Source organism: Paraferrimonas sp. SM1919 (assembly GCF_010993985.1).
Taxonomy (GTDB): domain Bacteria; phylum Pseudomonadota; class Gammaproteobacteria; order Enterobacterales; family Shewanellaceae; genus SM1919.
The window spans coordinates 115343-165657 of sequence record NZ_WINH01000007.1 but is presented as its reverse complement, the minus strand read 5'-3'; the positions used below and the strand labels follow the sequence as shown (position 1 = coordinate 165657).

Here is a 50315-nt window from a genome sequence, read left to right as displayed (position 1 = left end):
TATATACATGCCATTCATAATAGAATGTGTTACCTATGTGTCCGAACAAGTTGTAACCCAACTCTCCGGTCTATACAGGCTGCGCCCCCCTCTGGACTCCCCCGCAGCACACCGCATTTTGTCTATTCTAAATTCTCAATCATGATTACGCAGGCGGCCTAATTCGCCATCCATGGCTCAAACAGGCCTTACTGACCATCCATGGTCAGCACTACTAATCATTTCAATCGAATTTAGGACAAAATGAGGGTGGAATTTTGAGTATCAGGGCGTTATCAATGATGACGTCACCTAAAACGTTTCTGGACAAAAGTGAGCTAGAAATTGAGATGGTAACGCCGCCAGCACAGGCCGGAGCACGCAGTGCGGAGGTCCAGCCCCGAAGGGGCGATTGTGCCTGGCCTTGTTAAATTTTTAGCTAAGTATACTTTTAAAAATTGCATTCCATTTTTCTTCGTTTGTTTCTGATGATAAGCATTGATTTATAATTAGCCAATCATCAATGTCTGAGGCTTCGCAGTACTTTCTGTATAGGTTGTATATAGAGTAAAACGCATATTCAATATGCTCTGGCGGCTCCCAGTCCATATCTTGTAACGCGGCAATAGGCTCAAGATACTTCTCCGATATTTCTTTCTTTGCCTCTCCATCAATAACTGCTTGTAGTGCGCCACTAGGCAAAGACTGATCTATGTGGTGTTTCATTAGGACTACGGAGTCACGATAGGACAAACCCTTACCTTTCTGGACAAATGAATCCCATGCAGCCAGAGAGTAACCGCAAGCCTTAATGTGAGCCTTCTTCTTCGCTTCGGCATCTAAAGATATGAATTTATCGTACAGTTCTCTCATGGGAATTTAACGCCTCAATAAGAGGAAATTTATAGTTGGCTAAAATGTTGAACGCAGTGAAAACAGCCAACTGTAGATTTTCCTGCTTGATTGCCTTGTATGGATAATTACCCCACCTAATCAATCATTTTTCAACCAACTTAGGGTAAAGTGAGACCCAAGCCTTAGCTGCAACTAAGGCCTTCTTTTACGGTAGTTCGATTGAGTGATGGCTCCTCTGTTGAGAGACCGATAACAAGAAAGAACGCCGTAAAAGACTCCAAGCGAAATACTCGAATAGTCTACTGGGTCTCGAACCCGCATTATGCAAGCAAGGGTTAGCTTATTATGAAAACAACGACAAATCAAAACGTTAATATCGGTGTCGATACGGGTAAATATCACCTAGATATCTATATTCGTCCGTTAGGAGATTTTTTCTCTGTCGAAAATACAGAGGCTGGTATTAAAAAAGCCATTACACGAATCAAAAAACACGCCCCCAAAAGGATTATTGTCGAGGCAACAGGGCGACTAGAAGCACCTTTTATCATGGCCTGCGCTAAGGCTAAGTTGCCTTTTGTAGTAGCCAATCCCATTCATGTAAAACGCTTCGCGGGCGCTATCGGAAGGAGAGCGAAAACAGATAAGCTGGATGCTCAATTGATTGCCCATTATGGTGAAGCGATTAAGCCGCCATTATCAACGCTCAAACCAGAAGTTATGCAGGCTATGAGCGACCTGGTCGCTAGGCGTAATCAGCTACTAGTGATGCAAACTATGGAGAAAAATAGGCTGCAAATTTTGCCTAAAAATTTAGTTTCAACCATAAAGCCGATTTTGACAGCGTTTAGAAACCAGATAGAAAAGGTGGAAGAAAAAATTCTCAAACTCATTAAGTCTTGCCCCGAATATAAGACCAAGAATGACCTGCTTCAAAGTATGAAAGGCGTTGGTAAGATAGCTGCAGCTTCCATCATCAGCAACCTCCCAGAGCTCGGCTACATGAGTAATAAACAGGCAAGTGCTTTGGTCGGTGTTGCGCCGATGAACCGAGAAAGTGGCCGTTTCAAGGGCTTGCGAAAAATACAGGGAGGACGTCATCAAGTTCGTACCGTGCTGTATATGGCGATGATGTCGGCGATACAGTCAAATCCTGTTTTTAAGGAATACTACCAACGCTTAGTTGCATCAGGAAAGCCTAAAAAAGTAGCTATTATTGCCTGTATAAGAAAGATGGTAGTGATACTAAATTCGATGCTCAGAGACGGTAAAACATGGGAAGCGCCAATGTGCTCAAATTAATTATTGACGCCATAGTCTCTTGTTATGTGTTTTCGTCTGCTCTCTTTACTAACCAACCTAAAATTGCTGCTGGTAATAACACTATATTAACGGCAAAAATTCTAATTAACATACCAAGCATAAATACAAAGTCCATATCCGGTGTACCATCCCAATTTGGCTTAGCCATTGCTTGAGAGATCAAAATAACGTCAGCAACAAATATAGATATGGCAATTAGGATATGACACAAGATAATACCAGCAAAGCCTTTCTTTCTAGCTGAGAAGTAAGTTATCGGTATCCAAACTAACCAGTAATATATTTCGTATTCTAAAAACACCTAAACCTGCCTAAACACATAACAGCTTATTAAGCGGAAGCTCGATAAACTGCCTTTATAAATTTAACTTACAAATAATATGTCATTTTAAGCTGTTGAAATAAAGTACAAATTTCTCACCAAGATAAGAAAAACTGAAAATCATGCTCGGCAAAAACGAGACCGTGGATGTAGTGTTTCCCTACATCCCTTGGCTACTTTGAAGTTAATCAATAACTTAGTTAAATTTTGGAAGATTATCGAGCCTTCAAACAGCCAATTTGGGCTCTGTTTGTCACCCATTAATCACCAAAACAGTTATACCTGGATAAATACTTAGTGGTTTTTAACCAATGATGGACTGAGTTTGAAACTCATTTTGGGGCATTTCCGATTTAGGCGGCCTAGCTCGGAAATGGACGAAAACAATTTACGATTTGAGAGGTAACGCCTCAATCAGCCGACGCTTCAGCGGTCGGCTGGATTGATTTGTTAGAGGCTTTTTCCGCCAGAAACTTAGTATGTTTTAACAACTCAATATTACCAATTTCTCCATGGCCAGGAATCACTGTTTTAGCTTTGGGGTACTTAGAAATTGTGTTCTCAGCTGATATAGCCCACTGATCGATATGTGCTTCACCAGTATAACCAAGCCCCTTGGATTCAAGACTGCGAACAAAACAGCCACCAAATAATATATTTGACTTAGGCAACCATACGACCACGTTATCAATGGTATGGCCCCCCCCAGGATAAAAAACTTCAAGCAAACCATTTGCTAATTCAACGTCATTACCCTTTAATGAATGTCTTGCTTGCTCCTTACCTTCTTTCAACAAAATACTGTTAGTTAATTCGGTTGCGTACGTAGCTATTGATTGACCATTTAGCCATTTTATACCCGCGGTCCGATCTTCGTGTGAATGAGTGGAAATACTACCCAACAAACTATAATTTTTTGATCGAATCCAATTTACAAGCTTTTCAGTATCCTGCTCAGACCAGGGAGTATCAACAATAAAGGCCTTCCGGTTATTAACAACAACGAGTCCATTTGAACTTACTAATCCCCAGCCATTTACTAGACTATACGATTTATGTAGAAAGACACCCTTCGAAATTTCATTAATTTCCAAGCTAGGGATCTCTTCGTTAGCCGAAGCCAAAAAACTGAATAAGACAATTAACAATAAATAGTATGCTCTCATTTCCTTCTGGCCTCTAACGCCACAAGAAGGGGCTGCTGATTAGGCAGGCCCGCTTGCTTGGCTTGTTAAATCTTTGGTGAAGATAGAAACACCTTCATCGTTCTTCTTTGTGTTAAAGAAATTTTGATGAGGGAAAAGTTTGTTTTTTAATATAACTACATAAACAATAAGGCAGACATTAATGGCTGCACCCACCCAGACCCCGACAGGGTCTGCTTCGTACCCTTTGAATGAATCAAAAATCCCTTTAAAGAGGAAAAAGCAAAGTATCAAATACCCAATCGATTGTTTTTTATAAATACAGTATATAACTGCGCTAGGTATCAATAGCGCAAAGGCCAGAACCCCAAGCATTGCCCCCACTGGCAACTCTGAGAGAATTGGCACTGCACCCAGTAACCCCAATAAAAACAGAACAGAATATATGCCTATCAAGATATTGTTGGCTCTATTGTATTTCTTAGACTCTTCAGAATCCGGATACATTGCTAGATATTTCGAAACCTTTTTTGGATTAAGGCCATAGGCTGAAGCCTTCTCGAAAATAGACGCCTTGTTTTCTCCTTCCTTGAGGAGACGTTTTACGATCTTCATTAATACTCCTTATAGATTTAACAGCTTATTAAGCGGAAGCTCGATAATCTTCCGCACAAAATTTAACTTAAAAATAATATGTCACGTTAACTTGTTGAAATAAAGTGTAATTTATTCTCATTTTCAATAAAAACTGAAAATCACGCTCGGCAAAAACGAGACCGTGGATGTAGGGTTTCCCTACATCCACGGTCTCGTTTTAAGTTAATCAATAACTTAGTTAAATTTTGGAAGGTTATCGAGCCTTCAAACAGCCAATTTTGGCTCTGTTTGTCACCCATTAATCAAGTGAACAGTTATAACTGTATAAATGCTCACCTGTTAGCAATAGTTAATTTGCATTATTCGTCGTGCTTATAACTCATCCCTCGAAGGGCGAAGCCCGCTCTCGTCACTCGCTACTCGTAACTCGGAAAGGGGCAGAAACGAGTTAGAGGTATCGGCTTTGAAAACGTTCCGCTACTCAAACTCCCCTCTGACTTTGCGAAGAATTTGATTGAGAAATAGCTGTAAAAGTCATGGATGACTTTTAAGGTTAGTTTGAGCCATGGATGGCGAATCTAACCGTCAGCGTTATGACGAATGAAAAATTCTGGTTAAGCAAAGTAAGGGGCGGCTCAGGAGGACGGGGACAAAATTGTCAGGAACAATTTTGAGCTGCTTTAGCAGACCCGGAGGGCGTAAGGCAGGGATGCCTGAAGTAACAAGCTGTTGGCTTCCCCTGACCTGCTGCCGGCAGCCCGGCACTCCGTGGATACACTAGAACAGTTAAGCGAAGTTTAAAAGAATCAAATTTCAGCATCGCTGACTCCCACCTTGAACAACCAAGCGCAGCTTAAAAATTTAAGACAATAATCAGGTCCCTAGTCCCCTTTTAAAAGATAAAAAAATACCCGCGCTGAATATAATCCAGTGCGGGTATTTAGAATTTCGTAAAGCTGAGAAATTAAGCTTGAACGTCTACGCTTTGTGGGCTTGGTTTTGGACCACCTTGGGCAACCACAACCATAGCTGGGCGAAGTACACGGCCGTTTAGTTCGAAGCCTTTTTGCATGACGTCCATTACTGAGTTGTCGTCAACTTCTGGATTTGGCACCATAGAGATAGCTTGGTGGAAGTTAGGATCAAATTGCTCACCCTTAGGGTCAATTTGCTTCAGGCCAAACTTATCTACCGACGTTAAGAAAGTTTTCAGGGTTAGCTCAACACCTTCAACCATGCCTTTAGCAGACTCGCCTACTTCTTGGCTTAGTGCACGCTCTAGGTTATCAATAACTGGTAGCAGCTCGTTAGCAAACTTTTCTAAGGCAAACTTATGTGCCTTTTCAACATCAATGGCAGCACGACGCTTCACGTTGTCAATTTCAGCAGCTGCACGTAACACTGAATCTTTTTGATCGGCAATGGTTGCTTTCGCTTCTTCAAGTTCTGCTTTAACTTGGTCCAATTCTGAAACTTCAACTTCGATAGATTGCTCTTGCTCTACCTCTTGGTTTTCAGTTTGTGCTTGTTCTACTTGCTCTTCAGGCTGTTTTTGCTCTTCCGCGCTCATAACGACTCCAATAAAAAATACTTTGTGTCTTTAAACTCTGGTGCTTATTATGGGGATCAAAGTTTATGATTCAAGGGCTAGGACGCTTTTTCATCGATATGAAGCCAATTTTTTCTACAATTGCCATTATTGGCAAGCCCCATCATCAGGGAACGATGCAGACTCTGACTGATTTAGTTCAATGGTTAACAGATAAAAATTATCAGGTTATTGTTGAACAGCGACTCGCTCAAAGTTGCCAAATGCAATGCCAAACCATCGTTTTAGAGCAAATTGGCCAGATAGCCGATCTTGCGATAGTGATTGGTGGTGATGGCAATATGCTCGGAGCGGCGAGAGCACTTTATCAATCTAATATCAAAGTCATTGGTGTCAACCGTGGCAATTTAGGCTTTTTAACGGATTTATCTCCCGATGACCTGTTCCCAAGGCTTGAGCAGGTCCTTGAAGGCCACAGTCGCGTAGATGAACGCTTTTTATTAGAAGTTGAAGTCTACCGTAACGGCGAGCTCGTCAGCTCCAATTCGGCGATGAATGAAGCAGTGCTTCACCCAGACAAAATTGCCCATATGATCGAGTTTGAAGTCTATATAGATAATAACTTTATGTATTCCCAGAGGGCAGATGGTTTAATTGTGAGCACGCCGACGGGCTCGACAGCTTATTCTCTATCAGCAGGAGGGGCAATTTTATCTCCAAGCCTCAACGCCATCATCATTAACCCTAAATTTGCCCATAGCTTAACTGCTAGACCTATTGTTATTGATGGCGATTCAACCATCCGTATAAAGGTGTCGCCCTCTCAAGATAAAAGTCAGCTGATTTCCTGTGATGGTCATATTGATTTGAGCATCAAAGCTGGTGATGAAATCCTAATCAAAAAAAGTCAAAAAAAATTACAACTCATCCATCCGCTGGATCGCAATGATTTTCAAGTGCTGCGTTCAAAACTTGGTTGGGGCAGTAAACTTTTTTAGTTAAAAATTCACCACCAGGGGTTTACTGTATAAAAAAACAGTTATACACTGCTTTTATATACAGTAACCTTTGTGGGTGACCCATGCTTAGTCAATTAAACATTCAAAACTTTGCTATTGTTGAACAACTCGAAATGAGCCTACAGTCAGGCATGACCACCATCACTGGTGAAACTGGTGCGGGTAAATCGATATCTATTGATGCTTTAAGTTTATGTTTAGGATCTCGTGCCGAAAGTTCAATGGTGCGCCCTAACAGCGGTAAGCTAGACATCAGTGCTGATTTTGACGTAAGCCAGTTACCTCATGCTAAACAATGGTTAATCGATAACGATTTAGACCAAGGTAGCGAATGCATATTAAGACGTACTCTTACCCAAGATGGCCGTTCTAAGGCCTATATTAATGGCAGTCCAGTCCCCCTTGCTCAGCTAAAAACCCTTGGCAATATGCTGGTCAATATTCATGGCCAACATGCTCACCATGCACTGTTAAAGCCTGAAGCCCAGCTAGCCATTTTAGATCAGTACTGTGGCCACCACGAGTTACTGGAAAATACCAAGCAAAGCTACCAAGCCTTAGCTACTCTGCAAAAAGAGTTAAAGCAACTCGAGCATAAAAATGCCGAGCAACTGGCCGCTAAGCAGTTACTTGAATACCAAATTGAAGAGCTAAATAACTTTGCCCCTGAGCAAAATGAGTACCCCCAGCTTTCTAGTATGCAAAAAAAACTGCAGAACAATGCCCATATTATTGAGCAAACCGAAGGCGCGCTGTACCTGCTTGAAGGTGACATGGATTGCAATATTCAATCCCAGTTACAGCAGTTGCTATCCCGTGCAGAAAATATTGTTGATTGCTACCCGGATCTTAAAGACGTACTGCAAATGCTTAGCGATGCCCAGATTCAATTGTCTGAATCCCAATCAGAGCTGCAGCACTTCAGAAGCTCGCTGGATATTGACCCAGAGCAACTGGAACAAACCGAAGCTCGTTTAAGCAACTGGCATGAACTGGCCCGTAAACACCACTGCCAACCGGAAAACCTTTACAACTACTGGCAAGAGTTAGCGGCGCAGCTTGAGGCTATCGCCTTAGATCAAAATCGCAGTGATGATTTACTCATTGAAATTGAACAGGCCAAACAAGCTTTAACCGAGAGCGCACAAACCTTAAGTGACAGTCGCCAGCAAAAGGCGCAACAGTTAAGCCTTGCCATTACCGAAGCTATGGTGGAACTGAGCATGCCCCATGGTCAGTTTGTGATTAGCTTTATCGAAAAAGAGCAAGCCAATGCCCAGGGCATGGATGATGTTGAGTTTTTAGTGAGCATTAATCCAGGTCAACCGCTTCAACCGATGGCTAAAGTCGCTTCTGGTGGTGAGTTATCGCGTATCGGCCTTGCCATGCAGGTACTGACCTCTGAACGCGTGGCAACCCCTACCCTAATTTTTGATGAGGTGGATGTTGGTATTTCTGGCCCTACCGCTGCGGTAGTCGGACGAATGCTTAAACAATTGGGCAAGCGTACCCAGATCATTTGTGTGACTCACCTTCCCCAAGTCGCAGCCAATGGAGACCAACAAATGTATGTTTCCAAGGATGTACTAGGCGACACCACGAATACCTCTATGCGTTTACTCGATAAGAAAGCAAGAATTAATGAAATTGCTCGCTTGGTAGCAGGAGATCAAATTACCAACGCAGCAATTGCTAATGCGAAACAACTTTTAAAAGCAAGTTAATGAAACTTTATTGATAGAGTTAAGTCATAGGCTTGTTAATAACCCTTTGGCTGGTTATTATGTTGACCACAATCGCTAAGAAGTACGAGTTATGATAAACAAAAACAATATACGCACCGCTTTGCTCGCTGTAGGGATAACTTTAAGCCTAAGTGCCTGCTCTGCTTTTGACTGGTTGGTGTACAAATATGATATTCCACAAGGTAACTACATGGAAAAGCAGCAGGTAGAAAAGCTGCGTATCCAGATGACCAAAGAACAGGTTGAATTTGTATTAGGTAAACCAGTGCTTCGAGACAGCTTTAAAAGTGACGCTTGGTATTACGTATATCAATTTAAATCTGGACGAAATGGCCAACTAACCAGAAAAGAATTAGTGGTTCATTTTGATAAGCAAGGCAAACTACTAAAAGTCGATTCTGATTACGCTCTGAGTGAAGACTTTAATACTCCACTTGAAGAATCCAAGTAATTGAATGACCGAAAGACCTCACAAGGCAAGCACAAAGCTTGCCTTTTTTAGTAGTAAGTCTTCAACAAATATTGGTAATTACCCCCAAGCCAAGTAAAATCAACACTAAGCTTAACCATGATAATCACTATTAAGGCGTAACATGTCTAACGATAATGTTTTAGTTTTTTCTACCGACTCCGGCCGTATTTCACAACCCAAGGCCGTTAAGCAAGCCCCAAAAGGCGATGGGGTTGTACGACTCAAACGCGAGACCAAAGGCCGTAAAGGCAAAGGAGTCGTTATTATTGAAGGTTTAGGCCTGGAAGATAAAGCCTTAAAAGATTTGTGTAAAACCCTGAAAAAGCAATGTGGCTGTGGCGGTACGGTTAAAGACTTCAATATTGAAATTCAAACCGATGATCGCGAAAAACTCAAGGCTTTACTAGAAAAGCAAAAGTTTTTGGTAAAAATTGCCGGGGGCTAAATAATGAAAATGCGCTCCCTACGTAATCATTTTCTCATTGCGATGCCAAGTCTAGATGAGTCATATTTCAAGCGTTCCGTGGTTTATATTTTTGAGCATGATGACCAAGGGGCGATGGGGCTAGTGGTTAACCACCCTATTGGCCTAAAATCAGATTCACTGCTGAGACAAATGAAGCTAAAAGACGAATCATTTAAGCTAAAATACAATCCAGAGGTTATGGCTGGTGGCCCCGTCAGCCAAGAGCGTGGCTTTGTATTGCATGATAATTCCAAGGAAAATAATTGGGATTCCACAATTAAGTTAAGTGATGAGTTAAGTATTACGACCTCCAAAGATATTCTACAATCACTGGGTGAAGAACACTCTCCTGAGAAGTTTATTATTGCCCTTGGCTATTCTGGCTGGAGTGAAGGTCAACTAGAACAGGAACTATTAGACAATACTTGGCTAACCGTCAAAGCTGATGCTGATATTATTTTCAATCAAGACATCAATAAAAGTTGGCAAGCTGCAACCCGCTCCCTTGGGATTGATCCAGCAACCCTAAGTAACGAAACAGGTAGAGCTTAATGGCAACATATCTTGGTTTTGATTTTGGCACTAAAAGTATTGGTATTGCGGTTGGACAAACGGTCACTGGCACCGCTTCACCACTCGCGGCCGTAAAAGCCAATGATGGCATTCCAAATTGGGATGTAATCGGCAAAGCCATTAAAGAATGGCAGCCTGAATCTTTGATTATTGGTTTGCCATTGAATATGGATGGTACTGAGCAGGAGCTGACTAAGCGCGCGAAAAAGTTTGCTAACCGCTTACATGGCCGTTTCGGTGTGCCTATCATTATGCAGGATGAGCGCCTAACCACCACCGATGCCAAAGCCCGTCTATTTGAATTGGGTGGTTTCAAAAAGCTACAAAAAGATCAGATTGATTCGGTATCGGCTGTACTAATCATTGAGTCTTATTTTGAAACCCTTTGGGGCGAATAACTAAAAAGCTATGTGAAGGCATCCACAGCTTGGCGATAACTGCGTTGGCTTCACTTCCTTTAACGCGTCCCCAGCCTTAGAAAATAATTAAATACATCCCTGTATTTTGCCTTTCGAGCCAGCTAAAGCTGTTCAAAAGTTTGCCCGAAACTTTTGTCACCGCCTTCTCTCACTTAGCTATGCTTGCAGACTTTCAATGAGCAATTAATACTGTGTGATGATCGATTTCCCAGCTACGCTTTCTTGCCACAATACATACAGTAAGTAACGCTCATCGAAACCTCAGCATCACAATTAGCGCATGACCTTGTTTCAACTTTAATTGCCTGAGTGGTTGCTCGTGGGCTTTCAATGTTTGAAAACTGTTTATTAGATAGCGTTTGCTCAGGCTTTCTTTGAAAGAAGTGTTGCTTCAAGTGATAAAATCCAGAAACCAAAGAAACCAAAACAAAAGAGCCATATAAGATAGTGACGATAAAATCGATACTTTCACTAAAAAAAGTTATCCCCACTAGAACAAACACCACTGCGGACGCCAATTCAGAAATAGCCTTAATTAGTGGCGGTAGTTTTTGGTAGTCCTCAGACTCAGCCCTAGTTTTCAATTCTTTTAACTCGGCCGAATCAAGCCGGGGGATGGCTTTTTCTAGAATTAAATTATCAATTAAAGCGGCGCGCTCAGGAAAGCGCTCCCTATCAATACTTTCTCTGCTTTCTAACAACTCATCAAGGCTGTAGTTTTTATAATCCACTTCAGTCATTGAAGTATCCTTACTGTTTGACTTCCCCAGATTAGCAATTGCATAGAGCTAATGCAATTTACCAAAATAGTAACTTTTTAAGCTTAGCCTTGGTCACCCGCCAATGGGTTGTGGGCTTTTTCGGGGCTTTACTCACTAGATACAAATACTCTTCATGGCTAATTTGCACATCACCGCCATGGGCTAGGATCACCCGTTTTGGCTTTAATGCTTCCACTTTCGCCAGTGAACTGGCGTAACGGTTGGGGTAGAAAATCGGGAATGGAGGAATAATTTTATCTTTTACTTTTACCGCTAAGTCAGCCACATATACGGTCTTGGTTGGGATATGAAATAACGAGATATCTCTGTCTGTATGGCCTTGGGTATCAATCACTTGCCAGTCTTCGAAATCTGGTATTAACTCGCCATCGTTGAGTTTATAGTCACTATTGGGACGAGGCCAAAACCATAGAGAGCGCTTGGTTTTGCCCAATCTTGCTGCAACCCACTGCCCTAATACGACATCGGTTACAAACATGATCCAGCCATCCCAGCCACTGTACCAATGCCCCTTGGCTGAGCCGGTAACCAGCTTACAGCCAAAACGTTTTTTTAGGCTATTAGCGGCTCCTGCATGATCTGGATGCATATGGGTGACAACAACGACCTTTAGATCTGTGATTGGGCGCTGTAATTGAGCCACAATGTAGTGCTCTATTAACCCTAGGTCAGTCTTACTACAGCCGTCTAAAAGCATTATTTTGTCAGCATATACCGCTAAATATATATTTTGAATATAACCTGATAACTGATGGATTTTCATTTAGTTAAATTGGCAACCAACTGGTATGTCCAGTCTAACTTGAAGGATTTCAAACACCTATGTCAGTGATCAAATACAGCTATATCAACTCCCTACTTCGCCCCTGTGCATCAATTATTCTTATATGCTTTGTACTTAATAATCTTGCATGGGCAACCCCACAAGAGTGAGCAATCATAGCCACACTTTGGTGTAACTGGTTAGCATATTGAGCCACTCGTATGGACTTATCTTTTGCCACTAATCCCCTTTGCAGACTTTTATCATGAGTGGTAATTCCCGTCGGGCAGGTATTCTTATTGCACTGCAGTGCTTGGATGCAGCCCAGAGCAAACATAAAGCCCCTAGCAGAGGTAATGGCATCAGCACCCATTGCGAGTGCCCATGCGACCTTGCCTGGTGTGATCAGTTTGCCAGACGTTATCACTTTAATTCTATCTTTGAGCTGGTAGCGTTGAAGCAAATGAACAACTAAAGGCAAACTTTCTGTGATTGGCAAGCCAACATAATCCAATAACGGTTGTGGCGCCGCTCCTGTGCCGCCATCGGCACTATCAAGAGTGATAAAATCAGGCGCACACTGCTGACCTTTGGTATTAATTTGTGTGAATAAATCATGTAAAAAGTCACTTTGACCTAATACCAATTTAATACCTACAGGCTTTGCCGTTAACTCCCTCACCATGTTTATCATATCCAATAAATCGGTAACGGATTTTATTTCAGGATGGGCATTGGGACTTATTGAGTCTTTGCCTTGTTCAATGCCCCTTATGGCTGCAATTTCAGCGGTAACTTTATGGCCAGGTAAAATCCCCCCCTTACCGGGTTTAGCCCCTTGAGAAAGTTTTATCTCGAACATCTTTACCTGTTGATGGGCGGCAACCTGTTTGAGCTTTTCCGCACATAATTGTCCTTGTTTGTTTCTCACGCCATACTTTGCCGTACCAATTTGAAATACCAGATCACAGCCAGAAGCTAAATGGTAAGGTGTTAATCCCCCTTCTCCCGTATTCATCCAGATCCCAGCCTGCTTAGCACCGTAGGATAACGCTTGTAATGCCGGCTTTGATAACGCACCAAAACTCATACCGGATATATGAATAATTGAATTGGTTTGATATGGTTGCTGACAACTTTGCTCTCCAAATACCACTTGTGCTGGATTTTGGGTATTTTCTTTTAGTATCGGGAAAGCCGAATTTAAAAAAATAACATCACCCGGTCTATTTATTAATCGGGTGGAGCCGAATGCTAATGTGGTATCAACACCTTTGGCCGCTCGGTATGCCCATGAACGTTCAGCACGATTAAAAGGCAACTCTTCTCTATCTTGAGCAAAGAAATATTGTCTAAAAAACTCCCCTAAATGCTCGAACCAATACCTAAAACGTCCAACTACAGGGTAATTTCGCCTAATTGCATGGGTAGTTTGTGTTACATCAACAACATACATAATTAACAATGCTGCTAAACCTAAACCAATAACGAATACCAGTAACAAAGCACTCCACTCAAACATCGTTCTTGCTAATTGTTCCATGTCTATTCCTTTAAAATTAACCAATACGATAACCAAGAAATACACAACAAATGTTAATTCTTCAAGATTACAAAGTATGATGCTGTTTATAAGTATTTATGGCAATCTGTTTATGTTGATTAAGCAATTCATACTGCTTGTCTTTCAAAGTTAATTTATCACCTGATGCATTTTCTAGTTGGAGATATAAAGCTTTGTTTTCATCTAAATTGACGTGCAATTGATAATTGCCTATTTGCCAATGGTCGGGCTCAATATTGATGATCTCGACGCCATTTCTGGTTGTGGTTGCCACGTTAATCATTGCTAAAATATACACCTTATTGGCTTTAGATGTGGTTCCAGTAAAATGCTGTTGCGGCTTATAGGTAACTAATTTTCCATCTTTCTTTTTACCGGACCAATTAACAGCTGGTGCGTGATATTTATCAGTAATAGTCATTGCTAAAGGGGTAGAAGCAGTCAGATAAACTTTCGCAGAAGCGCTATTGACCTGGGCTTGCAGATAATCTTGCTGCTGACTAAATTGACCGGGAGTATGCAACAACCAACTAAACTCAGAAGGCTCTGATGCCGCTAATTCATCTAAGCTAATAATTACTCCGTTATCCAACTTAATTAGGTGACGTTCGAAGGTGGTAAGCGGGCTTTTACCGTAGCCATTTGCAATAGAAAATTCGACTTCGGATTCAGCCATTTTTTTAATCCACATAGGATCCTCTAGGCGTCCCTGATAAGCCGAAGAAGCCTCTCCCATGGTGTAACTTATCGAATCTGAATGGGCGAAGCGCTTAATTTCTCCTACCGCATGCATACCAATATCTTGCCCTAAACCATTCACTAAAACACTGTTGTGGCCACGGGTATGGCGATAGTGCAGCAAATTGTGTTTATCTGAAAAACTGGTGTAATAACCGCTCGATAGAAATAATGGCTCACCATTAACAATCACATTAAAAGCATTTTGGTTATTGGTTGTATGACTTCCTGTACCAAATGGTGATGAGCGAAATGCAACATGAATATTGCCAGCAGCCTTAGCTATGTCATCATGCATACTTACAATTCCAGTGTTTGGAAACACCGCGGCATTGGGATAGTTAGGCGCAACTGCTTTAGGAAGGGCTGCCTCCATCGATGAAATCAACCATTGATGCGCTTCAGAATCCAATGGATGCTTGGAGTTTGCGACATATTCTGTTGGCGCCTTTCCTCTTGGGCCTTTCGCCAGCTCATCACGGTACCATGTCATCACACCATTTTGCTGACTTCGTGCCATATATTCCGCTAATTGCCCACGCACCCAGATCGGCATGGTCGTAGAGTCATGTCCATCACCAAAGCCATTTGAATAAGATAATGGTTGATAGGTGGTTACCATCGCCTGAGGTAATGCTTGGTACCAAGGATGAGACAGATAATCAAAACCATTAAGCTTATTTAAAATCATCGGTACTTGAATTAATGACACAATATTCGCTGTCATATAACTGTTACCATTACCCCAACCGCCATCCATATTGAAGCCTGTTGCAGGTGCTCTGGTTGACCATACTGTCTGAACATATTGCATCCAGGTATTAGCTTGAGGTACATGGTTGCCTAAAATTAATGCCGCACGAGTCAACAGTGCAATGCCTTTTTGCCACGTATGATTATCAAAAAAGTTCGACTCTAAGCGATATTGGTGATGCTGAAATTCCTTGTCGGCAATTTTACTGGTGAAGCTAATTAATTGCGCTTTCTCTTGTTCACTCCATTGGTCATAAAAACCATCAAAAAGATACAAAGCTGTATCTAATGCCATCCCAGCAGTAAAGTCGTTCAAGGTAATATTGGCTTTATCTATCGATTGGAAAAAGTCATATTTTTCACGGGCGGCTTGAGCGTATCGAGCTTCTTTGGTCAGCATATAAGCTTGGGATAAATACAACACCTTTAAACGTAGGTGGTTTAACAAGATCTTGGCACGATTAATTTTTTGACGTTTTATCTCGTGGGGCTTCAACCCATAATTCACATCTGCAAAATGATCTTTTCTGGATTCAGGTGTTAAAAAAAGTTCAGCATTGGTCAAAATCGTTTGCTGCAGTGCTTGAGGGATCCTTTTAGTGAACTGTTCAGTACTGCCATTTAAACCAAAAAAGCGTGGATGCTCTGGCAGATTGTCTGCTATCTGCTCTTGGGTTTGGATTGGTGGCGCAAAATGTGCAATGTTATCATCAACACGAAAGGTAAAAGGCCCACTTTCGCTAACGGTTCCAAAACGATCACGCTTTTTTAAAAACCATTGGTACTGTCCCTCTGCAAAAGGGGTGCTCGGGCGCCAGCTTGCCCACTTAAGCCAATCACTTTTAACAACAATATTGGCATAAACATCGAGCACTTCTACTTGATACTCTGGTTGTTCATCATGTTGAGGTTGAGGCCATAAAAAAGCACTTGGATTTAATAAAATTTGGTGATGATTAGGATAAACATTGGTTCTGTATTTTTCATGGAAGCCGTTTAACTTATCAAACTCAACTTGTGGTTTCGTCGTTGTGTCAGCACAACCATTTATTTGGCAAAAAAAAATTGCTGCGATTGCTGTTTTTACTATTAATGTTTTCATCAGCATTTCCTTGGCAGTAAATCCATCAAATTTAGATAGTGTTTTTTATTAGATAAGCGAAGTAAATCAACCCAATTAATGGCTGTAAAGTTCGATAAAATGCCTGTTCCATATTCAAACTATTTAACGAATAACCGATAGATTGTTCCAGTAGCAACACAATTACAACAAAATGGCATGTTAGAATTTTTGCAACTTACTGACATGGATGAACAACAATGATGTTTGCAAAATTAACCGTCTCTCTTGCATTAAGCGTCTGTTTAAGCTTGCAAGTATCCGCAGAAACCATTTTCTCTGACTATTTTGATATCCCAACCAATGCCAATGCCGGTAGTAAAGTTTTAGGTAAGGTTAATATAAAATCCAACAAAACTGCCCACCTCAACCAAGCATCTACAACTTATCAATTTGACATTATTGGCTTAAATAATACCCCTTTCAAAATTGACACTATTACCGATCATAAAGGCCGCATCTTTGGTCAATTAACAGTAAAAGAGGGTAAAAAGACGCCTGAACTGGCGTGCAATTATCAGCTAACGGTGGCATTAAAGGATGGCGATAAAACACTAACCACTCAGCAAATCACCATTAACGTAGTCCAGCAGACCCTTTGGCAATCGATGCAAAGCTATTATGCCGATGTATCGTTAGGTGAATCTCATCTCTGGGGGCGTAAAAAGTTTAGTCAGCAACAGACCGCCGATTACATAGAGCAACTGCTTAGTAATGATGGTCAGTTTGCAGATACCAAAATTTATGGCCCTAACCCACACCTCAATTACAGTGCCAATCAACAGGGCGGTAGTATTGAATTGTCAGCAGAAGAACGCGCCCAAGCCAAAAAAGTCAAATGGGAAGTGGACTTAATCGATACTGCCAAAACCATTGGTGGCTTAGGTCGAATGTATGCCATCGATGCAAAATACAAACAGGATCCCAAATTAAAAAAGGCTTTATATAAAGCAATAACGGCATTTGCCAACGCCATACCTGTTTACCCAGAAGACTTTTTAGTCGATGGCAAGCCTTTAGGTAAACACCTTGGAGATGGCTTTGCTCTGTTACATCAAGCACCGATTAAGGCCATGAGTTGGAGCCTATTAACCCATCAATGGGACCTTAGTGAAGCTTTAGTGGTTCCAGCAGTCCATCTAGCACCTCAAATGCTGGCTGATATTGATAATGGTGATCACGATGCTAAGGCTGCACATGATGCCTTATTAAGGGTATTTCAGACCCATTTTGCCATTGTTGAACCGAGGCGAGCGATGGATGATCCTAATCAACGTTGGGGCCAGATAGCATCATCAACCTCCCAAGGAGCATGGTCAGATGCTAATATCGGCCACCGTATTCGAAGCTTATTTGCCCTACCTATTATCTTTGCCGACTATAACCGCCCGATGACCTATGTGCCTTATTGGTATGACGATTTTTATGATGGCACACCATTCGAAGGAAAAACATTTGCCAAAAACTGGTCTCCACGGGGGGTAGTCCAAGACTTACACCACTGGAGTAATCTGTTTAGCATTCCATCTAAGCAGTTTATTCAATCTGGTTTTAATCCAGATGGCACTGCCAGTCACCACCTTGGCAGTGCTGAGAAAAATGGTGCAGGCTCAGATTTGGCCATGACATCCTATGGTTATGAGTGGATGATGAAGGTGCGCTATGCCACAGGTCTGTTTAAAGATACCGCTATCCCTCTTAAAGATGAAAACTACCAATTTGTAATTGACCGCTACAACTATGCGTACCAAGCAATGATCTATAAGGGCGCCATTGACTTTGTTACAGCAGGTCGCAGTTCAATGGATGACCAAACCCGTTGGGTAAATCGCAACTTGGCTAGGGACTTAGGCATTTTATTAGCCAATAAAGCCCCGTCAACCAAAGTCTATAATGAACAACAAGCCATTGATTTTGCTCAACGTGCTAAAAAAGGCATTAACCGTTACAGCACTACTCGCGCCTTCTTTAACGGCGATTATTTAGTCCATCGCCGTCAAGATGATGATAATGACTTCTTTTACTCTCTTAAATTTAAATCTAACCGCACCATGGGGGCCGAGGATTTCTCTAGTGTCCGTAAAACCTGGCACCTAGGTGCTGGCGTATTGCAGCTAAAAGTTGATGGCAGCGAGTATCGTCAAGATGTTCGCTTAAATTGGGATTTCCATGCGGTACCAGGAGTCACCGAAGAGTGGCGCAATACGCCATTTCCTCAAAAAGGCGGCTCATACGCGGCAGGCTCGGGATTAAATTCATTATCAAGTGTTAGCAGTGATGGCGAATATGCCTTAGGGTTTTACCAGCATAAACCTAAAGCCCCCTACAACACCGCCAATGCCAACAAGTCTTATTTCTTTAGTGGCAATCGTGCTATTGCCTTTGGTGATGGGGTAAAAAGAGTAGCAAAAGGTGATGACCAAGCCATTATCACCACCATAGAACAAGCCGAACAACGCGAACCTATATTCTTTAATATTGATGGCGAGAAGTCATTTTTAGAGTTCGGTCACCACAATAAAACCTTTACCGTGAGCAAGCCAAGTTGGGTTTACCATAAGCAAAAGGGCTATCTGATTATCCCTAACAAGCCGCAACAACTGTTTGTGAAAACCGGTTCTCAAATTAACACAACCGATCCTAAGCCTGAAAAGCTTGATCAGCTACGCCGCCGCGAAAGCAGCTACTTTAGTAACCCACACAACTTCTTATTGGCTCTCGACCATGGCGAAAACCCTACTGGTAAGAAAGAAGATAGCTATCACTATGTGATGTTGGCTAATATTAGCCAAGACGAAATGGATGCTGCATTACAACAGTATCTAAAGGATGTGACAGTTAAGCAGCAACTAGGCCATTACCATGCAATCATAGATAACGCCCAACAACTTGTGCAGCTAACCACCATGCAAGCAACAAAAGTGAACTTGGGTAAGCAAGGTAAAATCAGCACCGATGCTGCCGCGCTGGTGCAATATGCAGATAAAGGGAGTCATTACCAAATTACCATCAGTGATCCTAACCACGACGTTAATTTATCTGAGTTGAATATTAGTTTGCCAATCCCATTGCAGGCGGGCAACTATCAATATCAAGTTGCCGGAATTCATACATTTGCGGGAGAAAACGTACATATTGTCAATAAAGGTAAGAGCAGTTTTGTGAAAATTGAATTACCTGACTTAAAGGATAGTATTTATCAAGGCAAAGCTCGTCTTTATGCTGGTGCCCCCATTGTCATTACCGTCCCCAAAGGCTAACTCATAAAAAAGGGAGTCCTAGAGACTCCCTTTAGCATAGTCACATCATCCAATGACATTATCTTTTGAATTAAGTTGATCAACGGTGAGCTCATCAACTTGTTTTTCGAAGTCTTTTTTCTCTGTTGGGGTTTTCACTGGCGCCACTAGAGGCATAGTTTCAAACACCCAGCCACGCCCCTCTGCAAGGGCTTCTTTTCTCCCTGGAGAAGGGATAGTGAGCACTTTTTTACCGTTATAGCTATCTCGTTTATCGAGGTCAATCTGCCAGCCAAGCTCTTCAATACAGCGACGACGAGCCATACGGAAGGTACTCATAAACTTATCCGACTTTACCGAGACTTCATTGGCTAAGGTCTCTGGCAAATAATAAGGTTGTGAAGCTTCAACGATTTGTGCGTCTTCGTGCAAAATGGTGCTTAAGCGTTTTAACGAACCTTTATCAAATAAAGGTGATTTCATAAAACTGCGGAATTGCCAAGCAAAAGTCCTTGTGGTGTGCTCATCTACCGGGGTATTAGCGTCAAACATCACAATTTTCCAATCCTTGCGAAGATCGATTTGGATTTTGACAGTCATGCCATTTAGATACCACCCTGGGTGTACTACCGTAGGTTGTTTATCTTTGCGTATTAATTTGCGCCAACCTAAGAATCCACCTTTGAGTTGGGGTGGGTACATGACATTATGAGACACCGCCCATTCCTCATGCTTTTCAATCGATTCAATGTAGTTGTCTTCTGCGGTATCGGGATAACCAAATACCGGGTGAACAAAAGAAGCATGGGCAATATCGATGCCATTTTCTACTACTCGAGAGGCTTCTGCTTGCCAAGTAAATTCGGTCTCTAGTCCTCGGAAATTGGGGTCGTCATATTCAGGAAGTGGCGGTATAGGGTAGCGATCTTTTTCATCTAAATCCCCCATAAACACCCAGATCATGCCATAGCGCTCTTCAACGGGATAAGCATCTACTTTAAAACGAGGGGGGACTTTGAAATCGTCACCCTCTGAGGGTATTTTGGTGCATTTACCTTCGCCGTTGTATTCCCAGCCATGGTATGGACACACCACGCAGTCACGCTTTTTGTTTACCCAACCGTTCGAGAGTGAACCACCACGGTGTAAGCAAACATCTGCGGTGCACTTTACGTTACCTTCCAGGTCTCGAAAAAGCACTAGGTTCTGTCCTAATACCTTGGCTTTAACCGGCTTATCCTTAACTGTTTTTGACCACTCGGCGACATACCACAGATTGATTAACATGACACTGATTCCTCTTCAGATTTTTTAGGCGCAACCATTAACTACGTCAAAAATTTAGATTTGGTTTAGTTAATTAATACAGTAACTTCTATAGGAATTAATTAGCAACCATCGAGATTGATTTATGACAACAAAGCCCTTAAATGACCTTACAACTATCTGAAGAGTTGTCATAGATCAATTTGATCTAAGACAAGCTTCTATCCACTTGCTTTATTTAATGGTTGCAATCACATTTGTTACTATTATTATAACATTATAACATTTAATGCAAATGGGATCATAAAAGGACGTAATATGAGTGAGAAAATACTGACTCCAATCATAGATATGGTTGAAGCTAATCCAAATGTAGATAATCGTAAAAGCTTTAATCGCCTATGGGCAATTACCGAAGCCATGATGGCAAAGATTCTCAGCCGCTTTGAGTTAAACTTAGATCCATGCAGTGATATGTTTCAAAACTACAAGGACTTACCAGGTACTGCTGGCGAGGGTGCTTTAAAGGCTTATAGCGGTCCCGAAGTGGATTGGTTAATCCACTCTTATATTGGTTCCCCTGAGGAAACCTTTACCAATATGCACATTACCCTGAGCCTAGGTCCTCAATACGATGTCCCTAACTTTGGCTTTGCTCTAGGCACCGTACCCGATGTCTTTATGTATATGGATTATATTCCCCGTAAAGACTTACTAGCGCATCCTGAGTATGCCGATAAGTATTATGAGCCAGTAAACGAAGAGTTTTTGATGTTGCAAGACCATCCTAAATTCCGCCCCTTTATTAGCCGCGACCTTTACACCCGGATAGCCATGACTCCGACTGCAGTTGGTTACTGCGCTGACCATGATGATGAAGTATTCGCCATTATCGAAACAATCGCGATGGAACGTCTAGAACGTTGGTTAGAGTGGGTAGATGACGCACTACCAACCCCAGAAGCAGACCGCCCTGCAATCATGATTCGTGATGAGAAAATTCGACAAACTATCTGTGAACGAGATCCGGCTAATAATCTAGGTGAACGTCTATTTGGTAAAGACGCAGCCGATAAAATGGTGGCTACCCTCTGGGGTGGCCGTCGTACTCTGCCCCGTCCCGATGGCAGCGGCACATAACCCTTATCAAATACTGCTTTACAAAAACAAATATCATCAATAGCTTATGAGTGCCCAGTGCGGAGTTGACTGGGCATTTTTTTGATAAATATCTCGTTATCATGGAGGAAGTATGGCGGACTATTTAGTTTGGGAATGTCAGGTTTGTAACTGGATTTATGATGAAGCCAAAGGCTGCCCGGAAGAAGGCTTAGCCGCTGGTACCCGTTGGGCAGATATTGCTGATGATTGGTTATGCCCTGAATGCGGTGTTGGCAAACAAGATTTTGAAATGATTGCCATTGCTAAATCAACAGTGGTTGAGGCTACGGCTCCGCTAGCTGCCGTATCTAGTATACGCCAAACGCCCTACCAAGTTTGGGAATGTCAGGTTTGCAACTGGATTTATGATGAAGCCAAAGGTTGTCCGGAAGAAGGTCTCGCCCCTGGCACCCGTTGGGCTGATATTCCAGATGATTGGTTATGTCCTGAATGTGGTGTTGGCAAAGAAGACTTTGACATGATCGCCATCAGCGAATCTCAACCACACAATCCAACAACCACGGAAGCTGTTGCCTCTGACAGCATTGATAACGATAGTGCCGCTTGGCAAAGCAATGACATTGTTATTATTGGTAGCGGTTTAGCCGGCTATAACCTAGTTAAGAAGCTACGTGCCCTTGATTGCAATCGTAAAATTACCGTGATCACCGCTGATGATGGCAGTTTCTATTCTAAGCCTGCCCTTTCTACTGGCTTTGCTAAAAATAAAACCGCTCAAGATCTTGCCACCAGCAATGCAGAAACCATGGCAGCCAGCCTTAATATAGACCTTTATGTATTCACCAAGGTCTGCTCAATTGATAAAGCCTGTCAGCAGTTAGTTTTAGCCGATGGTGGCTTAATTGATTACCAACAGCTAGTGCTGGCTACCGGTGCCAACCCAATTGATGCTGGTCTGGATAAATCCTTTAATAGCCATATATTCCAAATCAATGATCTTGCTGACTACGCTAAATTTCGCGTTAAAGCTGCCACTGCTAACAAAATTATGATTGTTGGTGCCGGTTTAATTGGTAGTGAATACGCCAATGACTTATTACAAGCTGGTTTTAACGTTGAAATGGTTGACCCTATGGCAGGCCCACTTGCCAGCTTATTGCCAGAGATAGCACAATCGGCACTGGCCAGTGCTTTACAAGCTGCGGGGGCAACCACCCACTTTGGAACGCTAATTAAAAATATTGAAAAAGGCAGCCAGCACCCGCTGAAACTAACGATGAACAATGGTAGCAGCACTGAAGTGGATTTGGTATTAAGTGCCATTGGTGTGCGTCCTAATCTGGCTTTGGCCAATGCTGCTGGTTTAAGCACGAATAGAGGGATTTGCGTTAATGGTCAATTGCAAACCAGTGACAACCATATTTATGCCATTGGTGATTGTGCTGAGGTGAACGGCGAAGTGCGCTTTTATTTAGCGCCAATGAACGCCCAAATTGCGACCCTTGCGGCTACCCTTGCCGGACAAGCCAGCGATGATGTGAATTACGGCGTGATGCCGGTACAAGTAAAAACCAGCTTGCACCCTGTGTCAGTGGTACCCGCTATTGGCCTCAATGGTCAATGGCAAACTACCGCCCAAAATGAAACCGGTGTGGTGTGTGAGTTTATTGATGACCATGGCCAACTTCGAGGCTTTGCTGCCACTGGCAGCCTAGTAAAACAAGGCCAAGAACTGGCTCGGCGCTGCATAGCATAAACCCGCCATCGCTGAGCCTTTATGGGCTCGGCCACGGCGTTGACATAAGTCATAAAGCAGCAATACCCCGCCCTCTGGTGATAGCACAATTGTTATAAACATAATACATTTAATGGGTGAAGACTCTAAAGGACTATTGGCATGACAGATAAAAAACCCAGTAACTTCCAACAAGCCATTACCGGTGAGTGGCATGGTTTGCCCTCCATTTTCGACGTTGACGGCAGCCATACCGGTTTTAACAAAGTAAACCGTTCAAGTGTATTTGAGGGGGATCGCACCACCTATTGGATGGAGACCGACTTCCAAAACACAGGCCCACTGCGTAACCGCTTTGATACCGCTGGCACCCGTTTTGAATTCGGTGTGATTGATTCCGACCAAAACCGTATTTACTGTGGCCCAGACTTTGTTGGTGCTGGCCGTCCATTTGGCATGCTAGTAGACTCTAACTACTACTCTCCAGGTTGGAACTGTGATCTAAAAACCGTCAATTTGATCCTGCCTGAGCGTGGCCTACAGGTTTACTCTTCACAGCTATTTGAAGGTGACACTCTGGTTTCAGTGTTTAATGGTCTGTACGTAGTCACCCAAGATCACGACAGCAACCCAGAAACCCAGAAGTTTGTTGAAGACTTTTTAGAATCTGAAAAGAAAAATGCCTCTAAGCCATTCATTCTGCCAGTAAAAGCCAAGGGCGCATGGACAGGTACCCTGCAATGCTACGACAAAGACCAAAACTTTGTTGGCGACATTCAAGTAAAGATTGATTACCAGTCGACCTCTTTAACCACGGCCGATGTCTCGGTACAGATGGAGGGCGCGATTACCCGTAGCTTTAGCTATTCTCGCACTCGTCATAACAACACCCATACCTATAATGGTCCAGATATGTTTGGTAATGGACGTGCCTATGGTCGCTACCTATGGTCTATTCAACATGCCTATGGTGAAGCATTCAAGATTAAAAGCCGCGACACCATCATTGATGATGATTACAGCCTATGTTCTATCTGGCAACTCTTTGAATCAGGTAAAGAAGCCTACACTGTCTTTGGTTTACTTGAGTGGGCAGAGGCCGACAACGTAATGAAAGCCCAATACGTGCTGGATAAATAAGGATCAACCAATGGCAAATATCGACCCAATGGAATTTCGTAGTGCCCTAGGTAAGTTTGCCACGGGTGTGACTGTGATCACCTGCCACCATAATGGTGAAGACATTGGTATGACGGCATCAAGTTTTAACTCAGTGTCACTGGACCCAGCATTAGTGCTTTGGAGCATTGATAAGCGTGCTCATTCATTATCAGCCTTTAAGGCCGCCGAGCACTTTGTGGTACATGTATTAGGCGAAGAGCAAATGGACTTGTCTAATAAGTTTGCCAGTCGGGGGGAAGATAAATTTGCAGGCCTCGATGTTGCTAGAGGCATTAACCATGCCCCTATGCTAAATCAATACCTCGCCCGTTTTGAATGTACCACCGAACACCTTTACGAAGGTGGTGATCACTTAATTGTGGTTGGCAGAGTACAAGCCTTTGCTACCGGCGAAGGTAAGCCACTGTTATTCCAAGGTGGTTCGTACCAAAAACTCGCTTAATGTTCCCTTTTGTTTAAACATAAAAAATGCCCGCAACAGTGCATGCTGTTGCGGGCATTTTTATTCTAATCAGACCTTAATACTTCACTTCATAACTGACAAAGAAGCGGCGGCCAGGCGCATAATGATAACGGTAAGTGCTCATTTGCGATTGGTTATACGGGGTAATATAAAGCTCGTTAAATAGGTTTTCTACACCCACATGCAAGGTGCCAACGCCCACGTCATAATTAGCCCCAATGCTAGCTAAGAAAAACTCATCTACAGGGAATAGCGCGCCTCGGCTAATGTCCTGTGAACGGTCACGTTTGCCCGAATAAATCATCGACAGATTATAATTACCAAAGCCATTCGTCTGATATTGCCACATCGAAGTTAATTTAATCGGTGCAATACGGGTACCGTCTAATGGCTCCCATGGTTTATCTTTAAGCTGACGCTCACCGTCTTGCCAAGAAAAAGTATTCTGGCTAGAAAGATTATCGGTAAAGCGATAGTTTAAGGTGGTTTCCACACCCCATACGCGCTCAGGGGCACGTACCGATTCTAATCGAGTACCATCTTGGTTAATTTCAAGGGTTGCACCTAAATCTGACTGACTATAAAAGCCCGCCACAGAATAGCTTGCTTCACCAATAAAGCCCCTAAAACCCATTTCATAGTTATCGGTTTTTACTGGGCGCAGTGCACCATCCACAGACTTTAGCAAACCGTTTTGGCCAGTACGAATATCACGTAATACTTCGTTGGTACTCATGCCCTGGGCAAACGACGCAAACAACGAGTGATCATCGCTGAGCTCTTGTACTACACCCACATTGAATAATGGCTCCACAAAAGAAGGCGTGCCACCCTTAACAAAATGGTTGCCGTATACTTCTGAAGTAGTAAAGTCACTCACCTGTAATTGCGAGCCTTCAATACGGGCACCATAGCTTAATTTAGTGCTGTCAGTTAAATCAGAGTTAAACTGTGCAAAGGTGGCTAGGGTAAATTGACCCACATCAGGGGTAATGTTGCGCAGCCCTGCCGTGTTTGGCTGCTGATATTGCTGCTGTTCAATATCCACACCCCAGGTCATCTGCGCCCAGTCAAAATCAGAGGTCACATTGGCCTTCAAGCCATATTTTTGAAAGTCAGTAAAGTTATTACCGTATACATCTTTACCGTGAAAAGGCGAACTGGTGTCTTTGATGCGGTATTTTAAGGTTGCCGTACGACCTTTCTGGCTCATGTAGTAACCACTCACATCCAGCATACCAAGTGCAAAATCCATATCTTGGTAACGAAGCTTAGTATTAATAAAGCGGCGCTTTACTGGTGAACGCTGTACATCTTTTGGCAATTCACCGGTAATTGGATTCATCACATTATCAGAAATACCCGCACCACAGCGATAAGCTGTGCCATCGTGTTTACCATCTTCGCTTAAACCATTAGCAGAACACCAACCATCATGGTCCTGGGCTTGGCGAGCACTTAAATTAAAGGTTAACGAACGATCACCATCAATATTATGATTAAACATACTGTTTAGGTTGAAATCGTTCATATCATCGCTGGTTGCTTTTGATGGCAAACGCTTGCCATCTGCGCCATAGCTGCCACCATTGTGCTTAGCACCCAAGCCAATATGCCATTGGTTAGTATCATCACCACCTTGGGCACTCTGATATAAGCTATAGCCTAGAGAGTCCCCACCATTGGGCTGGAAGTTGGTACCAATTTTGGTTTTAAAGCTTGGCTTGCCTTTACGCGGGGTTTTGGTAATCACGTTAATAATACCTCCCTGCGCGCCAATCCCATATACCGCTGAGCCACCACGAATGACTTCAACACGCTCAATATTTTCCGGATCAATGGCTAACATTTCCTGACCAAAATCAAGAAAACCATTGTTTTGAGAAACACCATCTACCAGTAATAACACCCGACGGCCACGGATATTATTTTGCCCCTTAGAGGTCAAATTACCGTGAATAGACGTCCCCATGCCCGGCACTAACTGGCTAAGCACACTTGAAAAGTCTTTCTGATAAGTCAGCATCTCTTTGATTTCATTACTTGAAATCACAGTCATCGAACGAGGGACATCGTTAATATGCTGGCTAACACGGGAACCGGAGATCACCATGGTTTCATCAACATCGGCGGCATACACATTCGCGGTATTAAACAGCGCCGCCATCACTGCGGCACTAATAGGTAAGTATTTCATTGTTATTGTCAGTTGCATTCAAAATCTAAAAGGATTGTAAAACCTTCAGCCAAAGATACAAATAACAATGATTATCATTTATAAGTAGATCACAAAAAATATATCCTTTCCATCTTAGTGATTAAATAGAAGGCAAACTCACCTATAGCCCTCACTATAGTGACCTATTGTCTGTCCAATAACCTAGCTGGGTACACGGCCACTAGCGCACACAATAGCAATCCAACCACAGCGACGTTAATAATAAGGCCATAGTGACCATCGCCTAATAGCATGGATGCCACCAGCGGACCACTGGCTAGCCCCATTTTTGAGGCAAACCCACCCAGAGCGGTTAAGTTACCGGCTTTATCAAGCTCACTGCAAAGGCCGAATAAAAACGGCAGTACCAATGCCCAGGTAATACCAATGATGACATTCGGCACTAGATATACCCATTCAAGCTCACTGAAATGCAACGCCCATGAACAAATTGCCGTTACCACAATACCCAAGATTAACGGCAATAAGCGGCCAAACTTAGTACCAATAACGATAACCAAGAAGGCACCTATTAATGCTATCCAACTTGCTGCTGCAAGTGCTGGGCTCATAAACTCACGGCTTAAGCCTTCAGCTTTACCCAGCTCAATCATATAGGCGAATAACCCCATGTTCGCCGCTTGGAATAAGAAAATGGCAGCAATGGCAAACAATAACGGTTTTAGGGCAGTTTTGCCCTCAAGTTTTACCGATTGTTTAGGTGGGTAATCGGGTAAAAAACACAGCATAACCAGCGCTACAAGGGTGAAAATCATTAATGAGTAAAACAATACCGACGAGCCATATTCAGGTACTAACGGTGGCAGCACCATTAAACCTAAACCACCCAAGCCCCATTGAATAAACAGCAAATACCCAAAGGCTTTATCCGGGTCTGCGGTTCTGGCGATCACCGCAAAGCCAATGCCCACACTTAACCCCCCCACTAAACCATGCAATGCCCTTAACGCAATCATCACCTCAGCGTTAGTCACCAGTGATGAGATAAAATCGATTATTAAAATGCCGCTAAGCAGAACAAAGCTCCAACTGCGCCAGTTAATTTTTTTAACCAGAAATACCGCTAATAGTGCCCCGAATGAGGCCCCATAAAGGTTGGCGGAACTCACCTGCCCCGCCTGCTGCTTAGTAAAGGCCAAGCCTTCAATTAAACCACTGACCAATGCAGGCATAATATTGACGTAAAAAAGGCCGGCGGTGGTTAAAAAGGCCAAAAACACATTCGCCCAAATACTGCTGCCCTCAACTTGAAATTTTGCCATCAATGGCTCCTTTAATGCTTGTTCCATTACATCATTCCTGCTTGTTCAAAAATTTGCTTCGCCTCAGACAACTGCCCTTCATAGTGACGCCATTTGGCAACTGAACTGGTATAAACCTTACCCCTAACTTGGGCAGCACTAGCGGTAGTCGAGGCCTGTTTATTAGCGCTTAATTGACAGTATTCTGGTTTAAAATCCAGCCCGAGATACTGGTACATTTGTTGTGATTGGCTTTGTGGTTCATTAACTAATTGCTCATAGCTAATGGTGAATAATTTATCCCCGAGTAACTGCTGCCAATGCTGCATCAACTTATGGTGTGCCACCATATAGCGGGCAAGCTCTGTTAACTCGTAGGAAAATGGATAGCCCTGATTAAACAATTGCTTATAAATGGCATAGCAGGTGTCCATTGGGTGGCGAGCCACATAAACAATTTTTGCCTTGGGTAAAGCTTTGGCTATTGCCCCAATATAAAGACTGTTTAGGGGAAATTTATCAATAAAGTATTGGCCTTCAGCCCGATACCCGTCTGCTCTTGCCATGTAATTTTGCCCCAAGGCTTCAAAGTTAACCTTTGAACTTTGCCCAATGAGTTGCTGTTGATTACTAACCTCTGAGTACTGCTTCACTTGAGCAACCAATGCCTGATTAAAACAGTTAAGCTCCCCAGCAATATCAACCTGAGGGTGATTAGAAATAATGCGTTCGACGAGTGTTGAGCCCGTCCTTGGCAAACCTAATACAAACACCGCCCCCTCACCCACCACTGAATCCCCATCCTCAATACTTTGGTAGTTTTGCTGTATTAACTCAAGCAACTCTAGGTCGTGGCTAATATCGTAGTTAAAGCTATTGCGAAAGGCATTTGCGCCCAATTGTAAGGCGCTAAAACTGGCAGAATATTGCTCTAAGTCTTCTAATTCTTTGGCACTGGCGTAATGCAGCTTAGCTATATCCAGTGCCGTACTGGCTTTCGCCAGAGCCACTTTAATCTGTGACAACTGATTATCTTCAGCCGTCGCCTTGGCTATTTGCGCCAACTGTAATTTGGCTTCGCTGTCATTTGGATTAAGTTTAGTGGCAATTTTGAAGTGTTTTTTAGCCTGTTTAAGTTCCCCTAAAAACTTAAGCTCAGCGCCATAATTAAAATGCAGGTCAGCTTGCTTAGGGCTTATTTGCAACGCTTGTTGATAACAGCTTGCTGATGCTTGATGCTGTTCAAGACTGCTGTAAATAAAGGCTAAATCTGATAACTGCTGCAATGATAGATTATCGGTGCTGGCTAGGGTTGTGAGCACATGAACGGCCAGTTTGCGTTGTCCGAGTTGCTGCAACATTTGCGCCTTTGCATAAATAAACACAAACTGCTGCGGCTGTAACTGCAAAGCAAAATCAATGTCTGTTATTGCCTTGTCATAATCCCTTGCCATAAAAGCCAGGTAACTACTGACATGCCAACCCGCAGCAAAATTAGGATATTGCTCTGTTAGACTATGACAATAGTTAAAAGCATCACCGCCCTGCTTGGCGTTAATGGCCTGCCACGCTTTATTCAGTAGTAATTGCTCATCCATAAAACCATAACATCCTGTTTTAGTTTGAAAATACCAGCTTACAAGGATAAAAAAAGGTGAGCAATCGCTCACCTTTTAATTCACTTTATTTAGAAGCGGTAGCTTGCTCTAAAGCCCACTGTACGTGGTTGCGAGATATAATCTTTAGAAGAGTTACCATAGAAGTTCTGGCTAGGCTCAGTACCCATATGGCCTTCGGTGATTTTACCTGTAACCCCTTCGGCATTAAGTAAGTTCTTCACATATAAAGACAGATTCCAATCATCCACCACTAAGCGGGTGTTAAAGTTCACTATCGCAAAGCCCGGTAGGGTCGCAGAATATTTCTCGCTTTCACCTAAATAATTTAATGAATCAGATTGAGCATACACATTTAAACCCGTGATCCAATCCATGTCGTTACCAACTGTGGTAATGTACTCGGTGCCCATAGAGAACGCATGCTCTGGGGTGCCAGGTAAACGTGCACCTTTTTCAGCTTGTAAGCTAGTGTCCGAATCCTGCCACCATGCAGACGGCTTTAGGAAGTCAGCGGTTAATTCTGCTTTTGCATAGGTATAGCCAATGTTGTAGCTAAGGTCATCAGTTAAGTACCCCTTAAGCTCAAGCTCGACACCCTTGGTTTCTGCTGACTGACCATTAGCCACGGCGAAGAACCCCCAATCTGGCGTAGCAGTATTTAGTTGTGGGTCTTTCCAATCCATCAAATAAAGTGAGGCGGTATAGTTGTGGTTTTTATCCCCTAGGTACCCTTTCACACCCGCTTCATAGTTCACTAATGAATCCGACTTATAGGTTTGCCAAGTTTCACGCTCTCTAAAGGTTCCCTCTAAAGGAACGGCATTGGCGCCACCACGGCGGTAACCCTCAGAAATGGTGGTGTACAACATGGTGCTATCAGTCACATCAAATGAAACGTTTACTTTAAATAAAGTATCGCTTTCTTCATTGTTGAATGTCGGATCAGCGGTAACCGCATAAAGTGGAAGTGACACTTCAGTGGTATTTTTAAATTCATTCCTGAAGTGGCGTGCCCCTAAAGTCGCCCTAAAGCTGTCACTCAAGTGATAAGTCAACTCACCAAATAAGGCTTTATCAATAAAGTTTTGATCGCGGCGGTATAAGAAATCTTGATCAAGGTTTCTAACCATGCCCCAGCTATCAGCAGTGTCTGCCACACTTGGGTTGGCATTAACCCACTCAGAGAAACCTGGCATATAGCTGTTTTGATACGCATCGGTATCCTGATTCATGTAAAACGCACCAGCAATCCAATCAAAGCCTGCCACACGCTCATTCGATACTAAACGAAGTTCTTGCACAAAGGCTTTTTCTTCGTAACCACGGTCAGCTAAGGCCACAGGGCGTGGGCTACCAAAGTAAAAACTTTTAAACCAGCCATTTTTGGCATAAAAGCCGGAGTTATCAGAATCTGCATGGCCATCATGGGTGTAATGGGAAGTACTTGAAGTTAATGTCGCAAAGCCAAGGTTAATATCGACCTCAAGGGACGCTAAGCGAACTTCACGTTCAGAAGGCTCAAGAATAACTGCGCCATTCTCATACTTGCCATATTCATTGCCAAAACCATCTAGGCCTTTGGTCACTTGACGGCGACCACCAATTTTATCTTTCTGGGTTTGGTAAGAAGCCAAGAAAGAAAGATCTTCTGATGGTTCAAACAAGAGCGCCGCTCGACCATATTCAATATCTACCGTATCGGCATCCACCACACTCTTATAAATTGGGCCACCATTGGCAACATCACCACCCTGTGGCACAGGTGTACCAACGTTATCTAAATCATAGACATTGACGTAATCAACCACACCTGCGTTATCAATTTTACCGATATTGGCACGCAGTGCTAAGGAATCCCCAAGGGGGATATTAATCAGTGCATCACCATTCCAGTTTGTACCCTCAGAACCTTCTGTAGTACTCATTTCAGCGGCAACTTCACCAGAAAGCTCATCCAACTGCGGACGGTTCAAACGATATTTAACCGTACCCGCTAACGCACCTGAACCGTATAGTGTTCCCTGTGGGCCACGTAAAACTTCTACTTGCTCAACATCTTTAATAATAAAGTTGGCGTATAAAGGCGTGTCATTCACATAGGTATTTACCGTTGGAACCGCAGATAAAGCTACGTCACCGTTGGCACCACTATCAACGTTAACACCACGGATCACTACCCCATTAACCGTACCTGAGTTACGGTAACCACGGTCAATAACCGTAATCCCGGCAACGTTACGCAGCAGCTCGCTAGAATCGATGACATTGTTATTAGCCAGATCTTCACCGCTAACGGCAGAAATATTGTATGGCACCTCGACAATAGATTGAGCACGACGGTTGGCCGTTACCTCAATGGTTTCCATCTTACCTTTTTCAACTTGGGCTTCTTCTGCAATAGCAGTGTTAGCCCCAAGCATTAAAGCGCTGGTGATAGAACAAGCCAGCAAAGTTTTGGTTGTTTTTATAGAGTTCATCAGTCTGCTCCGTGATTGTCGTCTGACAAGGTTGTGACTGCTAGACCGCATCCAAGCAGCAAGTGTTTCATTATTTGATTTTTTTTAACTGACCTAGCTCCTGCAACGCGCTAGATTGACGATGTTCAGGGGTTAAGTGTTGCCAGTGTATTTGATTATCTCGAAAACTTTTTAATGGCTGTCCTAAAGTTAAAATACCTCGCTCGCGGGTTCTTCTAACAAGACCAAAATCAATTTCTACTGGAATAATTTCTTCATTTTCCCCTGCCAAATGCACCACTTTGCCTTGGGGGTCGACCACGATAGACTTACCATTACCGTACAAGCCTGCGGCGTTTACCGTTAATACATAGGCTTGATTCATCGCGGCGGTACTAATGGCCATTGAAGTTTCTAAATCCCTATCAATAGTGCCAGTTAAGGTTGGATAAATAAGTACTTCAGCGCCTTCACACACTAGCGTTCTTGCCACCTCTGGAAACCACAGATCATAACAAATGGCTAAACCTACTTTGCCCGCAGGGCAATCAAACACAAGAAACTCAGAGCCGGCACTCACCCCCTCTTCATAGGGAGTAAAGGGAAAAACCTTGCGGTAGGTGCTGACCACATCGCCTTGGTTATTAATCACCGTTGCGGTATTAAAAACATGTTCACCTGCTCGCTCAAATTGACTGCCTGGGATCAACCAAATGTTGAGATCTTTTGCGAGCAGGCAAAATTGCTCAATAGCATAAGAAGGGAAAGTCTCGGCAAACCCCGTAGCAGGGCCATCAATACAAAGTTCGCTAAGCACCAACATATCTAACCAAGGAAACCTTTGTTTAGTGGCTCGAATTCTGTTTTGCAGAACCTCCAGATTATTGCCTTTGGGTAAGTTCAGCTGCAAACAAGCAATTGAAAAATGTTCCATCATCTACTCACGCTATGCTTCAATAAAGTTACTCTAGCGTAAGCGAAACTTAATCCACTAGTACCAGTTTAGAATTAATCTTGATACCAGTTGATAATGGCTGATTGGGTCCAGGAAGTTTAATTAAGTCCCTGACAAATCGGTGGTTTTCATCAAACCAAGACAGGCTATGGTTATCGGCAACCACATAGAAACGGCCTGTTTCGCCGTAACTCCACAGTTGCCAGCGTCGATACAATTTATTGTCTTTAATCCACCAGCGACCAACATCAGATTCATTTTCATTGCCCTTACCATAGGTATGGCCGATAAGGGTGCCATCACTTTTAAACTCAATCTGACAGGGAATGCCATAAACCATCTGACACTCGACAACCGCCCCCTCCAAATAATTTTTTAGACTGGCATTATTTAACAGCACACCTTTGGCTTGAGAAATACTCTTGCTATCGCTTAAATCGCCAATCAATTTGGCCAGCAAGGCTACACCCGCTTGAATATCTTGCTGATTAATAGCTGCAACGCCAAGGCGAAAACAATTACTGGGGTATTCATTTTTAGCAAAATAACGCTTAACTGGCTCGATTAATATGCCCAGCTTGGCTGCCTCAGCACGCAAGTACTCACCATCTAACTGTTCAGGGCCCATCACCCAGAATGCCGTTCCCCCTTCAATGGGTGCGGTATGGATAGCCGCGGGTAAATAGATATTGAGTGCTTCACGAAGAGTTAACCAACGTTCGTAAAAGATTTTATGGGTTTTCAACATAAAGCTTTGGTAATGCCCGAGTTCAATAAAGTGGCTGATCGCCCTTTGACTAAAGCGAGAAGGGTGGCGGCTTAGCATCTGCCTTAACCGTCGTAATTCATCAATAATTTCTTTGGCAGCAACAATAAAGCCTAATTGCAAACCAGAAGAGAGTACCTTCGACAGGCACGAGCAATAGATGACGCGATTATGCTGGTCTAAAGAGCGTAATGATGGATGGGGAGCACCAAGAAAGTTAGATTCAAATTCAAAATCATCTTCAATAATAAGTTGATCAAATTGTTCCGCCTGAGCAAGCAACTGCTGCCTACGCTGCATAGACATGGTGATTGCCGTTGGGGTTTGGTGACTAGGAGTGACATAGACCAGCTCATTTTCGGCTAATTCACTATCGACCAGAATTCCCTCTTCATCTAAGTTTTGATAATGAATATTAGCGCCCTTACGCTCAAACAAACGACGCATTTCTACAAATCCGGGCTCTTCAAATCCCACCCTGCTTCCCGGATGAATTAGCAATTCACAGATTAATTGCAAAGATTGTTGTGAGCCCATGGTGATCAATATTTCATCTGCATCGGCGAAAATACCACGTCGAGGCAGGATCTGTGTCTTAATTTGTTCGACTAGTTGCGGATCATCGTCACTGGTTTCACTAAACCAATGTTTACGCCCCTTTTGGCCATTGGCCAAATTACAAGCTTGTTGCCATTGTTTAGTGGGAAATAAACTTTCATCAAAACGGCCATCGATAAATGGATACTTGAATTGATGCCAATTATCTGGGCTTGAAGTGTCGCTGGTAACCTGAGCCTGACCAACAAATTTATTTTTAAAATTCGTTTTTAAAGCTTTAGCTGGCTTGGGTCTATCACCTAAGGCTGCCCCTATCTCAGGGTTAACATACATGCCACTGCGTTCTTTAGAAATCAGATAACTGTCAGATAGCAAAGATTGATAAACCAAAACAACCGTGTTTCTCGATAACTTCAATTGTTTAGCCAACTGCCTTGAAGAAGGTAGCTTTATATTTAGGGGGATAGCCCCAGAGTTAATCGCATCTATCATCTGCATCCTTAACTGAGATTGCAGTGATTGCTGAGAATTAATTTCTATATGAAATAGCTGAAACATAAGACGCTTCCTGTTGCCCAGCTTTTAAATTAAATCAAAGAGTTATAAATTACAACTTAGGTTATGTTGACCTTTGCTGCTCTGAACATAAGCCGTTTGTTAGTCTTTACTCTTTATTTCAAAATGATAAGGAAATGGTCATTGCTGGAGAGGGCTACACTAATGACCTCCAACGCAGCAGGTATAACAAATAAACGCGCTAGGCTGAGTGACATAAAGTCAATATGGAAGATCAACTCCCCTTAGCTAAAGTCGACGGTAACGCCACGCATATCATCATCGTCACAATGATGACTTCCCTCTAACTTAAATCTTAAGCGGAGGTCATTGGCACTGTCGGCATGGGCTAAGGCTTGAGCTTGGGTGATATCACCGGCAATCGCTAAATTAAACAAGGCTTGATCGAAGGTTTGCATGCCATCTTGGGTAGATTTAGCCATGGTTTCTTTTAATACATGCAATTCTCCCTGAGCAATGGCACTGCTCACCCCAGGGGTGTTGAGTAAAATTTCTAAGGCCACCACCCTGCCCCCTGATTCTTTTTTAATTAATTGCTGTGCAATAATGCCTTTGAGGTTAAGTGATAAATCAAATAACACTTGAGCTTGACGCTCCTTGGGCATTAAATGCAAAATTCTGTCTAGAGCTTGGTTAGCGTTGTTTGCATGCAGAGTCGCCAAACATAAGTGGCCGGTTTCTGCAAAGGTCATGGCAAATTCCATGGTTTGCTGAGAACGAATTTCTCCAATTAAAATCACATCGGGGGCTTGCCTTAGGGCACTTTTTAAAGCCGCATCAAAACTTTCGGTATCGACGCCAACCTCACGCTGGGACACCACACAATTAACGTGCGGATGGACAAATTCAACGGGGTCTTCAATCGTTAGAATATGCCCCTTAGAAGACTGATTTCTGTGGCCAATCATCGCCGCCAAAGTGGTAGATTTACCTGTACCCGTCCCGCCCACTAAAATCACCAGGCCACGCTTATTCATCACTACAGTTTTTAAAATATCCGGCAAGCCGAGCTTATCCATATCCGGGATTTGGGTTTCTATTCGTCTTAAAACTGCTGCTGCTGTCTCCCGTTGCCACATGGCACTGACGCGAAAGCGGCCAAGTTGATGATTTAATGCGAAGTTTGCCTCTTTGGTTTGACTAAATAACTGTTGCTGATCTTCATTCATCAAAGATTTCACTAACAGTAAAGCTTGTTCATCGCTAAGTGCTTGCTGGGTAAGAGGTTGAATTTCACCATCAATTTTGGCACTAATTGGCAGACCACTGGTAATAAATAAATCGGCGGCTTTTTTATCTATCATCTTCTGTAAAATATCGCTAAATTGCATCATTCACCCCTTTAATTTGAGTAGACTTTTAGCCTGTGCCGCTTCTTGGGAAATAACCCCTTTTTGAACGAGTGTTTGTAACGCTTGTTCTAAGGTTTGCATGCCCACGCTCATCCCCGTTTGAATAGCACTGTACATCTGCGCGACTTTGTCTTCACGGATCAAATTGCGTATTGCGGGGGTGCCGATCATAATTTCATGGGCTGCTACCCTGCCCCCTCCCGATTTTCTAATGAGTGTTTGAGAAATTACCGCCTGTAAGGACTCTGATAGCATAGTGCGCACCATAGATTTTTCTCCCGCTGGAAAAACATCTACTATCCTATCAACGGTTTTTGCTGCAGAAGTGGTATGCAAGGTACCAAACACCAAGTGGCCGGTTTCTGCGGCTGTTAGTGCCAAACGTATGGTTTCTAAATCCCTTAATTCCCCCACTAAAATCACATCGGGGTCTTCCCTTAGGGCGGAACGCAGAGCAGCATCAAAGCTCAAAGTATCGCGATGAACTTCGCGCTGATTAATCAAACACAGTTTATTTTGATGAACAAATTCAATAGGATCTTCAATAGTGAGTATATGTTCATGGCGGGTATTGTTGATAAAGTCGACCATAGCAGCAAGAGTTGTTGATTTGCCAGAACCTGTTGGCCCGGTCACTAATACTAAACCGCGTGGGAGTTTTGCGATATCTTGAAATATCAATGGCGCATTTAACTCAACTAACGACAATATTTTGGTGGGAATGGTTCTAAAAACCGCGCCGTAACCCCGCGCCTGATTAAATGCATTTACCCTAAAACGAGATAACTCTGGTACTTCAAAGGAAAAATCGACCTCTAATTTTTGTTCAAATTCCAACCTTTGTTTATCATTCATAATATCAAATACTAATGAATGAACCTGTTGTTGGGTTAAATCTGGTAAGTTAATTTTGCGAACCTCACCATCTACCCTTATCATAGGGGCAACGCCTGCACTCAGGTGCAAATCGGAAGCGCCGTGCTTTACACTAAAACTAAGTAACTGTGCTATATCCATTACCCATACAACTCCTCTGGTAACTGAGCTAAATGACCAATATCGCTGACAGATACAACACCATTATCAAGCAAATTGATGCTGCTTCTAAACATAGTTCACAACAGCAAGTTTCGCTGCTTGCTGTTAGTAAGACCAAGCCATTAGCCGATATACTGGCGTTATACAGTCTCGGTCAGCGTCATTTTGGTGAAAACTATGTGCAAGAGGGGGTAGAAAAAATCCAAACCTGCCCACATAAGGATATTAGTTGGCATTTCATTGGACCATTGCAGTCCAATAAATCGAAGCTTGTGGCGGAGCACTTTGATTGGATGCATACTGTGGACAGACTGAAAATTGCCAAGCGTTTAAATGATCAACGCCCAGCGGACAAGGCACCGCTTAATGTTTGTATTCAGGTTAACATTTCTAATGAAGCTTCCAAATCGGGCATCCCTTTAGAACAAGTCGATGAGTTGGCTAAACAACTGAGTGAGTTAGAGAACATCAAGCTAAGGGGACTGATGGCCATCCCTGCTAATTCAAAGGATGAAGCCCAGCAAAATCTTGAGTTTAGCCAGTTAAAGCAAGCATTTGACAAACTGGCCGAGCAATACCCTGATATTGATACTTTATCTATGGGCATGAGCGGCGATTTGGATTTGGCCATCAACAATGGCAGCACCATGGTAAGAGTGGGCAGTGCTATTTTTGGTGCCAGAACAGTAAAACAATAAAGAATTTTTAAAGGAATTAATATGGACATTCGTTCAATTGGTTTTATTGGCGCAGGTAATATGACGCGCTCAATCATTGGCGGCCTCGTTAATGGCAATTACCCTAACGACAAAATTTTTGCTTCTAACCCTTCCCAGCCAAAACTGGATGCGCTGGTTAGTGACTTTGGTATTAATGTCACTAATGACAACTTAGAGTTAGTCAAGCAGGTGGATGTGATTGTACTGGCGGTAAAACCTCAGTTAATGCAGCAAATGTGTGAAAAGCTGCAGGGTGTAGACTTATCCAATAAGCTATTTATTACTATTGCTGCCGGCATTAAGGCCGAGCGTTATCATGATTACTTGGGGCAAAGCATTAACCTTGTGCGCACCATGCCCAATACACCATCGCTATTGGGTAAAGGGTTAACTGGTTTATACGCCCCTCAACTCAATGAATGTGACAGAAATTACTGTAATGATTTAATGGCCGCTGTTGGTCAAACCGTTTGGGTTGAAAATGAGTTCGGCCTAGATCAAGTCATTGCTTGTGCTGGTTCTTCTCCGGCTTATTTTTTCCTATTTGCTGAAGCCATGATAGCGTCAGCGAAAAAAATGGGTACCGATGAGCAACAAGCGCGTACTATGGTGGCCAGTGCCATGGCCGGCGCCGCTGCCATGCTAGAACAAAACCCAGATATTTCAGCCGCGCAGTTACGTGCCAATGTCACCTCTAAAGGGGGCACCACTGCCGCAGCGATTGAACAATTTGAGCAAGCAGATCTTCGCACTATTGTGGATGACGCCATGACTGCCTGTGTTGCTAGAGCCGATGCAATGGCTAAGATTTTTTAAGGAGAAAAACCAATGAATGCAATGCAATACCTTATAACCGTATTATTTGACCTGTACTTAATGGTGGTATTATTGCGCTTATGGCTGCAATTTGTACGAGCTGATTTTTACAACCCTTTTAGTCAGTTTGTTGTTAAAGCGACACAACCCATTGTGGCGCCATTAAGAAGAGTAATACCAAGCATTGGTCGGTTTGACACATCCACATTGGTACTCGCTTTTGTTGTAGCAGCAACAAAATGGTCATTATTAATGATGATGAGCAGCCAAATTGATCTACTGAATCTTGCTTTAATTAGCACTCTTAGTGTTGCTAAAGAGCTGGGCATGCTTTTATTTTGGATGCTGATTATAAGAGCAATTTTAAGTTGGGTATCACAAGGTTTTTCACCATTTGAAGCAGTACTGGCCCAAATGACTGAGCCTTTTTTAGCGCCAATTCGCCGTATTATCCCCCCAATGGGCGGTCTAGATTTAAGCCTGCTAATTCTGATGATAGGATTAAACTTTATCAACAAGCTTATTGGTGACCTGATTGGCCCTATATGGTACATGGTCTAGCAACAGTGCTGACCATCAAAGACGGCTGCTTATATCTAAGTTTGTATGTGCAGCCTAAGGCCAGCCGTGATAAATGGCTTGGCCGCCATGGCGATGAACTCAAGCTGGCGATAACTGCACCGCCAATCGACGGTAAAGCCAACGACCATGTGATAAGGCTAATTGCCAAACAATGCAAGGTCGCCAAAAGTAAAGTGACCTTAATTCGTGGCCAGCAAAGTCGTCACAAGCACATTAAAGTAGAATCACCGACTATAATTCCAAATGAACTCAGCCAATACTTAACCTAATAGGCCCCTTTATGAAACAACTATTTATCGGTTTTGCCCTCACCTTGCTTACCTTAGTGAGTCATCAAGCTCATGCCGAACAAAAAACAATCGTGGGCAATTATGAAATCCATTATGTCGCTTTCCCCTCAACCTTCATAACTCCTGAGGTCGCTAAACAATATGGTGTTGAGCGCTCCCGCTACAATGCGCTGGTGAATATTTCAGTACTGAACCGTGTGATGGCAAACAATCCAGCGGTTGAAGCCAATGTCAGCGGCCATGCCCGTAATCTAATTTCGACCATGAAAACCCTTAACTTTAAAGAGATTAAAGAGGGTGATGCGATTTATTACATTGCCGAAGTCGGTCACCGCAACGAAGAAGTCTTAAACTTTGAAGTGCAAGTAAGTGTCGGCCGCAGTTTAAACACCAAAATTAAATTTAATCAGAAGTTTTACGTCGATTAATAGGGCCTGTTGCCCTTTAATTCGCACATACAGTAAACATGAAAGATCAACAGACTCTAATATCATGACAAAAAATATCGTCCTTGCCAGTGGCAACAAAGGTAAACTTGCCGAATTCACGCAAATGTTCCAAGACCTTGCAGTAACCATTAAGCCTCAAAGTGAATTTAATGTCAGCGAAGTCGCCGAAACCGGTACTACCTTTGTTGAAAATGCCATTATTAAAGCCCGCCATGCCGCTGAAATTTCTGGTCTGCCAGCCATCAGTGATGACTCAGGCATTGAAGCCGATGGTCTTAACGGAGCACCGGGGGTGTATTCTGCTCGCTATGGCGGTGAAGGGGCCACTGCCCAAGACAATTACACTAAGCTACTGAAAGAGTTAGGCGATAATCCAAACCGTAAAGCCCGCTTCCAGTGTGTCTTGGTATACATGCGTCACCATCAAGATGCGAGTCCAGTGATTTGTCAAGCCAGCTGGGAGGGCACCATTAGCGATGCCCCACACGGTAACGGGGGCCACGGTTACGACCCTATTTTTGTGTGTAACGAGCACGCTAAAAGCGCCGCTGAACTGACTCCTGAGCAAAAAAATGCCATCAGTCACCGCGGTAAAGCACTGGAGATGCTACTGGCAAAACTGAAACAATTAGGTGAGCTGTAATGCTCACCCTGCCCCCGTTAAGCCTCTATATTCATATTCCTTGGTGTGTAAAAAAGTGCCCTTACTGCGACTTTAACTCCCATGCCCAAAATGGTGAGTTACCAAGGGATGAATATATGGCGGCGCTGCTAGAGGATCTCAAGCAAGATCAGCACCTAGCTCAAGGTCGAAGCATTGCCACCATCTTTATAGGTGGCGGCACCCCTTCTTTAATGACAGGGGCTTGGTATAAAGAATTATTTAGCCAAATACACGCTATCGTCCCTATTGCCGATGACGCTGAAATTACCATGGAAGCCAACCCAGGTACCCTAGAGTACGACAGTTTTGATGCCTACGTTGCAGCAGGCATTAATCGTATTTCTATGGGAGTGCAGAGCTTTGATAGCGACAAACTTGCACGCCTTGGACGAATTCACAGTGGTGCAGAGGCCATAACAGCGGCGCAAGGAGCAGCGAGTTCTGGGCTAAAATCATTCAACCTCGATTTAATGCACGGTTTACCAAATCAAAGCTTCGAAGAAGCAATGAATGACATCAAAAAAGCGGCGAGCTTAAACCCGCCGCATATCTCTTGGTATCAACTGACCATTGAGCCTAATACCTTGTTCCATTCCAAGCCGCCAACCCTACCTGACGACGACGACCTATGGGACATCTATGACCAAGGTAGGGCGCTACTCAGCGAACTCGGTTATGAACAATACGAAGTCTCAGCCTATGCTAAAAAAGGCTATCAATGTCGCCATAATATTAACTACTGGGAGTTTGGTGACTACCTCGGCATTGGTTGCGGCGCCCATGGCAAAATCACCTTGCCTCAGAGCGATACTATAATGCGCACAGAAAAGATTAAGCATCCTAAAGGGTACTTAAGCAATATTGAAAAACTGTATCGTAAAAGCCCTATCGAACCTGAAGATAGGGCCCTTGAGTACCTAATGAATCGTGCTCGCTTGGTAACACCATTTACTAGCAGTGATTTTAGTGCCCGCACAGGTATTGAAGCGCAAATACTTAATCGAGGCCTGCAACCATCAATAGATAAGGGGTTAATCCGTCAGCAAGGTGAACAATGGCAGCTTACCAGCAAAGGACAACTATTTGTCAATGACATTTTAGATCCTTTTTTAATTAGCGATTAGTGCTTTGAAATAACTTTTAACACTTTTTGTTTAAATTTAATCTCTGTTTTCTTTATGATTTGCTAGACAAATCTTTAAGGAAAACAGAGAAAAACAATATGAAAAAGTTCACTCCTACTTTGCTTAGCCTAGCACTAACTATGGGCCTGAGTGCTGGTGCTAACGCTCACCAAAGCGGCTCTAACCACAGCCACTCTCCACAACAAGAAGTTCAACTGGCAATCAGTAAAAAAACCAACCACGCAGCCAATGAAGTGTATGAAAAGATCTTCATGGACTCAGTGATGGCAAGCCCGATTTACCAAACTTACCTAGGCATTAAAAAAGACTATGGCAAGTGGGATGACATTAGCCCAGCCGCAGCGGACAAAGATTTAGAGCGCACTAAAAAGCACCAGCAATGGTTAGCCAAAATCGACCCAAGCAAACTAACGGGCCAATCGCTGTTAAGTTACAACCTGCTTAAAGATAACCTGCAAGCCGCTATTGACGATCACAAATGGCATTTATATAACTATCCTGTTAACCAAATGTTTGGGCAACACTCTGGCGTGCCATCATTACTGATCAACCAACATCTGATCACTAATGAAGCAGACGCTAAAGCTTACATCAGCCGTTTAGAGGGCGTAAGTCAATACTTTAACGGTCTCATTGCCAGCCTAGAGGCCCGCGCAGCCGCAGGCATTATTGCCCCTAAATTTGTGTTTGCCCATGTGTTGCGTGATAGCAAGAACATTATTACTGGCGCACCGTTTGATAAATATGGCGAAGACTCAACCCTTTGGAGCGATTTTAAAGGCAAAATTGAAAAGCTAGATATCAGTGATGCCAAAAAACAAACCCTATTGCTGCAAGCTAAATCTGCGTTAATTGGCTACGTTGGTCCTGCATACAACCAGCTAATTGCTACCGTGGAAAGCCTAGAGGCTCGCGCTGACAATAAAGACGGCGTATGGAAACTGCCTGATGGTGATGCATTTTACAAACGTGCCCTAGAAAAAACCACTACCACATCGCTAACCTCTGATGAGATCCACAACATTGGTCTGGCTGAGGTTGAGCGTATTCACGGTGAAATGCGGGCCATTATGAAGCAAGTGGACTTCGATGGTAGCCTGCAGGACTTCTTTAAGTTTATGCGCGATGACCAGCAGTTCTACTATCCAGAAACCAAGGAAGGTAAAGAAGCTTATATCGCCGATGCCATCACCCTAATTGAAGGTATGGAAGCGCGCTTAGACGAGGTATTTGGTATTAAGCCAAAGGCACCAATGATCGTAAAAGCGGTTGAACCTTTCCGTGAAAAGTCAGCGGGTAAAGCTTTCTACCAGCAACCTGCGCCAGATGGCTCTCGTCCAGGTACCTACTATGCCAACCTGTATGACATGAAGGCCATGCCTAAGTACCAAATGGAAGCGTTAGCGTTCCACGAAGGTACCCCTGGTCACCACATGCAAATTGCCATTGCCCAAGAACTTGAGGGTGTGCCTAAATTCCGTCGCTTCGGTGGCTATACTGCCTACATTGAAGGGTGGGGCTTATACTCTGAATACTTCCCGAAAGAAATGGGCTTCTACTCTGACCCATACTCTGACTTTGGTCGCCTAGCTATGGAATTATGGCGTGCCTGTCGTCTAGTGGTAGATACCGGTATCCACACTAAGAAGTGGACTCGCGAACAAGGCATTGAATACTACGTCACTAACACACCAAACGCTAAGTCAGATGCAGTGAAAATGGTCGAGCGTCACATCGTCATGCCATCACAAGCCACCGCTTACAAAATTGGTATGCTGAAAATTCAAGAACTGCGCGCGGATGCTAAAAAGCAACTGGGTGACAAGTTTGATATCCGCGGCTTCCACGATACCGTTCTAAAAAATGGTCCAGTGCCTCTAGACGTATTAGAAACAGAAGTACAAAAGTGGGTTGAAGCTAGCCTTTAACTTGCGCTTAATTGAACAAGGGGAAGCCTAGGCTTCCCTTTATTTTTGCAATAAACTCCACTTACTTTCGATAAGTAAAAATATAGGTAATCATTTTTGAACCAAGAAATCGTTGGCTACCATCAGGACGATGAAAATCACTGGGTAGCTAAATTAGCCTGCGGTCATAACCAACACGTCCGCCACCAGCCTCCTTTTATCAACCGTCCTTGGGTAGTAACCAAAGAAGGTCGCCAACAAATGTTAGGCCATCGCCTTAATTGTAAGAAGTGTGTAGACAATTCCCCTAGAGATTGGCATTAATAATAACTTACCAATCAATTAACATTCCCCTTTTACGTTTGTAGGCATACAATTAGCGGTAATATTCATCACTAAGTTAATCTTTATGCTGCATTCCTACTTAGCCTTGATTTGGCGCTTCCCAAAAGCTATTGCACTGATTCTTTTAATGCTTTGTGGCCTATCCAGTTGGTATGGCAGCCATTACTTTGCCATGAACGCCGATCTATCATCCTTAGTAAAGCAACAAGGTCAGTGGTTAGAGGATTACGATGAATTGAATCAGCATTTCAAACAAGACAGTAACCTGCTTGTCCTAATAAACAGTCATTCAAGTGGCGACACTCAAACTGCGACCAACGCCCTAAGTCAGGGTTTTAACAAGCACCCACTCTTTAGTAAAGTTGTTAGTCCAACTTCAGAGCCTTGGATTCAACAGCATGCCCTAGGGCTTGCCAACCAAGAAAAATTTAATCAATTCGAGCAACTCGCTAAAAAAGAACTTGTACCAATTATTGCGGCCAGCTACCGCCAAGATGCTGGCAAAGTTCAACAACTTGCCAACGAACAAGGAAATAATTCCCTTGCGGCCCAAGCTATTAGCCAAGCACAGCAGGGTATTGTTGATTGGCAGAGCTTAATTAGCCAAACCCTTAACCCTGCTACTGCGAGTGTTATTGTACTAACGGCCACCCCAGATCTCAGCCATCCTCAGCCTAATAAGGCCATTATTGAAGCAGCATATGGGGTGATAGCGGCGGCGAATTTAGATGCAGCAATTGAGGTTAAGCTATCTGGTCAAGCCGCCCTAGATTACGATGAAATCGTCGCTGCCAACGAGTCCATTGCTCTGGCCGGTAGCGCCTCTTTATTGGGGCTTATTATTATTTTAGCCATTGCCATGGGCTCACTGCGTTCGATACTGGCTTGCTATGCGGCGGTATTAGTCGGGCTGACCTTTACCTTTAGCGCAGGTCTTATGGCAGTGGGCAGTTACAATACCATTTCGATTGTGTTTATGGTGATGTTTATCGGCCTTGCGGTCGACTTTGCGATTCATTTTTGCATGCACATCACTCAGAGCCGTCAGCAATTAAAAGATGACAAACTTGGTGTATTAGAGGCGTTAACCCATTCCATCAAACCCTTAGGTTTATGTGCGCTCTCTTCTGCCATCGGCTTTTTAAGCTTCTACCCAACGGACTACACTGGACTGGGTGAACTTGGGATAATTTCTGCTCTGGGAATGCTCATCGGCGTCAGCTGCGCCTTTGTGGTGATCCCATTATTTTTTGCATTATTTGGCTACCCAAAAGCAAAGGCACAAGTGGGCGGTTCTTGGCAGCGCTTTGCCCAAATACTAGCAAAAGGCCAAGGGTTTATTTTAGTCGGATCCTTTTTATTAATGGGATTAGCAACTTTAGTGGCCAGCCAATTTAGGTTTGATTTTTCCACCCTAAGCCTGAAAAACCCAAATTCGGATTCAGTCCAAACCCTGCAGCAAATCAGCAGCCAAAAACTGGGCTCAAGCTATCAGTTATACGCGATGGCCCCAAGTGACCAAGATACTCAAGCCATCACCGAACAACTATTAGCGTTACCATCGGTGGCAAAGGTAAATAGTCAATTGGATATCAGCCTTAAGCAGCCCGAGCAAAGGCAGCAACAGTTGCTGACAATGCTGCAATCGATTCCAAAGCCAAGTGAAGCTCCGTTGCCATCTTCTGAGCTGAGTCAAAGGCTATTTAGTGGTTTAAATGAGTTGCTGATGAATATGAATATCAGCGCTGATGTGACCATACCTGAGCATATTAAAGGGCAATTTATTAATGGCGATAAACAGCTGTTTATTATCACCCCGAGTGGCGACATGAGCCAGGTTAAAAAACTCAATCAATTTATTAAAGAGGTGAAGTCAGTACTGCCTAACGCCTCTGGCCGCGCTGTGGTAGAAAAAGAAGTGGGCAGTATTATTACCCAGGCATTTTTTGAAGCGATCGCCCTTGCTATTGCGGTTATTGCCACCCTGTTGTTTTTCAACGTCCGCTATAAAGGCGATGTGGTATTAATTTTAATTCCACTCGCCCTAAGCGCCGTCACTACCCTAGCGCTGATTGAATGGTTTGGCTTATCGTTGAATATGGCTAACATCATAGTAATGCCGCTGATCTTTGGCTTAGGTGTCGATAATGGCATTCATATCGTTGAACGTTTTAGACAGTCTAATGATCTAGCCAGCTTCTTTGCCAGCTCTACCCCAAAGGCCAGCTTAGTCAGCAGCCTAACTACTCTGTGCACCTTTGGCGCCCTAAGCCTATCAGCCCACCAAGGCATGTTCTCCATCGGCATCGTACTGACCATCGCCCTAAGCTGCATATTAGTATTCAGCCTAGTATTATTACCGGTATTGCTTAATGTGACTAAGCCGAAGCCTTAAAGAAAGATAACGGATAACTGAATACAGTCTGTATTCTGTCATCCGTATTCTGTATTCCTCAAAGTCACGAAATGACGCCCTCGAATCTTGCAGGGCGCCGCCCTCGCAGCGCCCTCTTGTCGCTAAAGTTTTATCGCCCTCGTCATTTCTTTTCTGCCCATTGGCCCTTCGCATTGCTCCAACTTAAAGCCTAGGGCTTTTAGGTTGCGCTTAAATTGGCCGTTGGCACAGTAAGACACCAGCATGCCCCCCACTTTTAAAGCACGATGGCATTGCTCTAGGTTTTCCATGGTCCATACACTGGGCTGTTTTTTCGGAGCAAAGGCGTCGAAGTACACCAGATCAAAGTGCCCCTCAGGCAAGGTCGCTTTGGTAAGCAGGGTTTCATCTTTGTATAAACGAAAGTCTGAGGTGATATCGGTTTGTTGCTGCCAAGGAGCCTGATGCAGCGCATTAAACACTTGCTTACCAGCATCTTCTAAGAATTCTGGGTAATTCAGTTTGGCGGCTAACTGTGCTGATATTGGAAATGGCTCTAGGGTATGAAAATACAGCTCAGCTCCCGCTTGCTGGCAGTGCTGATAACTTAGCGCGGCATTAAGCCCGGTGCCAAAGCCTACCTCAAGGATTTTGACATTATTATTGATAGGGTGAGTGGCTAGCCCCTTTTCAATATACACATACACTGATTCGGTAAACGCGCCCGCAAAGGCATGGTAGCCTTCATCTAACCCCGGGTTAACCAAAGTATGGGAGCCGTCTCGGGTGAGCTCTAAGTAAATCTCTGACATTGAATAACAAGTTTAAAACAGTAAAAAATAAAAAGGCGGGTAAACCCGCCTTAGTTACTTAATGAATGATAATTCTTAAGCTTTTGCTGGAATATTCTCTAGCACCGCTAGCAATAGCTTCCAGTATAGGCCTACGGTATCAATTTTTACCTTCTCATCTGGTGAGTGAGGGAAACGAATCGTTGGACCAATAGAAACCATATCCATGTGTGGGTAAGGCTCTTTAAACAGACCACACTCAAGGCCAGCGTGAATCACCATGATGTTTGGCTTATGACCGTACAGACCGTCATACACTTCACGCACAATCGCCATTACTGGGGAGCTATTATCCGGCTTCCAGCCAGGATATGCGCCAGAAAATTCACAGTTGGCGCCCGCTAATGCGCTTAGGCTTGAAAGCATGTTTTCAATATTGCGGCGACCTGAATCATCCAGCGAACGTATTAAACAAAGAATCGAAACCTTGTTAGCTTCAGTGCGAACCACACCCATATTCAGTGAAGTTTCTACCACACCTTCAATGTCTTGGCTCATTGCCATTACGCCATTAGGCGCTGCATGCATTAACTGGGCTAAGCGCGCCGTTGATGCGGCACTGAAACTGTCAGTGGCAGTCGCGGTTTCAATAACGATTTTTAGGCTTGGCTCTGGCGTCGCTAATTCATTTTTAACGGTCGCAGTGAACGCTTCTAATGCGGTATTTAGCGCATCGGCTTTAGCGGCAGGCACCACTACTGTCATTTCGCCTTCACGAGGGATCGCATTACGCAGTGAACCGCCTTCGATGTTTGCTAGGGTTAGCTCAAGTGCACTGGCGCTTTCTACAAGGAAGCGTGCCAATAGTTTATTGGCGTTACCACGGCCTAGGTGAATATCACAACCTGAGTGACCGCCTTTTAGGCCACTTACGGCAATGCGGAAGGCAGCACTATCGCTAGCAACAGCTTGTTTCTCAAGCTCTAGCTCAATGCTGGCATCAACACCACCGGCACAACCCATGTACACTTCACCCTCTTGCTCGGAGTCAGTGTTAATTAGGATCTCTGCATCTAGGTAACCTGGCTCTAAACCAAAGGCACCTGTCATGCCCGCTTCTTCGTCAACGGTTAGTAGCACTTCTAGTGGACCATGGGGGATATCGTTTGAACCCAGCACAGCTAGGGCTGAAGACATACCAATACCGTTGTCTGAACCTAAAGTCGTACCATTAGCGCGTACCCACTCACCGTCAATAATTGGCTCGATAGGATCGGTCACAAAGTCGTGGTCTTTATCTGAGTTCTTTTGTGGAACCATATCAAGGTGCGCCTGCAGGGCAACCGTTTTGCGGTTCTCATAGCCAGGGGTAGCCGGCTTTTTAAAGATTAGGTTGCCCACTTTGTCTTGGCTGTATTCGATGTTATTGGCATCAGCCCAAGCGGTAATATGATCAATTAATTGTTGTTCATGTTTTGATGGGTGCGGAATAGCACAAATTTGATCAAACCACTGCCATAACGGCTGTGGGTATAGTTCGGCAATGTTGCTCATTGAAAAGCTCCGATAAAATATTTTATACAATTATTAACCGAGGCATCTTATCACAAACTTTGACTGTTAAAAATTACTCAAGTTGCCCATTAAGGGTAGCAATAATACGTCGCTCACCGCCGTAATCTCGATGCTCGCCTAAATAGATCCCCTGCCAGGTACCTAACGCCAAACGACCATGACTGATTGGTAGCGTTAACGAGGTGCCCAATAGGCTGGATTTGATATGAGCCGGCATATCATCGGGACCTTCATAGGTATGCTTAAAGCCAGCCATATTAGGCACAGTCTTATTGAAAAAATGCTCAAAATCTTGCCTAACCGTAGGATCGGCATTTTCATTGAGGGTAATTGAGGCCGAGGTGTGCTGAAGTTGTAGGTGTAACAAGCCCATTTTAACCCGATGTAATTCACTGATTGAGCTTTCAATTAAGTCAGTGATCAAATGAAAACCACGACGCTTAGCGGGTAAAGTAATAGAATATTGTTGCCACATTGGGTATCCCTCTAAAATGAAAAAGACAGCCTAAGCTGTCTTTTACTATAAATCTTGCAGGTGTTATTTGTCGTGGTAATTTTCAGCGGCAAATAAGGTATTTTGCATCAAACTGGCAATGGTCATCGGGCCAACACCACCTGGAACCGGAGTAATATGGGCGGCACGCTCGGCTGCCACATCATATTCCAC

The 50315-nt window shown here is 43.4% G+C and carries 43 protein-coding genes and 1 pseudogene (1 of these 44 cut by a window edge); 22 read left to right on the top strand and 22 right to left on the bottom strand.

What is annotated here, in order from left to right; genetic code table 11:
* Nucleotides 1-414: 414 nt before the first annotated feature.
* The gene (locus GFB48_RS06300) at nucleotides 415-852 is read right to left on the bottom strand and encodes a hypothetical protein (protein WP_163932753.1); all 438 of its coding nucleotides are present in this window, start codon (nucleotides 850-852) and stop codon (nucleotides 415-417) included.
* Nucleotides 853-1179: 327 nt separating this feature from the next.
* Between GFB48_RS06300 and GFB48_RS06295 the strand changes: the two genes are divergently transcribed.
* Nucleotides 1180-2136 (top strand): IS110 family transposase, encoded by a 957-nt coding sequence (locus tag GFB48_RS06295; protein ID WP_163932751.1) that lies wholly within the window; start codon nucleotides 1180-1182, stop codon nucleotides 2134-2136.
* 22 nt (nucleotides 2137-2158) lie between these two features.
* On the opposite strand, the gene GFB48_RS06290 is transcribed toward GFB48_RS06295, so the two are convergent.
* The 4 genes from GFB48_RS06290 to grpE form a co-directional block, all read right to left on the bottom strand.
* On the bottom strand, nucleotides 2159-2458 hold the full coding sequence (locus tag GFB48_RS06290) for a hypothetical protein (RefSeq protein ID WP_163932747.1): 300 nt from the start codon (nucleotides 2456-2458) through the stop codon (nucleotides 2159-2161).
* 431 nt (nucleotides 2459-2889) lie between these two features.
* Nucleotides 2890-3645: a DIM/SIM/IMP family subclass B1 metallo-beta-lactamase gene (gene blaDIM, locus GFB48_RS06285; protein ID WP_163932745.1), complete on the bottom strand. Its 756-nt coding sequence runs from the start codon at nucleotides 3643-3645 to the stop codon at nucleotides 2890-2892.
* A gap of 39 nt (nucleotides 3646-3684) precedes the next feature.
* Complete coding sequence (locus GFB48_RS06280) at nucleotides 3685-4239, bottom strand: hypothetical protein (RefSeq protein ID WP_163932742.1); 555 nt, start codon at nucleotides 4237-4239, stop codon at nucleotides 3685-3687.
* A 946-nt stretch (nucleotides 4240-5185) separates the two neighbouring features.
* Nucleotides 5186-5791: a nucleotide exchange factor GrpE gene (grpE, locus tag GFB48_RS06275; protein WP_163932739.1), complete on the bottom strand. Its 606-nt coding sequence runs from the start codon at nucleotides 5789-5791 to the stop codon at nucleotides 5186-5188.
* A gap of 98 nt (nucleotides 5792-5889) precedes the next feature.
* Between grpE and nadK the strand changes: the two genes are divergently transcribed.
* The 6 genes and pseudogenes from nadK (at nucleotide 5890) to ruvX (ending at nucleotide 10443) form a co-directional block, all read left to right on the top strand.
* Complete coding sequence (gene nadK, locus GFB48_RS06270; RefSeq protein WP_163932773.1) at nucleotides 5890-6768, top strand: NAD(+) kinase; 879 nt, start codon at nucleotides 5890-5892, stop codon at nucleotides 6766-6768.
* Between the two features lie 83 nt (nucleotides 6769-6851).
* Complete coding sequence (recN, locus tag GFB48_RS06265) at nucleotides 6852-8513, top strand: DNA repair protein RecN (RefSeq protein WP_163932735.1); 1662 nt, start codon at nucleotides 6852-6854, stop codon at nucleotides 8511-8513.
* A 91-nt stretch (nucleotides 8514-8604) separates the two neighbouring features.
* Nucleotides 8605-8982 (top strand): annotated as a pseudogene (locus GFB48_RS06260) (outer membrane protein assembly factor BamE); the annotation flags it as partial.
* 145 nt (nucleotides 8983-9127) lie between these two features.
* Complete coding sequence (gene yciH / locus GFB48_RS06255) at nucleotides 9128-9451, top strand: stress response translation initiation inhibitor YciH (protein ID WP_163932731.1); 324 nt, start codon at nucleotides 9128-9130, stop codon at nucleotides 9449-9451.
* 3 nt (nucleotides 9452-9454) lie between these two features.
* Nucleotides 9455-10024, top strand: coding sequence for a YqgE/AlgH family protein (locus GFB48_RS06250; RefSeq protein WP_368669044.1), 570 nt, complete (start codon nucleotides 9455-9457; stop codon nucleotides 10022-10024).
* A complete protein-coding gene (ruvX, locus tag GFB48_RS06245) occupies nucleotides 10024-10443 on the top strand; it encodes a Holliday junction resolvase RuvX (RefSeq protein ID WP_163932728.1) in 420 nt (139 codons plus the stop codon). The genes GFB48_RS06250 and ruvX overlap by 1 nt, the downstream gene beginning before the upstream one ends.
* Nucleotides 10444-10676: 233 nt before the next feature.
* On the opposite strand, the gene GFB48_RS06240 is transcribed toward ruvX, so the two are convergent.
* The 4 genes from GFB48_RS06240 to GFB48_RS06225 form a co-directional block, all read right to left on the bottom strand.
* Nucleotides 10677-11204, bottom strand: coding sequence for a hypothetical protein (locus GFB48_RS06240; RefSeq protein ID WP_163932725.1), 528 nt, complete (start codon nucleotides 11202-11204; stop codon nucleotides 10677-10679).
* 58 nt (nucleotides 11205-11262) lie between these two features.
* Complete coding sequence (locus GFB48_RS06235; RefSeq protein ID WP_163932723.1) at nucleotides 11263-12009, bottom strand: MBL fold metallo-hydrolase; 747 nt, start codon at nucleotides 12007-12009, stop codon at nucleotides 11263-11265.
* 79 nt (nucleotides 12010-12088) lie between these two features.
* Nucleotides 12089-13552 (bottom strand): FMN-binding glutamate synthase family protein, encoded by a 1464-nt coding sequence (locus GFB48_RS06230; RefSeq protein WP_163932720.1) that lies wholly within the window; start codon nucleotides 13550-13552, stop codon nucleotides 12089-12091.
* Between the two features lie 67 nt (nucleotides 13553-13619).
* Entirely contained in the window at nucleotides 13620-16166 is a 2547-nt protein-coding gene (locus tag GFB48_RS06225; RefSeq protein WP_163932717.1) for a DUF4962 domain-containing protein, read from the bottom strand.
* Nucleotides 16167-16384: 218 nt separating this feature from the next.
* Between GFB48_RS06225 and GFB48_RS06220 the strand changes: the two genes are divergently transcribed.
* Entirely contained in the window at nucleotides 16385-19444 is a 3060-nt protein-coding gene (locus tag GFB48_RS06220; protein WP_163932714.1) for a polysaccharide lyase family 8 super-sandwich domain-containing protein, read from the top strand.
* 45 nt (nucleotides 19445-19489) lie between these two features.
* On the opposite strand, the gene GFB48_RS06215 is transcribed toward GFB48_RS06220, so the two are convergent.
* Complete coding sequence (locus tag GFB48_RS06215) at nucleotides 19490-20710, bottom strand: aromatic ring-hydroxylating dioxygenase subunit alpha (RefSeq protein WP_163932711.1); 1221 nt, start codon at nucleotides 20708-20710, stop codon at nucleotides 19490-19492.
* Between the two features lie 297 nt (nucleotides 20711-21007).
* On the opposite strand from GFB48_RS06215, the gene GFB48_RS06210 reads away from it, so the two are divergent.
* From GFB48_RS06210 to GFB48_RS06195, 4 genes are all read left to right on the top strand, one after another.
* Complete coding sequence (locus GFB48_RS06210; protein WP_163932708.1) at nucleotides 21008-21829, top strand: red chlorophyll catabolite reductase; 822 nt, start codon at nucleotides 21008-21010, stop codon at nucleotides 21827-21829.
* 112 nt (nucleotides 21830-21941) lie between these two features.
* Nucleotides 21942-23567, top strand: coding sequence for an FAD-dependent oxidoreductase (locus GFB48_RS17565; protein WP_163932705.1), 1626 nt, complete (start codon nucleotides 21942-21944; stop codon nucleotides 23565-23567).
* A 141-nt stretch (nucleotides 23568-23708) separates the two neighbouring features.
* On the top strand, nucleotides 23709-24686 hold the full coding sequence (locus GFB48_RS06200; RefSeq protein ID WP_163932701.1) for a hypothetical protein: 978 nt from the start codon (nucleotides 23709-23711) through the stop codon (nucleotides 24684-24686).
* Nucleotides 24687-24696: 10 nt separating this feature from the next.
* Nucleotides 24697-25170, top strand: coding sequence for a flavin reductase family protein (locus tag GFB48_RS06195; RefSeq protein WP_163932698.1), 474 nt, complete (start codon nucleotides 24697-24699; stop codon nucleotides 25168-25170).
* 76 nt (nucleotides 25171-25246) lie between these two features.
* On the opposite strand, the gene GFB48_RS06190 is transcribed toward GFB48_RS06195, so the two are convergent.
* From GFB48_RS06190 to GFB48_RS06155, 8 genes are all read right to left on the bottom strand, one after another.
* Entirely contained in the window at nucleotides 25247-27406 is a 2160-nt protein-coding gene (locus GFB48_RS06190) for a TonB-dependent receptor (protein ID WP_163932695.1), read from the bottom strand.
* Between the two features lie 146 nt (nucleotides 27407-27552).
* On the bottom strand, nucleotides 27553-28719 hold the full coding sequence (locus GFB48_RS06185; RefSeq protein ID WP_163932692.1) for an MFS transporter: 1167 nt from the start codon (nucleotides 28717-28719) through the stop codon (nucleotides 27553-27555).
* On the bottom strand, nucleotides 28719-30269 hold the full coding sequence (locus tag GFB48_RS06180; RefSeq protein ID WP_163932689.1) for a sulfotransferase: 1551 nt from the start codon (nucleotides 30267-30269) through the stop codon (nucleotides 28719-28721). The genes GFB48_RS06185 and GFB48_RS06180 overlap by 1 nt, the downstream gene beginning before the upstream one ends.
* Nucleotides 30270-30358: 89 nt before the next feature.
* On the bottom strand, nucleotides 30359-32767 hold the full coding sequence (locus GFB48_RS06175; protein ID WP_163932686.1) for a TonB-dependent receptor: 2409 nt from the start codon (nucleotides 32765-32767) through the stop codon (nucleotides 30359-30361).
* A gap of 70 nt (nucleotides 32768-32837) precedes the next feature.
* Nucleotides 32838-33683 carry a carbon-nitrogen hydrolase family protein gene (locus GFB48_RS06170; RefSeq protein WP_240464832.1) on the bottom strand — a complete coding sequence of 282 codons (846 nt, stop codon included), beginning with the start codon at nucleotides 33681-33683 and terminating at the stop codon, nucleotides 32838-32840.
* A gap of 46 nt (nucleotides 33684-33729) precedes the next feature.
* Nucleotides 33730-35583: a PLP-dependent aminotransferase family protein gene (locus GFB48_RS06165; protein WP_163932683.1), complete on the bottom strand. Its 1854-nt coding sequence runs from the start codon at nucleotides 35581-35583 to the stop codon at nucleotides 33730-33732.
* Between the two features lie 242 nt (nucleotides 35584-35825).
* Nucleotides 35826-36932 (bottom strand): PilT/PilU family type 4a pilus ATPase, encoded by a 1107-nt coding sequence (locus GFB48_RS06160; protein WP_163932764.1) that lies wholly within the window; start codon nucleotides 36930-36932, stop codon nucleotides 35826-35828.
* Between the two features lie 3 nt (nucleotides 36933-36935).
* Nucleotides 36936-37970 (bottom strand): type IV pilus twitching motility protein PilT, encoded by a 1035-nt coding sequence (locus GFB48_RS06155; RefSeq protein WP_163932681.1) that lies wholly within the window; start codon nucleotides 37968-37970, stop codon nucleotides 36936-36938.
* 32 nt (nucleotides 37971-38002) lie between these two features.
* On the opposite strand from GFB48_RS06155, the gene GFB48_RS06150 reads away from it, so the two are divergent.
* From GFB48_RS06150 to GFB48_RS06105, 10 genes are all read left to right on the top strand, one after another.
* Nucleotides 38003-38689 (top strand): YggS family pyridoxal phosphate-dependent enzyme, encoded by a 687-nt coding sequence (locus tag GFB48_RS06150; protein WP_163932678.1) that lies wholly within the window; start codon nucleotides 38003-38005, stop codon nucleotides 38687-38689.
* 21 nt (nucleotides 38690-38710) lie between these two features.
* Nucleotides 38711-39526 carry a pyrroline-5-carboxylate reductase gene (gene proC / locus GFB48_RS06145; protein WP_163932675.1) on the top strand — a complete coding sequence of 272 codons (816 nt, stop codon included), beginning with the start codon at nucleotides 38711-38713 and terminating at the stop codon, nucleotides 39524-39526.
* Between the two features lie 12 nt (nucleotides 39527-39538).
* Nucleotides 39539-40087: a YggT family protein gene (locus GFB48_RS06140; RefSeq protein ID WP_163932672.1), complete on the top strand. Its 549-nt coding sequence runs from the start codon at nucleotides 39539-39541 to the stop codon at nucleotides 40085-40087.
* On the top strand, nucleotides 40072-40377 hold the full coding sequence (locus tag GFB48_RS06135) for a DUF167 family protein (RefSeq protein WP_163932669.1): 306 nt from the start codon (nucleotides 40072-40074) through the stop codon (nucleotides 40375-40377). Before GFB48_RS06140 ends, GFB48_RS06135 begins: the two co-directional genes overlap by 16 nt.
* 11 nt (nucleotides 40378-40388) lie before the next feature.
* Nucleotides 40389-40826, top strand: a complete 438-nt coding sequence (locus tag GFB48_RS06130; RefSeq protein WP_163932666.1) for a DUF4426 domain-containing protein — start codon at nucleotides 40389-40391, stop codon at nucleotides 40824-40826.
* Between the two features lie 64 nt (nucleotides 40827-40890).
* On the top strand, nucleotides 40891-41490 hold the full coding sequence (gene rdgB, locus GFB48_RS06125; RefSeq protein WP_163932663.1) for an RdgB/HAM1 family non-canonical purine NTP pyrophosphatase: 600 nt from the start codon (nucleotides 40891-40893) through the stop codon (nucleotides 41488-41490).
* The gene (hemW, locus tag GFB48_RS06120) at nucleotides 41490-42635 is read left to right on the top strand and encodes a radical SAM family heme chaperone HemW (RefSeq protein WP_163932660.1); all 1146 of its coding nucleotides are present in this window, start codon (nucleotides 41490-41492) and stop codon (nucleotides 42633-42635) included. Before rdgB ends, hemW begins: the two co-directional genes overlap by 1 nt.
* A 98-nt stretch (nucleotides 42636-42733) precedes the next feature.
* Complete coding sequence (locus tag GFB48_RS06115; RefSeq protein ID WP_163932657.1) at nucleotides 42734-44584, top strand: DUF885 family protein; 1851 nt, start codon at nucleotides 42734-42736, stop codon at nucleotides 44582-44584.
* Between the two features lie 96 nt (nucleotides 44585-44680).
* On the top strand, nucleotides 44681-44887 hold the full coding sequence (locus GFB48_RS06110; protein WP_163932654.1) for a DUF3565 domain-containing protein: 207 nt from the start codon (nucleotides 44681-44683) through the stop codon (nucleotides 44885-44887).
* 85 nt (nucleotides 44888-44972) lie between these two features.
* Nucleotides 44973-47303, top strand: a complete 2331-nt coding sequence (locus tag GFB48_RS06105; protein WP_163932651.1) for an MMPL family transporter — start codon at nucleotides 44973-44975, stop codon at nucleotides 47301-47303.
* 122 nt (nucleotides 47304-47425) lie between these two features.
* On the opposite strand, the gene mnmD is transcribed toward GFB48_RS06105, so the two are convergent.
* The 4 genes from mnmD to folD all read right to left on the bottom strand — a co-directional run.
* Entirely contained in the window at nucleotides 47426-48094 is a 669-nt protein-coding gene (gene mnmD, locus GFB48_RS06100) for a tRNA (5-methylaminomethyl-2-thiouridine)(34)-methyltransferase MnmD (RefSeq protein ID WP_163932649.1), read from the bottom strand.
* A 75-nt stretch (nucleotides 48095-48169) separates the two neighbouring features.
* On the bottom strand, nucleotides 48170-49627 hold the full coding sequence (locus tag GFB48_RS06095; RefSeq protein WP_163932647.1) for an aminoacyl-histidine dipeptidase: 1458 nt from the start codon (nucleotides 49625-49627) through the stop codon (nucleotides 48170-48172).
* A 73-nt stretch (nucleotides 49628-49700) separates the two neighbouring features.
* Nucleotides 49701-50123, bottom strand: a complete 423-nt coding sequence (locus tag GFB48_RS06090; RefSeq protein WP_163932644.1) for a secondary thiamine-phosphate synthase enzyme YjbQ — start codon at nucleotides 50121-50123, stop codon at nucleotides 49701-49703.
* Between the two features lie 63 nt (nucleotides 50124-50186).
* Nucleotides 50187-50315: the 3' portion of a bifunctional methylenetetrahydrofolate dehydrogenase/methenyltetrahydrofolate cyclohydrolase FolD gene (gene folD / locus GFB48_RS06085; protein WP_163932761.1), read on the bottom strand. 729 nt of this gene lie beyond the right edge of the window; the window shows 129 of its 858 coding nt (coding positions 730-858); its start codon lies beyond the right edge, outside the window — the gene reads right to left on this strand; the stop codon is at nucleotides 50187-50189.

Bases quoted from the DNA above. Each gene is read 5' to 3' on its own strand.
- GFB48_RS06215 (WP_163932711.1), bottom strand. From the start codon at position 20,710: ATGTTAATCAATCTGTGGTATGTCGCCGAGTGGTCAAAAACAGTTAAG.
- GFB48_RS06115 (WP_163932657.1), top strand. From the start codon at position 42,734: ATGAAAAAGTTCACTCCTACTTTGCTTAGCCTAGCACTAACTATGGGC.
- GFB48_RS06165 (WP_163932683.1), bottom strand. From the start codon at position 35,583: ATGTTTCAGCTATTTCATATAGAAATTAATTCTCAGCAATCACTGCAA.
- nadK (WP_163932773.1), top strand. From the start codon at position 5,890: ATGAAGCCAATTTTTTCTACAATTGCCATTATTGGCAAGCCCCATCAT.
- GFB48_RS06095 (WP_163932647.1), bottom strand. From the start codon at position 49,627: ATGAGCAACATTGCCGAACTATACCCACAGCCGTTATGGCAGTGGTTT.
- GFB48_RS06295 (WP_163932751.1), top strand. From the start codon at position 1,180: ATGAAAACAACGACAAATCAAAACGTTAATATCGGTGTCGATACGGGT.
- GFB48_RS06135 (WP_163932669.1), top strand. From the start codon at position 40,072: ATGGTACATGGTCTAGCAACAGTGCTGACCATCAAAGACGGCTGCTTA.
- GFB48_RS06105 (WP_163932651.1), top strand. From the start codon at position 44,973: ATGCTGCATTCCTACTTAGCCTTGATTTGGCGCTTCCCAAAAGCTATT.
- yciH (WP_163932731.1), top strand. From the start codon at position 9,128: ATGTCTAACGATAATGTTTTAGTTTTTTCTACCGACTCCGGCCGTATT.
- GFB48_RS06225 (WP_163932717.1), bottom strand. From the start codon at position 16,166: ATGAAAACATTAATAGTAAAAACAGCAATCGCAGCAATTTTTTTTTGC.
- hemW (WP_163932660.1), top strand. From the start codon at position 41,490: ATGCTCACCCTGCCCCCGTTAAGCCTCTATATTCATATTCCTTGGTGT.
- rdgB (WP_163932663.1), top strand. From the start codon at position 40,891: ATGACAAAAAATATCGTCCTTGCCAGTGGCAACAAAGGTAAACTTGCC.
- GFB48_RS06235 (WP_163932723.1), bottom strand. From the start codon at position 12,009: ATGAAAATCCATCAGTTATCAGGTTATATTCAAAATATATATTTAGCG.
- GFB48_RS06160 (WP_163932764.1), bottom strand. From the start codon at position 36,932: ATGCAATTTAGCGATATTTTACAGAAGATGATAGATAAAAAAGCCGCC.
- GFB48_RS06250 (WP_368669044.1), top strand. From the start codon at position 9,455: ATGAAAATGCGCTCCCTACGTAATCATTTTCTCATTGCGATGCCAAGT.
- GFB48_RS06190 (WP_163932695.1), bottom strand. From the start codon at position 27,406: ATGCAACTGACAATAACAATGAAATACTTACCTATTAGTGCCGCAGTG.
- GFB48_RS06200 (WP_163932701.1), top strand. From the start codon at position 23,709: ATGACAGATAAAAAACCCAGTAACTTCCAACAAGCCATTACCGGTGAG.
- blaDIM (WP_163932745.1), bottom strand. From the start codon at position 3,645: ATGAGAGCATACTATTTATTGTTAATTGTCTTATTCAGTTTTTTGGCT.
- recN (WP_163932735.1), top strand. From the start codon at position 6,852: ATGCTTAGTCAATTAAACATTCAAAACTTTGCTATTGTTGAACAACTC.
- GFB48_RS06090 (WP_163932644.1), bottom strand. From the start codon at position 50,123: ATGTGGCAACAATATTCTATTACTTTACCCGCTAAGCGTCGTGGTTTT.
- GFB48_RS06140 (WP_163932672.1), top strand. From the start codon at position 39,539: ATGAATGCAATGCAATACCTTATAACCGTATTATTTGACCTGTACTTA.
- GFB48_RS06170 (WP_240464832.1), bottom strand. From the start codon at position 33,683: ATGATGGAACATTTTTCAATTGCTTGTTTGCAGCTGAACTTACCCAAA.
- GFB48_RS17565 (WP_163932705.1), top strand. From the start codon at position 21,942: ATGGCGGACTATTTAGTTTGGGAATGTCAGGTTTGTAACTGGATTTAT.
- GFB48_RS06300 (WP_163932753.1), bottom strand. From the start codon at position 852: ATGAGAGAACTGTACGATAAATTCATATCTTTAGATGCCGAAGCGAAG.
- GFB48_RS06230 (WP_163932720.1), bottom strand. From the start codon at position 13,552: ATGGAACAATTAGCAAGAACGATGTTTGAGTGGAGTGCTTTGTTACTG.
- GFB48_RS06280 (WP_163932742.1), bottom strand. From the start codon at position 4,239: ATGAAGATCGTAAAACGTCTCCTCAAGGAAGGAGAAAACAAGGCGTCT.
- proC (WP_163932675.1), top strand. From the start codon at position 38,711: ATGGACATTCGTTCAATTGGTTTTATTGGCGCAGGTAATATGACGCGC.
- mnmD (WP_163932649.1), bottom strand. From the start codon at position 48,094: ATGTCAGAGATTTACTTAGAGCTCACCCGAGACGGCTCCCATACTTTG.
- grpE (WP_163932739.1), bottom strand. From the start codon at position 5,791: ATGAGCGCGGAAGAGCAAAAACAGCCTGAAGAGCAAGTAGAACAAGCA.
- GFB48_RS06150 (WP_163932678.1), top strand. From the start codon at position 38,003: ATGACCAATATCGCTGACAGATACAACACCATTATCAAGCAAATTGAT.
- GFB48_RS06155 (WP_163932681.1), bottom strand. From the start codon at position 37,970: ATGGATATAGCACAGTTACTTAGTTTTAGTGTAAAGCACGGCGCTTCC.
- GFB48_RS06195 (WP_163932698.1), top strand. From the start codon at position 24,697: ATGGCAAATATCGACCCAATGGAATTTCGTAGTGCCCTAGGTAAGTTT.
- GFB48_RS06220 (WP_163932714.1), top strand. From the start codon at position 16,385: ATGATGTTTGCAAAATTAACCGTCTCTCTTGCATTAAGCGTCTGTTTA.
- GFB48_RS06180 (WP_163932689.1), bottom strand. From the start codon at position 30,269: ATGGATGAGCAATTACTACTGAATAAAGCGTGGCAGGCCATTAACGCC.
- GFB48_RS06240 (WP_163932725.1), bottom strand. From the start codon at position 11,204: ATGACTGAAGTGGATTATAAAAACTACAGCCTTGATGAGTTGTTAGAA.
- GFB48_RS06185 (WP_163932692.1), bottom strand. From the start codon at position 28,719: ATGGAACAAGCATTAAAGGAGCCATTGATGGCAAAATTTCAAGTTGAG.
- GFB48_RS06210 (WP_163932708.1), top strand. From the start codon at position 21,008: ATGAGTGAGAAAATACTGACTCCAATCATAGATATGGTTGAAGCTAAT.
- ruvX (WP_163932728.1), top strand. From the start codon at position 10,024: ATGGCAACATATCTTGGTTTTGATTTTGGCACTAAAAGTATTGGTATT.
- GFB48_RS06130 (WP_163932666.1), top strand. From the start codon at position 40,389: ATGAAACAACTATTTATCGGTTTTGCCCTCACCTTGCTTACCTTAGTG.
- GFB48_RS06175 (WP_163932686.1), bottom strand. From the start codon at position 32,767: ATGAACTCTATAAAAACAACCAAAACTTTGCTGGCTTGTTCTATCACC.